Origin of the sequence: Nonomuraea sp. AD125B, from assembly GCF_041402765.1 — a bacterium.
In the GTDB taxonomy this organism is placed as follows: Bacteria; Actinomycetota; Actinomycetes; order Streptosporangiales; family Streptosporangiaceae; genus Nonomuraea; species Nonomuraea bangladeshensis.
Window position 1 is genome coordinate 773,937 of sequence record NZ_JBGLOU010000001.1, and the last position, 53,703, is coordinate 827,639.

Here is a 53,703-nt window from a genome sequence, read left to right on the forward strand (position 1 = left end):
GAGGTCGGAGCGGTTGAGCGGCACGATGGAGTCGGGCAGGTCCATGACCACCGTCTCGACCAGGCCCGGCGCGAGCGGGCGGGTGGTCAGGGCGGCGAGCAGGCCGGGTGGGTCGGCCAGCGCCTGCTCGGTGTAGAGGCGGATCCGCAGGGAGTCCTCGGCCAGCAGCCGTTCGATGTCGACCGCGGACGCCTGGGCGACGGCCTGGGCCCGACTGTGGTGGCGGCGCACCCCCTGCACGAAGCCGCGGGCGAACTCGGCGGCGAACCCGGGGATCTCGGACGGCGGCAGGAGGCCCGCGTGCTCGGTGTAGGTCGTCACGTCGGCGGGGACGTCGCCGATCTCCGGCACGCTCAGGCTGACGGTCGTCGGGCCGGTGAACCTGGCCTCGACGTTCTCGCCCGCGAAGGCGCTGATCAGAGCGTGGACGGCGACGTCCTGGACCATCGTTCGTTCTCCTTGAGCCGGTGGGCGAGCCCTCCGATCGTAGAGGCGGGCGGCCGTCAGCGGGTCGAGGTCCGCGGCCAGGACGCCACGTCCGCCGCGATGACCAGCGGATGGTCCTCCGGCGTGTGGTGCCCGGCCACCTCGTCGTGCTCGCGCACCTCCAGCGAGGCCATGGTGGCGACGCACCACTTGACCGTCTCGGGCGTCCACATCGAGCCCGGGCCGGGCCGGAAGCCGATCAGCAGCTTCGGCACCTCCGGGCTGCCGGCCGCCCACCGCCCGAACGCCTCCATCCTCGCCACCACGTCCGCGGGCTCGCCGCCGAGCGGCATCGAGCGCGGCCACCGCAGCAGCGGCAGCCGGCTCTCCCTCGTCGGGTACGGCCGCAGGTAGACCTCCAGGTCCTCCTCGGCCGGCGGAGTGGCCATGGTGGCGGGCAGGCCGCGCAGGAAGGCGTTGTCGTCGAGGATCATGGACTCGCCCACGCCCTCGGTCCTGATCGCCCGGAACAGCTCCCGGCCGCCCTCCGGGAACTCCTCCCAGCTCATGGGCTTGATCACGGCCTCGGTGAAAGCGATGCCGCGCACCCGTCCGGGATGGCGGGCGGCCCAGTCGAAGGCCAGCGCGCCGCCCCAGTCGTGGCCCACGAGCAGCACGTCGTCGAGCTCCAGGGCGTCGAACCAGGCGTCGAGGTAGCGGGCGTGGTCGGCGAAGGTGTAGTCGATGGGCGGCTTGCCGGACTCGCCCATGCCGATGAGGTCGGGGGCCAAGCGGCGGCCGGGCCCGGCGGCGGGCATGACGTGCCGCCACAGGTGGGAGCTGGTGGGGTTGCCGTGCAGGAAGACGGTCGGCGCGCCGGAGCCCAGCTCGCGGTAGGCCATGGTGGAGTCGAGGACGTTCAGTACGGGCATGAGCGGATCCGTTCAGGTGTGAAGGGTCATGAGGTCGCGGTCAGCGGAAGGCCGCGATGTTGCGGGCGGCCCAGTCGCCGAACGTGCGCGGCGCCCGCCCGAGCACCCGCTCGACGTCCGGGCTGACCCGCCGTTCCGCCTCGACCGGGTTCCCGAGGATGGCGAGGGTCGCCTCGACGACCGGCTCCGGCATGAACGTGAGCATCCCCGCCCGCGCCTCCTCCGGGCTCTGCTCGGTGAAGCGCACCTCCGTCCCCAGCGCCGCCCCGATGGCCGCGGCGCGTTCGCGCGGGCTGGTCGCCCGGGGCCCGGTCAGCTCGTACGTGCGCCCCTCGTGCCCGTCCTCCCGCAGCGTCACGGCCGCCACCTCGGCGAGGTCGGCGGGATCGACGGCGGGCAGCGCGACGTCGCCGAAGGGCGCGGCGACCGTCCGATGGGCCCGGACGGTCCCGGCCCAGGCCAGGGCGTTGGAGGCGAACCCGCCGGGCCGCAGGATCGTCCACGCGAGACCGGACTCCCGTACGGCGTGTTCGAAGTCCGCCGCGTGGGCGTAGGCGTGCGGCCTGGTCCCCGCGCCCTGCGACGACAGCAGCACCACCCGCCGGACCCCGCCGGCCGCCGCCGCGTCCAGCACCGCCCGTGGCTCCTGGCCGGCGACCAGCAGGAACAGGGCGCGGGCGCCCGTGAAGGCGTCCTTCAGCCCGGCGGGCTCGCCCAGGTCGCCCCGGTGATGCCGGACGCCGGCGAGGGGCGTCCCGGCGTTGCGTGACACCGCCGTCACCTGCTCACCCGCGGCCGTCAGCAGCCGTACGAGCTCGCCGCCCACGTTGCCGGTCGCCCCTGTCACCACGATCATCGCTTCCTCCGTCAGAAGTTAGTTAGCTGACTGACTGAATCGGAGCGAAACCATAGCGGACGGCCGGAGCGGTTGTCTATAGTGAGTGAGGTGACTGACTCAATCAGGGCGGGCAAGCGCGAGCGGCTCGCCGCGGCCGCCGCCCGGGTCCTGCACGAGCAGGGCGTCGAGAAGACCACGCTCGCCGACATCGCCCGCGCGGCCGACGTCCCGGTCGGCAACGTCTACTACTACTTCAAGACCAAGGACCAGCTCATCGGGGCCGCCATCGACACCCACGGCCGCGAGCTGGAGACCCTGACCGCCCGGCTCGACGGGCTCCCCGACCCCCGGGACCGGCTCAAGGCCCTCGTCGGCGGCTGGGTCGGGCAGAGCGACCTCACCGCCCGCTTCGGCTGCCCCACCGGCACCCTCGCCTCCGAGCTGGACAAACGCGACGACGGCCTCGACCGGGCCATCGCCGCCGTCATGGGGGCGCTGCTCGACTGGATGGAACGGCAGTTCGCCGCCATGGGGCGGGACGACGCGCGCGAGCTCGCGGTCGCCCTGCTGGCCGCGTACCAGGGGGTGTCGCTGCTGACCAACACCTTCCGCGACCCCGCCCTCATGCGGGCGGAAGGACGCCGGCTGGAGCGCTGGATCGACTCCCTCGCCTGAAGGGCGGCCGGCGGGCCCAGGTCGCCCACCGCCACGCCCACTCCAGCGGCCCCTGACGGAACCACCGCAGCCACAAGGTCGACCAGACCCACTGCGAAACGAGGACGCCGCCCGCGATCGACAGCACCGTCGCCGTGGACCAGCCGTCCGGCGAGCCGCCTGCCAGGCGGGCGGTCAGCAGGACCAGCACGGTGGCCGTCAGGTAGTTGGTCAACGCCATCCGCCCGAGCGGGGCGAACACGGCCCGCAGAACCGCCCGCAGCGGGGTGCGCAGCAGCACGAGCACGGCGCAGACGTACGCGCCCGCGGTCAGCAGCCCGGCGGCCCCCATCGCCCGCGGGTCGCCCGTGCCGTTCTGCAGCCAGGCCAGCGGCGCCGCCGCGGCCGAGAAGGCCAGGCACAGCAGGACCGGCACGCGGGTGGAGTCCTCGATCCGCGCGGTCACGCCGTACCTGGTGAGCGCCGAACCCAGCAGGAACAGCCCCGGCACCAGCCCGAACGTCCCCGCCCCCGTCGCGAGCGCGGCCACGACGACCACGCCCGCCAGCCAGGTCACCGCCCGGCGCGGCAACCAGGAGGAGGGCAGCAGCACCACGAGGCCGGTGACCGCGTACACGGTCAGGATGTCGCCGTACCACAGCAGGAACATGTGAGCCAGGCCCAGCGCGAGCAGCGCCAGGAGCCGGCGCAGCAGGAGCAGCCGCGGCCGTCCCACCCGCCGCCCGGCAGACTCCAGCAGCAGGGAGAAGCCCACGCCGAACAGCAACGAGAAGATCGGGAAGAACCGCTGGTGGACCAGCAGCCCCAGCCAGGCGTCACCGGCGTCGCCGCCGCCGGTCCGCACGGCCAGGGCGTCGCCGGCGTGCGCGATGGGCTGGACGTTGGCCACCAGGATCCCGCAGAGCGCGAGACCGCGGATCACGTCGAGCGCCACGATCCTGGGGCGCGCGTCCCGTGTCGTCAGATGTTCTTGTGACATGGCCCCACATCCTCGGGACCGCGCGGAAGCGGCGGTACGGGCCGGAAGCAGGGTTCGCGGGCGGCGGGAGTCATACTTTCGGCCGGTACGGCGGGAAGGGCGCGGCTTCTAACCTGAGCGGCGTGACTGACCGGGACCAGCCGGCCGCGCGGCATTGGACGCCCGGCGACCGAGCGTTCGCCGTGAGCGCCGCCGTGGCGGACCTCGGGCTCGGCGTGATCCTCGCCGGTCTGCAGGCGTTCTGGGCGTACAGCGTGGCGACCTCCTGGGGGCCCGGCTACGTGCCGTTCGGGTGCGTGGCGGGGGCGGTCGTGTCCGCGATCGCGCTGGCGCGGCGCCGGGGGAGGGTGCTCGCGGCGGTCGCGGGACAGCTCGTGGCGCTGTCGGCCGCGCTGGTGTCCCGCCTCGCCGGGCTGCCCGCCGAGCCGGGGCCCGCCGCGGCGCTGGCGCTGGCCGTGCTCACCGCCTCGGCCGTACGGACCCTCGCGCCCCGCGCCGCCTGCGCCGTCGCCCTGGGCGGGCCGGCCGTGGTCGCCGCGACCGCCCTGCGGCCCGCCACCGGGCTCCCGCCCGTGACCGCGCTGAACGCCGTGACGTGGCTGGCCGGGCTGGCGGCCGGGCTCGGCGCGCGTGCGCTGGCCGCCCGCCGCGCGGCCATGGCCGAGGCCGTACGCCGCCACGAACGCCTCCAGCTCGCCCGCGAGCTGCACGACGTCGTCGCGCACCACGTCACCGGCATCGTCCTGCAGTCGCAGGCCGCCCAGGTGCTGGCCCGCCGCCGGCCGGAACGCGTCGGCGGCGCCCTGACCGGCATCGAGACCGCCGGCGCCGACGCCCTGGCCGCGATGCGCCGCCTCGTCGGCCTGCTCCGCGACGCGGCCCCGCCCGCGCCGCCCCCGGAGACCCTCGCCGGCCTCGCCGCCCGCTTCGACGGCCCGCCCGTCCACCTGCGCCTGCCCGCGCACGACGAGGACGAAGCCGCCTGGCCGCCGGAGATCGCCGGCACCGTCTACCGCGTCGTCCGCGAAGCCCTGACGAACGTCTCCCGCCACGCCCGCGCCGCCCGCTCGGTCCACGTCACCGTCGCCCGCGAGCCCGGCACGCTCACCGTCGAGATCACCGACGACGCCCCGCCCGCCCCCGCCCGCCGCCGGCGCGCCGCCACGGGCTACGGCCTGCTCGGCATGCGCGAACGCGTGACGGCACTCGGCGGCACCCTGCACGCCGGCCCGCGCCCCGGCGCGCCGGGCTGGTCCGTGCGCGCCGCACTCCCGCTGCCCCCGCCCACCGGATCGGAGCCGCCATGAGCATCAGCGTCCTGCTCGCCGACGACCAGGCGCTCGTCCGGGCCAGCCTGCGGGTCATCCTGGAGGACCAGCCCGACATCCGCGTCGTCGCCGAGGCCGCGGACGGCGACCGGGCGATCGCGCTGGCCCGGCGGCTGCGTCCGGACGTGTGCCTGGTCGACGTCCAGATGCCCGGCTCGAACGGCATCGAGGTGACCCGCGCGCTCGCAGGGCCGGGCGTCCCTTCTCCGCTGCGGGTGGTCGTCGTCACGACGTTCGGCCTCGACGAGTACGTCCACGGCGCGCTCCGCGGCGGGGCCGTCGGCTTCGTGCTCAAGGACGCAGGACCGGCCCTGCTGGTGGAGGCGGTACGGGCGGCCAGCGCGGGAGACGCCCTGATCTCCCCGTCGCTCACCCTGCGCCTGCTCCGCCACGTCACGGCCGCCGGTCAGGCGCCGGGCGACCGGCGTCCGGCGTCGCCGCTGTCGGAGCGCGAGGCGGAGGTGGCCCGTGCGGTCGCGCGGGGGCGTACGAACCCGGAGATCGCCGCCGAGCTCTTCATCTCCCTCAGCACCGTGAAGGGACACATCTCCGCCATCCAGGCGAAGCTCGGCGTACGCAACCGCGTGGGCATCGCCTCCTGGGCCTACGAGACCCGCCTGACGGACGCCCCGTGACGGGGGCCGCGGCTCAGCCGGTCACCTGGCGGAACACCACGGTCGCGCGGTAGCCGTCGTCCGCCTTCTCCACGTCGGCGCTGAGAACGGTGACGCCCGCGTGCTCGGCCCGCCCGCCGTAGAACAGGCGGGCCTCGTCGAGCGCGCGGGCGCGCAGGTCGGCCGGGGTCCGGCCGACGACGGTCACGCGCAGGTCCATGGAGAACGTGCTGTCGTCGTCGCCGAACCAGACATGCGTCCCTAACGGCGGCATGCTCATACGACCGTCCCTCCCGTGGGATTCGCCCAGAATCGCATCTCCCTTCCCGCCGCACGCCCCGGATAACGTTCCCGGCCGCGCTTGACAAGATCCACAGAAGGCGCGTGTAATGGCCGTCGCGTCGCGTGACGCCGGCCGGGGAGTACGGCGGCGGCATGGAGGCGCCCGATCAAAGGGGATGACGCCGTGAACACTCACACGTTCGGTCGTGCCTGACCACCGGATCCCCGCGCGTCATCCCATGCCACGGACGGTGTAGTCGGCCCGTCCCGCTCGCTCTGACGGCATGCCGTGCGGGTTCTCCCATGCCCGCCGACTTCTCACACACCTGCGCACGGAGTGACGAACACGCATGCCCATGGACTTCAACCAGCAGATCATCGACGAGTTCCGCGCCAACGGCGGCCGGGTCGGCGGCCCCTTCGAGGGCGCCAGGCTGCTCCTGCTGACCACCACCGGCGCCCGTAGCGGCGCGCCGCACACCGTACCGGTCGGGTGCCTGCCCGACGGCGACCGCGTCCTCGTCATCGCCTCGGCGGGCGGCTCGCCCCGCCACCCGGCCTGGTACCACAACCTGCGCGCCGACCCTCGCGTCACCGTCGAGGACGGCACGTTCACCTACCAGGCCGAGGCGGTCGTGCTCACGGGCGAGGAACGCGACCGGCTGTTCGCCCGCGCCGTCGAGCAGAGCCCGGGCTGGGCCGACTACGAGACGAAGTCCGGGCGCGTCCTGCCGGTGGTCGCGCTCGTCGCCGCCGATCCCGGCCCGCCCGCCGGCCCGATGGGCGACGGGCTCAAGCGCCTGCACGACGCCTTCCGCCGGGAGCTGGCCCTCATCCGCGCCGAGGTCGCCGCCTCGGGCCCGCGCGTGGCCGCCCAGCTCAAGGTCAACTGCCTGACCCTCTGCCAGGGGCTGCACGTGCACCACGCGCGCGAGGACGACTTCATGTTCCCCGGGCTGGAGGGACGCCATCCGGAGCTGGGGCCGGCGCTGGAGCGGCTGCGGGCCGAGCACGCCGTCGTGGCGCGGCTGCTGGAGGAGCTGCGTACGCTGCTCGCGGCCGACGACGTCGCCCCGGACGCGCTGCTGGCCGAGGTCGAGCGGCTGACGGCGGAGCTGGAGGCGCATCTCGACCACGAGGAGGAGCAGCTCGTCCCGCTGCTCAACGCCCTGTAGCCCTTCCGCCGCTTGTCCCGGATGTGGGATAACATCCCGGATATGAGAAGCGCGGAGGAGCTGGACGCCCGGCTCGCGGGCCGGCTGGCGGAGCTGCGCGTCGAGCGCGGGTGGTCGCTCGACGAGCTGGCCGCCCGCGCCGGCGTCAGCCGGTCCACCCTGTCCAGGCTCGAACGCGCGGAGATCAGCCCCACCGCCGCCCTGCTCAACAAGCTCTGCGCCGTCTACGAGCGGACCCTGTCGCGGCTGCTGGCCGAGGTCGAGACGGAGCCGCCGCTGCTGGTGCGCGCGGCGGAGCAGCGGGTGTGGCGCGACGAGGAGTCCGGCTTCGTCCGCCGGTCGGTCTCGCCGCCGCACCCGGGGCTGCGCGGCGAGGTCGTGGAGGGGACGCTGCGGCCCGGCGCGGACATCGCGTACGACGTGCCGCCCGTCCCCGGCCTGGAGCAGCACATCTGGGTGCTGGAGGGCACGGTCGAGATCACCGCGAACGGCCGCACGCACGCCCTCGACGCCGGCGACTGCCTGCGCTTCCTGCTGTGGGGCGCCTCCCGTTTCCACTGCCCGGGCCCCGGCCCGGCCCGCTACGTCATCCTCGTCGTCCTGCCCTGACCCCCCACTGCTGGAAGGACCTCGCGCATGTACGCCATCGACCTGCTGCCGGCCGAGGAGTTCGACGCCGCGATCAAGGATCTGGCCGTTCTGCTCGCCGACGCCGTAGACGACGGCGCGTCCGTCGGCTTCCTGTCGCCGTTCAGCCTGGAGGAGGCCGCGGCCTGGTGGCGGGCCCAGGCCCCGGCCGTGGCCGCGGGCACCCTGCGGGTCTGGGTCGCCCGTGACGACTCCGGCGTCGCCGGCACGATCGGCCTCGCCCTGGCCACCAAGCCCAACTCCCGCTACCGTGGCGAGATCATCAAGCTCATGGTCCACCGCGACGCCCGGGGCCGCGGCCTGTCCCGCGCGCTGCTCGCCACCGCCGAGCGGGCCGCGCTCGCCGCCGGCGTCCACCTGCTGATGCTCGACACCGAGACCGGCAGCACCGCCGAGCACGTCTACCTCACCGGCGGCTGGACCCGCTACGGCATCGTCCCCGGCTACGCCGCCTCCCCGGACGGCACGCCGGCCGCCTGCAGCTTCTTCTACAAGGACCTCCGGTGATCACCGTGCCGACGCGCAGATGCCTCGGACTTGTGCTGTCCGTCCTGACGATCTGCGGCTGTTCCGCCGCGCCGGCCGCGTCGCCGACGCCGGTTCGCCCGTCCGTGACGGCGCGGCGGTTGGTCGACCTGACAGTGAGCAAGGTCCTGATTCGCGCTCCGGCTGACGCGGCATGGTCCGTGCTCATCGCCAGAGTGTGAAGACCCCTCAACCTGTCCACCGGCTGCCGGAGGGTATCGTTCGATCGCAGATGAACGGCCGGATTGTTGTGGGAACCCTCCATGACCGAAGCATGCCGTTCTGGTGTGAGATCGACTTCATGAAGAATGCAGGCAAGTGGCGACGGTTCCCCACCGGAGACCTGGCGAGGGTGGCGGTGTTCGCCGCGCTCATCGCCGTGCTCGGGCTGCCGGGCTCGGTCAACGTCTTCGGCAACCTGGTCCCGATCACGCTCCAGACCCTGGGCGTGATGCTGGCCGGGGTGATCCTCGGCGCGTGGCGGGGCGCGCTGGCCGTCGCCGTCCTGCTGGTGCTGGTGGCGGCCGGGCTGCCGCTGCTGGCGGGCGGGCGCGGCGGGCTGGGCGCGTTCATCGGGCCCTCCGCCGGGTTCCTCATCGGCTGGCTGCCGGGCGCGGCCGTGACCGGCTGGCTCACCGAGCGGGCCGGCCGCAGCCCGAGCCTGCTCCAGCTCGTCGTGGCCTGCCTGGTCGGCGGCATCGGCGTGATCTACCTGTTCGGCATCCCCGTGCAGGCGCTGGTCACGGGCGCGTCGCTGCCGGCCGCCGCGGCGCTCAGCGCCGTCTTCCTGCCCGGCGACGTCATCAAGGCGGTGCTGGCCTCGGTCGTGGCGCGGGGCGTCCAGCGGGCCTATCCGGACGCGGTGCCCGCCGTGCACCGCGAACGGCTCCGCTCGGGCTGGGGGCGTTGAGCGGTTCATGCCGGTAGCAGCACACGTCCTGCGGCACGCCGCCGCCCGCCCCGGCGCCGTCGCGCTCCGCGGACCGGGCCGCGAGCTCACCTACGCCGGGCTGGCCGGCGACGTCCACGGCGCCGCGCGGCGGCTGCGCGGCCGGGGCGTACGGCCCGGGTCGCTCGTCGCGATCGGGCTCGCCGATCCGGTCGCGCTGCTGACCGCCGTGCTGGCGGCCGACCTCGCCGGGGCCACCCCGCTCGTCGGCGACCCGGCCTGGGACCGGCCGCGCTGGGCGCGCATGCTCGCCGCCGCGCCCCCGGACCTGCTGGTCGACGAGCCGCTGCCGGCCGCGCCCGGCCCCGCGATCGTCCCCGCTCCCGCGCCCGGCGACCTCGCCTGGGCCTGCTTCACCTCCGGCAGCACCGGCCGCCCCCGCGCGATCGTGCGCACCCGCGCCTCCTGGGCGGGATCGTTCCCGCACCTGGCGGACCTGGCCGGGATGAGCGCCGACGACGTGGTGCTGGTGCCGGGACCGCTGTGGTCCTCCCTGTACGCCTTCGCCGCCGTGCACGCCCTCGCCATCGGCGCGACCGCGCTCGTCCCCGGCCGCCGGCCGACGGGCCGCGGCCCCGAGAGCCTGGCCGCGCACCTGGACCTGGCCACGGTCGTGCACCTGGTGCCGCACCTGCTGCCCACCGTGCTGGCCGCCCCCGGATCGGTACGCGCCGCCGTGGCGGGCGGGGCCGCGCTCGCCCCCGGCGTACGAACGGCCGCCGAACGGGCCGGCATCCGGGTGGTGGCCTACTACGGGGCGAGCGAGCTGTCATTCGTCGCCGCCGACGCCGACGGGGCGGGGCTGCGCCCGTTCCCCGAGACCGAGATCGAGGTCCGGCCCGGCGCGGGCGGGCTGGGGGAGGTATGGGCGCGCTCGCCCTGGCTGGCCGAGGGCTACCTGGGCGGCGCGAGCGGGCCGCTCCGCCGCGACGGCGACGGCTGGATGACCGTCGGCGACGTCGCCCGCCCCTACCGGCCGGGGGAGCCGCTGCGGCTGCGCGGGCGCGGTGACGGCGCGATCCAGACCGGCGGGGCCACCGTCGTGCCCGAGGACGTCGAGGAGGTGCTGCGCAAGGTGCCCGGCGTCGGCGACATCGTGGTGATCGGCTCGCCGCACCCGTCCCTGGGCTCGGTGGTGACCGCGGTCGTCGAGGGCGACGGCGGCGCGCCGCCGCCCCGGGCGCTGCTGGAGGCGGTGGCCCGGAGCGGGCTGGACGCGGCGCAGCGGCCCCGCCGCTGGTACGCGGTGCCCAGCCTGCCCCGCACCGGCGCGGGCAAGCCGGCCCGCGCGCTGGTCGCGTCCCGCCTGGCCGGCGGCGACCCCGGCATCAGGCGGCTGACGTGACCGGCTCCGGCATCAGGGCGGCCGATCCCGGCGCGCCCGTCGTCGTGGCGGCCCGCCGCACGCCCATCGGCACGGCCGGGCACGCTTACAAGGACCTCGCCGTCGAGCTGCTGGCCGCCCCGGTCGTCGCCGCCGTCGCCCGCGACGCCCGCCTCGACGGGACCCCCGTGGACGACGTCGTGCTCGGCAACTGCATGGGCCCCGGCGGCAACGTGGCCAGGGTCGCGGCGCTGGCGGCCGGGCTGGGGAACGAGGTGCCCGGCCTCACCGTGGACCGGCAGTGCGGCAGCGGGCTGGCCGCGATCCTCGTGGCGGCGCAGGCCGTACGGGCGGGGGAGGCGGAGCTGGTGATCGCGGGCGGGGCCGAGAGCGCCTCGACCGCGCCGCTGCGTACCCGCAGGGGGGAGAGCGAGCCCTACGCGCGGGCGCCGTTCGCGCCGGACGGCCACCCGGACCCCGACATGGGACCCGCCGCCGAGGCGCTGGCCGCCGCGCGCGGCATCACCCGCGCCCGCCAGGACGCCTACGCCGCCCGCAGCCACGCCGCCGCGCTCGCCGCCCGCGACGCGGGCGCGTTCACCGAGGAGATCGTCCCGGTCGGCGGCCGGCACGACGACCAGCGCCCGCGCCCGCTGCGCGTGGCGTCCCTGGCCCGTCTTCCGGCCGCTTTCACCACGCCCCCGTCAGCGGGATCGGTGACGGCCGGCAACTCCTCCCCGATCAGCGACGGCGCGGCGGCCGTCGCCGTCGTGCCGGAACGGCTGCGCGCCGGCCGGCCCGGGCTGCGGCTGGTCGCCGGGGCCGTGACCGGCTGCGACCCCGCGCTGCCCGGCTGGGGCCCGGTCCCCGCCGTACAGCGCGTGCTGGCGCGTGCCGGGATCGGCATCGAAGAGGTGGCGGCCGTGGAGCTCGTGGAGGCGTTCGCCGCCCAGGTGCTGGCCGTCACCGACGCCCTCGGGCTCGACCCGCTCGGCGCCGACGCCGGCCGCGTCTGCCCGGGCGGCGGCGCGCTCGCGCTCGGCCACCCCTGGGGAGCGACCGGCGCGGTCGTGGTGACCCGGCTGTTCACCCGGCTGGTACGCGGCGGAGCCCCGCCCGGCACGCTGGGCCTGGCCGCGGCGGCCGTCGGCGGCGGCATGGGCGTGGCGGCCCTGTTCGAGGTGGTGTGAAGTGGGGGGAACGTGATCGAGTTCGCGGACGTGCGGGTCCGGCTCGGCGAGCGGGACGTGCTGCGCGGCGTCACCGCCTCGCTCGGCGAGCGGCGGATCGGCGTGGTCGGGGCCAACGGCTCCGGCAAGAGCACGCTCGCGCGCCTGATCAACGGCCTGGCGCTGCCGACGTCCGGCACCGTGACCGTGCTCGGCCTGGACACCCGCCGCCACGCGGCGAGGATCAGGCGCGAGGTCGGCTTCCTGTTCACCGACCCCGACGCCCAGATCGTCATGCCGACGGTGGCCGAGGACGTCGCGTTCTCGCTGCGCCGCCACCGCCTGCCCCGCGAGGAGGCCGACCGGCGGGTCGCCGAGGTCCTCGGCCGCTACGGCCTAGCCGGTCACGCCGACCATCCGGCCCATCACCTGTCCGGCGGGCAGAAGCAGCTCCTCGCGCTGTGCTCGGTGATGGTCCTGGAGCCGCAGGTGATCGTCATGGACGAGCCCACCACGCTGCTCGACCTGCGCCACTCGCGCCAGGTGGCCGACCTGCTGCGCGAGCTGCCGCAGCAGGTCGTGGTGGTCACCCACGACCTGCCGCTGCTGGCCGGCTTCGACCGCGTGCTCGTGCTCGACGAGGGCCGCGTGGTCGCCGACGGCGCGCCCGAGGAGGCCGTCGGCCACTACCGGAAGCTCATGGCGTGAACGGCAGGACCGGTGCCTACGTCCCCGGCGCCTCGCCGCTGCACCGGCTGCCCGCCGGGGCCAAGCTGGTCGGGCTCGCCGTCGTCTGCACGGCCCTGGTGCTGCTGAGCTCGCCGCTCGCGCTGGGGGGCGCGGCGGTGCTCACGGCGGCCCTGTACGCCCTGTCCCGCGTCGGCGTGGTGGCGGCGTGGGCGCAGGTGCGGCCGGTGCGCTGGTTCGCGGTGGCGCTGTTCGCCCTGCAGTGGGCGTTCGTCGGTCTGGAAGGGGCGGCCGTCACGACCCTGCGGGTGGTGGTGGCCGTGGCGCTGGCCGGGCTGGTGACGATCACCACGCGCACCTCGGACATGATGGCCGTGCTGGAGCGGCTGATGGCCCCGGCGCGGCTGGTCGGGCTGGACCCGTTCCGGCTGTCGCTGCTGCTGTCGCTGACGATCAGGACGGTGCCGGTGCTGGCGGACCTGGCGGGCCGGGTACGCGACGCGCAGCGGGCCCGCGGGGTCGAGCGCAGCCTGCGGGCCTTCGCGGTGCCGCTGGTGGTCGGCGCGCTGCGGCACGCCGACGCCCTGGGCGAGGCGCTGAGCGCCCGCGGCCTGGACGACTGACCTTATCTCAAGTTTGACTTATATAAGCAGGACCTGAAATACTCGGGTCGTGCACGCATTCGACGTCCTCGGCGATCCGGTCCGGCGCCGGATCCTGGAGCTCCTCGCCGGCGGTGAGCGAAGCTCCGGCGAGGTCACCGCCGTCATCCAGCAAGAGTTCGGCATCTCCCAGCCGGCCGTCTCGCAGCACCTGCGGGTGCTGCGCGACAACGGGTTCGCCAGCGTGCGGGCCGCGGGCACCCGGCGGCTCTACGCCGTCGAGGCCGGGCCGCTGCGTGAGGTCGACCTCTGGCTGGAGCGCTTCCGCGGGTTCTGGGACCAGCGCCTCGACGCCCTGGCCACCGAGCTGGCCCGCGGCAGGCGCGAACGCAGACCGGCCACCGAGAAGAAGGAGACCCCTGATGAACATGGTTGACGAGATCACCCGGGCGCACCGGGAGTTGTTCGACGGCGAGCGCAAGGAGCTGGTCATCCGCCGCCGCTACGAGGCCGAGATCGAGGACGTGTGGGACGCCTGCACCGACGCCGACCGGCTCAAGCGCTGGTTCCTGCCGGTGAGCGGCGAGCTGCGGCTCGGCGGCAGATACCAGTTCGAGGGCAACGCCGGCGGCGAGATCCTGGAGTGCGTGCCGCCCCGGCGGTTCAAGGTGAGCTGGGCGATGGGCGACGCCCCCGGCCTGTCGGAGGTCGAGGTCGAGCTGACGTCCGAGGGCGGCGCCACCCTGTTCGAGCTGCGGCACGTCGCCGAGGTCCCGCCGAAGATGTGGGAGGGGTTCGGCTGCGGCGGGGTCGGCGTCGGCTGGGACCTCGGGCTGCTCGGCCTGGCCCTGCACCTCTCCGGCGGCGAGAAGGCAGGTGAGGACACCTTCCACCTGACCCCGGAGGGCCGGCAGGTCATCACCGCCTCGGCCCGGGCGTGGGGCGCGGCGGAGGAGGCGGCCGGCATCCCGGCCGGACAGGCGGCCGCCCACGTGACCGCCGTCACCTCCTTCTACGCCCCGGAGCCCGGCGCCTAGATCGGACCGGCCGGGTGGGCGGCGGGGCTCGGAGGTAGGGTGGTGAGTGAACATTCACTAACCCCTCCGAGAAAGGGGACGCCCATGAGGCTGGCAGTCTTCGGAGCGACCGGCGGCATCGGGCTCGAACTGGTCCGTCAGGGCCTCGACCGGGGCCACGAGATCACCGCCGTCGTACGCGCCGCCGCCCGGCTGCCCGCCGGGCTCCGTGACCGCGTCGAGGTCGTCGAGGCCGACGTCATGGACCCCGCCGCCGTCGCCCCCGGCGTCGCGGGCCGTGACGCCGTGCTCAGCGCCATGGGCAGCCGCGAACGCGGCCCCACCACCGTCCACTCCGGCAGCGTCGCCGCCATCACCGAGGCCATGCGCCGCGCCGGCGTGCGGCGCGTGCTGACCGTCGGCGCGGCCGGCATGGTGGCCGACGCGGGCGACGGCCCCTTCACCCGGTACGTGCTCAAGCCGCTCATCGTGCAACCGCTGTTCCGCCACTCCTACGCCGACCTCGCGGCCTCGGAGGAGCTGCTGCGCCGCGCCGGCCTCGACTGGACCGTCGTCCGGCCCGGCCGGCTGCGCGACGCCCCGCCCACCGGCCGCTACCGCACCTCCTGGGACCGCTGCGTCAGGGGCGGCCACAGCACCGTGCGCGCCGACACGGCCGACTGCATGCTCTCCCTCCTGGACGATCCGGCGAGCGCCGGCCACGTCGTGTACGTGACCTCCTGACCAGGGATCAGGCGGGCCAGCGGCCGTCGGCCCGCGCCCGTTCGACGGCCGCGAGCCCGGCGGGGCGCATCCGGCCGGCCGCCGTCAGCCGCGCCACCCGGTCCACGTTCGACCGCGACCAGGCGCTGCGCGGCCGGCGCGGGGTGTAGCGCTGCAGGTAGGTCGCCGCGTCCCGCGAGCGGGTCAGCCCGTCGATCCAGCCGTGGCACAGGGCCTCCTCCACCGCCTCCTCGTACGTCAGCCGGGTCGGCTCGACGGTGCCCTTCTTGGCGAGCACGACCCACACCTCGCTCGCGCTGCCGGCGTGCCGCTCCAGCCAGTCCCGCCAGGCGGCGGCGTCCTCGAAGATCTCCATGGGTCCATCATCGCGCCCAAAGTGCTCATCCCCTGAGTCCTTTTCCTGCCAGGATGAACGCATGCGCGCAGACCGCCTGGTCGCCGCCCTCCTCCTGCTCCAGGGACGCGGCCGCCTGACCGCCTCGGAGCTGGCCGGGGAGCTGGAGATCTCCGTCGCCACCGCCCGCCGCGACCTGGAGGCGCTGTCGGCCGCGGGCATCCCCGTCTACCCGCAGCCGGGACGCGGGGGCGGCTGGTCGCTGGTGGGCGGGGCGCGTACGGACCTGACCGGGCTGACGGCCGCCGAGGCGCGGGCGCTGTTCCTGCTCCTCGGCCCGGCCACGCCCGCCGCGCCGGCGCTCACCTCGGCCCTGCGCAAGCTCGTACGGGCGCTGCCGGCCACCTTCCGCGCGGACGCCGAGGCGGCCGCGCGGGCGGTGGTGTCGGACCCGGCCGGCTGGGGTGAGGCGGGACGGGAGCCGCCCGCCCTGGTCCGGACGCTGCAGGACGCGGTCGTCGCCGGGCGCAAGGTGCGCCTCACCTACGCCCGCAAGGGCGGCGAGCCGGCCGAGCGGCTGGTCGATCCCCTCGGGCTGGTGGACAAGGACGGCCTGTGGTACCTCGTGGCGGGCACAGAGGCGGGCCGGCGGACGTACCGGGTGGACCGCGTCACCGCCGCCGAGCCCACCGAGCTGCCCGCCGAGCGGCCGGACGGCTTCGACCTCGCGGCGGAATGGGAGCGCGTCGTCGGCGAGGTCGAGCGCCGCCGCTCCCTCGTGACGGCGGTGGTGCTCGTCGCCGGGCGGCACGCCGGGGTCCTGCGCGACCACTTCGGACGCCACTGCGAGGTGCTCGGGCACGAGCCGGACGGCCGGGCCCGGGTACGGGTCGCCGCCCCGATGGCCCTGTCGATCGCCGAGCAGCTCGCCGGCTGGGGCGCCCAGGCGGAGGTCGTCGAGCCGGAGGAGGTGCGCGCCGAGCTGGCCAGGATCGGCGCCGAACTCGTCGCCCGCTACGCGCCCGAGGCAGCGGTGCGGCCGGAGGGGTGAGGTTTACCCCCGGTTGGGTCGGGCAGCAGCCTCATTCCGAACTTATCTGATCATCTCTAGCCTTGAGGCTCATGACTGACTGGCTCATCGGACTGATGGAGACGCTGGGGGCCCCAGGGGCGGGCCTCGCGATCGCGTTGGAGAACCTCTTCCCGCCCCTGCCCAGCGAGGTGATCCTGCCCATGGCGGGTTTCACCGCCAGCCAGGGGGAGCTGGACCTGCTGGACGTGATCGTGTGGACCACCATCGGCTCCGTCGTCGGGGCGCTGGCGCTGTACTGGGTGGGCGCGATGCTCGGGCGCGACCGCGTGATCCGCCTGGTGGAGCGGATGCCGCTGCTGAAGACGTCCGACATCGAGAAGACCGAGGCGTTCTTCCAGCGGCACGGCCGCAAGACGGTCTTCTTCGGACGGATGATCCCCGTCTTCCGCAGCCTCATCTCCATCCCGGCGGGGGTGGAGCGCATGCCGCTGCCCATGTTCCTGCTCCTCACCACCGGGGGCAGCCTGATCTGGAACGTCATCTTCGTCTACGCCGGCTACCTGCTCGGGGAGCAGTGGCATCTCGTGGAGACGTACGTGGGGGTCGGCACCAACGTGGTGATCGGGATCGTCGTGGCCGCCGTGCTGGTGTTCATCGGGGTACGGGTGGCCGAGCGGCGCAAGGAGAAGAAGGCGGCGCGCCGCTGACCCGGCCAGATCCCCGCCCTCGGGCCGCCTGGCCCGAGGGCGGGGATCTTTCCGTCAGTGGCCGGCGCCGGCCAGGTTGAGGCCGACGACGCCGAGGAGGATGAGCCCGATCGAGATCAGCTTCAGCGGGGACGTGTCCTCGCCGAGCGCGATCATGCCGAGCGTGGCGGTGCCGACGGCGCCGATGCCGGTCCACACCGCGTAGGCGGTGCCGACCTCCAGGTTCTTCAGCGCCATCGCGAGCAGCCCGAACGACAGCACCGCGGACACGCCGAAGGCGACGCTCGGCCAGAGCGCGGAGAACCCGTTGGTGAGCTTGAGCGAGTAGGCCATGACGACCTCGAACAGACCGGCGGCGATGATCAACAACCAGGCCATGACGGCTCCTTCCCAGGGAGCGTCGTCTTTGCAGGCCGGGTACGGCGCGTCTCGTCCGGGCGGGCCACCGGATCGGGGCCCGCGTCCACGACAACGGCCCGTCCGCCGCTCCTATTCCGGTCTGCCCGATCACAACCGTTCAAGACCCGCGCCCGCTCCCTCCGCTACAACGGATGCCGCTGGAGAGGGAGGTGGGGCGGATGACGGTGGGGTTCGCCGGGCTGGGCCTCATGGGGCAGCCCATGGCGGTCAATCTGGCCAGGGCCGGCGCGCCGCTCGTGGTGTGGAACCGGACCCCGTCCCGCGCCGAGGCGCCGCGGGCGGCCGGGGCGCGGGTGGCGGCGGACCCGGACGAGCTGTTCCGGCTGGCGCGGGTGGTGCTGCTCATGCTGGCCGACGAGGCCGCCGTGGACGCCGTGCTGGGCCGCGGCACCCCGAGCTTCGCGTCACGCGTGTCCGGCCGGATCGTGGTGCACATGGGGACGACCGCGCCCGCGTACTCGGCGGCGCTGGCCGGCGACGTGCTCGCGGCCGGCGGCCGGTACGTGGAGGCCCCGGTGTCGGGCTCGCGCGGCCCCGCCGAGGCCGGCCGGCTCGTGGCGATGCTGGCGGGCGAGGCGGGCGCCGTGGAGGAGGTACGGCCGCTGCTGGCCCCGATGTGCTCCGGGACGGTCCCGTGCGGGCCGGTCCCCGGGGCGCTGCTGATGAAGCTGGCGGTGAACCTGTTCCTCATCACGATGGTGAGCGGGCTGGCCGAGTCGGCCCACTTCGCCGCCCGGCACGGGCTGGACATGGAGACGTTCGCGCGGGTGCTCGGCGCCGGGCCGATGGCCAGCGACGTCTCGCGGGTCAAGGCCCGCAAACTGGTCGAGGGCGACTTCGCCGCCCAGGCGGCCGTCGCGGACGTGCTGAAGAACAACCGGCTCATCGCCGAGGCGGCGCGGGAGCGCGGCGTGGCCGCGCCGCTGCTGGACGTCTGCCACGCGCTGTTCGCCGAGACGCTGCGGCTGGGGCACGGCGGGCTCGACATGGTGGCCGTGATCCGCGCGATCGAGGCCAGGACGGAGAGAGGACGGACAGCGTGATCATCGTCACCGGCGGCTCACGGGGGATCGGCGGCAGCATCGTGGAGCGGCTGAGCGCGGGCGGCGCGAGCGTGCTGTTCACGCACTCCGGCTCCGACGAGGAGGCGCGGGAGCTGGAACGGCGGCTCGGGCCGCGGGTCCGCGGCCTGCGCCACGACGTCAGGGACGACCCCGGGACGCTGTTCGCCGCGGCCGAGGCGATGGGTGAGGTGATGGGCGAGGTGACCGGGCTGGTGAACAACGCGGGCGTCACCGGACGGCTCGGCCCGTTCACCGAGCTGACGGACGACGACCTGCGGCGCGTGGTCGAGGTCAACCTGGTCGCGCCGCTGCGCCTGTGCAGGGAGGCGGCCCGGCGGTGGCGGGGACGGCCGGCGGGCGGGAGGGCCATCGTGACGATCTCGTCGGTCGCGGCCCGCACCGGATCGCCCGGCGAGTACGTCGCCTACGCCGCCACCAAGGCCGCCGTGGAGACCATGACGATCGGCCTGGCCAAGGAGCTCGCCCCCGAGGTGCGGGTCAACGCCGTGTCGCCGGGCACCATCGACACCTCGATCCACGCGCGGGCGGGCGAGCCCGGACGGGCGTGGCGGGTGGCCGAGCGGGTCCCGCTGGGGCGTCCCGGGCGGCCGGAGGAGATCGCGGCGGCGGTGGCGTGGCTGCTGTCGGACGAGGCGTCGTACGTGACCGGCGCCGTCATGAACGTCGCCGGCGGCCTGTAGCACAGCTAGGGGCGCAGGGCGGCCAGCCAGCGGCCCGGGGTGAGGCCGTAGGCGCGCTTGAACATGCGCGTCATGTGGGCCTGGTCGGCGAAGCCCGCCTCCAGGGCCGCCTCGCCCAGCGGCGTGCCGTGCCGCAGCGCCCGCCGTACGACGTCGAGCCGGCGCATCGTGCGGAAGCGGGTCGGGCTGGTGCCGAAGGCGGCGCGGAACTGGCGGGCCAGCGTCCACCGGTCGAGCCCCGACACACCTTCCAGCTCCGCCACCGTCAGCCGCGCGGCCGGGTCGGCCGCGATCAGCTCGCGCACCCGCGCCAGCGCCGCCACCGCCAGCGGCCCGGGACCGTCCTGTACGGGGCCGCCGGCGTGCCTGCGCAGCGCGTCGGCCACCAGCACCGCGACCTCCAGCCGGGCGAACGCGCCCAGCGGCTCGTCCATCCGGCGCAGGCAGGCCAGCAGCGACGGGTCCATCCCTGACGACGCGACGATCGGGTCGGCCACGAACGGCAGCGGCCCGCCGCCCAGCGCCTCCCGCACCAGGAACGGATCCACGTACAGGATGCGGTAGCCGAACCCCTCGTCACTGCCGGCCGCGCCGTCGTGCGGCTCGTCGGGATGCAGGACGTGCCACTCGCCCGGCAGGCAGTGCCGCCGCTCGCCCCGGTAGCGGAAGGTCTGCACGCCGGACAGCGTCACGCCGAGGGCGTAGGTGTCGTGGCGGTGGGTGGCGAACGCCGCGCCGACGAGTCTCGCCTCCAGCCGTTCGATGCCCTCGGCGCCGTGGCCGAAGCGCAGCCGCTGCCCGGGGACCGGCTGCAGATGCTCGCTCAGGTCGTCCATCCCGGACGGGACTCTAGCACCGGGCGCGCGGGGTAGGGGGGAGCGAGGAGAGACAGGAGGCGACGTGGGCAGAGCCGTGTACGTCGGCGCCGCCGTCGAGGTGGCGGCGCCGCCCGAGCAGGTGTTCGCGCTGCTCACCGACTGGGCCAGGCAGCGGGAGTGGATGTTCCTGACCAGCACCCGCCAGGTGGCCCCTGACGCCGTCGAGGCCTACACCGGGGTGGGGCCGGTCGGGTTCATGGACACGATGACGATCACCCGGTGGGAGCCGCCCGAGCTGGTGGTGATGGAGCACACCGGGCGGCTGGTGCGCGGCCGGGGCGCGTTCCGGGTGCGGGCGCTCGGGAGCGGCAGCCGGGTGATCTGGACGGAGGAGCTGCTGGTGCCGTTCGGGGCGCTGGGGCGGGCCGGATGGCCGCTGGTGCGGCCGGCGGCCAAGGCGGTGTTCCGTCACAGCCTGCGGGGGCTCGCCGCCCTGGCGGCGGCCGAGCGGCGGAGGTGACCTCGGGGCTTCAGGCGTCCACGGAGACCTTCGCCGCGCCGATGCGCCCCATGCGTTCGGTGCCCCAGGCGCCGAGGGGGGCGAGCGCCGCGTTGAGCGAGACGCCGTGCTCGGTCAGGGAGTACTCGACCTTCGGCGGCACCTCGCGGTAGACCTCGCGGTGCACCAGGCCGTCCTCCTCCATCTCGCGCAGATGCTGGACCAGCATCTTCTCGCTGACGCCCGGCAGGCCGCGGCGCAGCTCGGCGAACCGGCGGGTGCCGTGGTGGTGCAGCTCCCAGAGGATGAGGGACTTCCACTTGCCGGCGACCACGTCCATGGCCGCGTCGATGCCGCAGAAGTAGGGACCCCGTCGTGCCGATGACGCCATCCGCTCTCTCCCAGCCGTACTTACTTTTTGGTAAGTACCTGACTAAATAGTCCGTACTGGTCAACCCTACCGGTAGTGGACAGGATGGGGCCATGACGAACCACGACATTCAAGTGAGCGTTCTCGGCCTGGGAGAGATGGGCGGCGCGCTCGCGGCCGCCCTGGTGGCGGCCGGGCATCCGGTGACGGTGTGGAACCGGTCGCCGGGCAAGGCGGACCGCCTGGTCGCGCAGGGCGCGCGGGCCGCCGCCACGGCCGGTGACGCGGTGCGGGCCGGCCAGCTGGTGATCGTCTGCCTGCTGGACGACGCCTCGGTCCGCGAGGTGCTCGAACCGCTCGCGGGCGAGCTGGCCGGCCGGACCCTGGTCAACGTCACCACCACGACACCGGCCCAGTCACGGGAGATGGCGGCCTGGGCGAAGCGCGCCGGGGTCGCCTACCTCGACGGCGGCATCATGGCCGTGCCGCCGATGATCGGCCGGCCGGGGTCGTCGGTCCTCTACAGCGGGTCGGCGGACGCCTTCCACGAGCACAAGCACCTGCTCGACCTGTGGGGGAGCAGCACCTACTTCGGCGCGGACGCCGGCCTCGCCTCCCTGTACGACCTCGCGCTCCTCTCCGGCATGTACGTCATGTTCGCCGGGTTCATGCACGGCGCCGCCATGGTCGCCCCGGCCGGCGTGACGGCGAGGGAGTTCGCCGCCATGGCCGCCCCGTGGCTGACCGCCATGACCGGCGGCTTCGAAGGGTTCGCCGCGGTGATCGACGGCGGCGACTACACCGTGCCGGGGCAGCAGAGCCTGGAGTTCTCCGACCTCAGTCATCTCGTGGCCGCCAGCGCCGAGCAGGGCGTCAGCACCGAGGTCGTCGCCATGGTCCAGAAGCTCGTGCAGCGCCAGGTCGACGCCGGTCACGGGAAGGAGGGCTTCGCCAGGATCATCGAGAGCATCAGGCGACCGGCCTGACGGCCCGCCTCCCCGCGCCGTGCCGGGCCACGGCGGCGGCGAACGCGGAGATCACCGGATGCGGCCGGCCGTCCCGCTCGGCCAGCTCCGGCTGGAACAGCGTCGCCAGGAAGAACGGATGGCCGGGCAGCTCGGCGACGCGGGCGGCCCCGTCGTCAGCACCGTCGTCGGCGGCGTGGCCGGAGAAGACCAGCCCGCCCGCGGTCAGGGCGTCCCGGTAGGACTCGTTGAGCCCGTACGAGCAGACGTAGGACTCCAGCGTCTCCGGCGCGGCCACGATCCTGGCGACGAGGGTGCCGGGCGTGAGCCGGACCAGGCTCTCGTGACCGGCCAGCGAGCAGGCCAGCGGCGTGAGCAGGAAGTCGCGGCCGGCCGGGTCGTTCTCGGCGTGCGCCACGTCCAGGCCGCACACGTGGCGTGCGTACTCCAGGAGCATGTGCTGGAAGCCCGCGCAGGTGCCGAGGAACGGCAGGCCGCCCTCCCTGGCCACGCGCACGGCCTCGACCGCGCCCGCCTCGTCCCGGTACGGGCTGCCGGGCAGCAGCCACACGCCGTCGAAGCCGTCCAGCCCGGCGGCGACGTCCGTGGTGGGGATCCAGTAGGGGTCGAGGGCGATGCCGTCGCGCTCCCGCAGCGCCTCCATGACCCAGGGGACGCGGGTGTGCGAGCGGACGCTGGGGGAGCGGTCCCCGACGAGGGCGATTCTCATGCCACCATCGTGACGGCCGCTACCGGTGAAGCGCCAACGATGATTCCTGCACCTGCCATAAGGGTTGCTGATGGAATAGCCTGGCGAAATGGCGCAGAGCAAGGCCGGCGACGTCGACGGCTACCTGACCGAGGTCCCCGCGGAACGCAGGGAGGTGCTGACCCGGCTGCGGCAGTTGTGCCGGGAGGAGCTGGCGGGCTTCGAGGAGGTCATGGCGTACGGGATGCCGGCGTACGGGCGCGACGGCTCCTGCGAGATCGCGTTCGCCAGCCAGAAGCAGTACATCTCCTTCTACCTCATGCGCGCCGACGTCCGCGAGGCGTTCGAGGAGCGGCTGGCCGGACAGGACATGGGCAAGGGCTGCCTGCGGTTCCGCAAGCCGGAGAACGTCGACTTCGGCCTGTTGCGGGACCTGCTCAGGGCCACTGCGGCCGGGTGAAGCGCCGGCGATCGGTCCTGCCCCTGCTATAAGGGGTGCTGATGGACCCTCATCTGCTGACGACGTTCGTGACCGTGGCCCGGCGCGGCTCCTTCTCGGCCGCCGCCGCCGAGCTGGGCTACACGCAGTCGGCGATCTCCCAGCAGATCGCCGCGCTGGAGGCCGACCTCGGCCTGCCGCTGCTGAGCCGGCGTCCCGTGGAGCCGACCCCGGCCGGCAGGCGGCTGCTGGAGCACGCCGAGCCGCTGCTGCTGCGGCTACGCGCGGCCCGCGCCGACGTGCTGCGGAGCGCCGCCGCGCCCCGCGACCGGATCGCCCTGGCCGTCACCCCGCTCGGCTTCAGCGCCGCCCTCGCCGACCGGCTGGCGCGGGCCCGCGCCGCACGGCCCCGGCTGGAGGTGACCGTGGTGACGTGCGGGCGCGAGCGGGTCGCCGCGCTGGTGGCCGAGGGGGAGGCGGACCTCGGGCTGGTCGACGGCCTCGCCGCGCCCAGCGACCCGCTGCGGCCGCCCGACGCCGGGCCGATGACGATCGCGGGCGTCGGCGAGGAGGACGTGGTCGTGGCCCTGCCCGCCGGCCATCCCCTGGCCCGGCGGGCGGCGCTGCGGCTGGCCGACCTGGCGGACGCGCGCTGGCTGCGGACGCCGCTCTGCCCGCTGTCCCGGCTGCGCGCCCTCGTCGGCGACGGCTTCCCCGTGGGCCTTGAGCATCGGGGCGACGACGTGCGCACCCTGATCGCCCTCGTGGCCGCCGGGCACGGCCTGACCCTGCTGCCCGCCTCCGCCCTGTCCGCCTCCGCCCTGTCCGCCACTGTCCTGGGCGGTGCGGTGGCGGGCGCGGTGGGGGTGCCGGTGTCCGCGCCGCGCCTCGTCCACCGCGTCGAGCTCCTGCACGGCACGCTGCCGCCGGGCCCGGCCGCCGACCTGGCCCGCGCGCTCACCGGCTGAGGCGGCTGTCAGGCGGTGCGCGGGGGCTGACAGCGTTCTGTGCGGGAAACGGCAGGGCCGCCCCCCACGATGGGCCCCATGTACGCCTTCGAAGCCGAGGGCCTGGTCAAACGCTTCGGCGAGACCACCGCCCTGAACGGCATCTCCTTGTCCGCCCCGCCCGGCACCGTCCTCGGGGTCCTCGGCCCCAACGGGGCCGGCAAGACCACCGCCGTACGCGTCCTGGCCACGCTCCTGCGCCCCGACGCGGGCCGCGCGGCCGTCGCCGGCGTGGACGTCGTGCGCCACCCCGCCCGCGTCCGCCGCCTCATCGGCCTGACCGGCCAGTACGCCTCCGTCGACGAGGACCTTACCGGCACGGAGAACCTCGTCCTCATCGGCCGCCTGCTCGACCTGCGCTCCGGCGAGGCCAAGGCCCGCGCCGCCCGCCTGCTGGCGGACTTCGGCCTGGCCGAGGCCGCCGACCGGCGCGCCGCGACCTACTCGGGAGGCATGCGGCGCCGCCTCGACCTGGCCGCCAGCCTCGTCGGCCGGCCCGAGGTGATCTTCCTGGACGAGCCGACCACCGGCCTCGACCCGGCCAAGCGCGAGGACGTGTGGGCGATCGTCCGCCGCCTCGTCGCCGACGGCGTCACCGTCCTGCTCACCACCCAGTACCTGGAGGAGGCCGACGCCCTGGCCGACGCCATCTCGGTCGTCGACCACGGCCGGGTGATCGCGCACGGCACCGCCGCCGAGCTCAAGCGCGTCGTCGGCGGCCAGACCGTGCTGGTGCGCCCCGCCGACCCGGCCCGCCTGGCCGAGGCGGCGGCCATCGCCGCGGCGGTCGCTGGCCGTCCCGCCGAGCCGGCCGGCCGCGACGTGACGACCGTGCCGGTGGACGACGCCGCCGCGTTCACCGAGATCGTCCGCCGCCTGGACGCGGCAGGCCTCGCCGTCACCGAGCTGTCGCTCCGCCTCCCCAGCCTGGACGAGGTCTTCTTCACTCTCACCGGCCACCGCACCGGACAGGAGAGCGCCGCATGACCACCACCGAGACCGCGGCCCCCTCGCGGGCCGCCGCCCACGGCGAGGAGGGGCGGCGCCCGTTCCGGCTCGCCCGGCACAGCCTCGCCCTGGCCGGGCGGAGCGTCCGCAAGACCCTGCGCACCCCCGAGCAACTGATCGACGTCACCCTGCAGCCGGTCGTGTTCGTCGTCGTCTACGTGTTCCTGCTCGGCGGCGCGGTCGCCGGCTCGACCGGCGAGTACCTGCAGTTCCTGCTTCCGGCGATCATGGTGCAGACCGTGCTGTTCGGCGGGATGGCGACCGGCGTCAACCTCAACACCGACATCAAGAAGGGGGTCTTCGACCGGTTCCGCAGCCTGCCGATCGGCCGCTCGGCGCCGCTCATCGGCTCGGTGCTGGGCGACCTGATCCGGTACGTGCTCGCGGAGGCGGTGCTGCTCGGCTTCGGCTACGCGCTGGGCTTCCGCGCGCACACGGGGATCGTGCCCGTGCTGGCGGCGTGCCTGCTCGCGGTGTTCCTGGCGTTCTGCGTGAGCTGGGCGTTCGTGCTGGTCGGGATGCTGATGCGGGAGCCTGGCGGGGTGCAGGGGACGGCGTTCATCGTGCTGTTCCCGCTGACGTTCGGCACCAGCATGGTCACCCCCAAGGAGACGCTGCCGGGATGGCTGCGGGCCTGGGTCTCGGTCAACCCGGTCAACCACGCCATGGAGGCCGCACGCGGGCTGATGCTGGGCGGGCCCGTCGCCACCGGCGTGGTGTGGACGCTGGTGTCGGGCGTGGTGATGCTGGCGGTGCTCGCCCCGCTCGCCGTCGCCGCCTACCGCCGCCGCGCCTGACCGGCCGCACCCACCGGTGCCCGGCGCCTGACCGGCCGCGCCGCCGGCGCGCCGCGCCTCACGGGCCGGTGCAGCCGCTGTCGGGCGGGTCCGCCGTGGCCGCGCGGACCAGCGACACGGCCTCGGCGGGGGGCAGGGCACGGCCGCGGGCGTGGGCGGCGGCGTAGCGCGCCGCGCCCAGCCGGGCGCGCAGCCGGGACGTCAGGCGGGCCACGTCGGGAAGCGCCGCGTCGGGCGCGCCCCGCAGCCGTTCGGCCGCCCCGGTCAGCGTCGCCGCCCGCTCCGGCGCGCCCTGCGCCTCCCGCAGCTCGGCGACGGCGACCGCGGCCCGCGCCAGCACCGGCATGTCCCGCACCAGCAACGTCAGCTCGACCGCCTCGGCCACGCGCCCGGCCGCCTCCTCCAGCGCGCCGCGCGCCACCGCCAGATGGACCTGCCCGATCAGGACCAGCGCCCGCAGCTGCGGCGCGACCGAGGCGGACTCCTCCAGCAGCGCCGCCGCCCGCTCGTACGACCGCCCCGCGGCCCCGAGCTCGCCCTCCATCCGGGCCAGGTCACCCAGCCCCAGGTGGGCGAAGGCGAGATCGTGCTCCGACGGCTCGACGCCGTCCGGCTCCAGCATCGCGCGGAACTCCGCGCGGGCCCGCTCGACATCGCCCTGCCTCACCCGGATCTGTGCCCGCCAGCCCTGCTGGTGCAGCAGGCCCGCCTCCGGATCGAGCTCGCGCAGCAGCGTCATGGCCTCCGCCATGGCCGCCAGCGCCGCGTCGAACTCGCCGAACACCGCGTGCGCCTCCGCCAGCACGGTCAGCGCCATCGACAGGCCCCACCGCTCGCCGGCCACCCGCAGGTGCGCGCACGCCGCCAGCAGGTCCTCCCGCGAGCCGGCCATGTCGCCGTCGTTCTCCTTCAGCGCGGCCCGCGCGACGTACAGCATGCCGCGCGTCCAGGGGTCCGGGTGGGACAGACGCCGCCCGATCACCTCCATGCCGAACGCCGAGTCGTCGGTGAACAGCGCCAGCGCCGGCTGCAGCATCGCCAGCACCGGATGCTCCGGCTCCGGCTCCGCCTCCTCGGCCGTACGGCGCAGCTCGCGCAGCGCGGACTCCGCCCGGATGTGCCCGCCGGCCAGCGCGCCGTTGATCAGGCAGACGGCGGAGGCGATGAGGCGGGCCTGCCGGGGGGCGGAGCCGGGCAGGGCGAGCGCGCGTTCGAGCCAGCCGACGGAATCGGCGTTGAAGCCGCGGATGACCCAGAACGTGCCCATCGCCGCCGCCAGCCGCAGCGCCGTGTCGGCGTCGCCGGTGTCGGCCGCGTGGTGCAGCGCGGTCAGGATGTTGTCGTGGTCGGCCAGCAGCCGCGCGATCCAGGCGAGCTGGTCGGGGCCGCGCAGGTGCGGCTCGGCCCGCTCGGCCAGGTCGCGGTAATGGGCGGCGTGGCGGGCGCGGGCCTCGGCCAGGAGACCGGCGTCGGCCAGCCGTTCGAGCCCGTACTCCCTGATCGTCTCCAGCATGCGGTAGCGGCCGTCGCCTGCGGCCTGCACGAGGGACTTGTCGACCAGGGCGGCGAGCACGTCGAGGCTGCCGCCGGCGCCCTCGGCGGCGGCCAGGTCGAAGCCGCCCGCGAAGACGGCGAGCCGTTCGGCGAGGACCCGCTCGTCGTCGTCGAGCAGGTCCCAGCTCCAGGCGACGACGGCCCGCAGCGTCCGGTGCCGCGGCAGCGCCGTACGGCTGCCGCCGGTCAGCAGCAGGAACCGGTCGCCGAGCCGGTCGGCGAGCTCGCGCGGGGTCAGGGCACGCAGCCGGGCCGCGGCCAGCTCGATGGCGAGCGGCAGCCCGTCCAGCCGGCGGCAGATCTCGGCGGCGACGCCCGGGTCGAGGACGAGGGCGGGGTCGATGGCCGCGGCGCGGTCGGCGAGCAGCCGCACGGCGGGCTCGGGCGGCAGCGGCGGCACGGGACTGAGGGTCTCGCCCAGGATGCCCAGCGGCTCGCGGCTGGTGGCCAGCACCCGGAGGCGGGGGCAGCGGCCGAGCAGCTCCTCCGCCAGCCGGGCGGCGGCTTCGACCACGTGCTCGCAGTTGTCCAGCACCAGCAGGACGCGGCCCGGCGACAGCGCCTCGGCCAGGGACTCGACCGTGCCGCTCACACCGGGATGGCGGCTCGCCTGGTCGCCGAGCACGGACAGCACGGCCCGCGGCACGTCGGCCGGGTCGGTGACGGCGGCCAGCTCCACCAGCCACGTCGCGGTGTGCTCGGCCACCAGGGCGGCGGCTGCCGTGGTCGCCAGCCGGGTCTTGCCCGCGCCGCCCGGCCCGACCAGCGTGACCAGCCGCCCCGCGCGGAGCTGGTCGTGGAGCCGCGCGAGCTCGGCGTCGCGGCCGACGAAGCTGGTCAGCGGGGCGCGCAGGTTCGTCCGCCGGGGGCGGGGCGGCTCGGCCCGCAGCACCTCCAGGTGGGCCTCGCGCAGCTCGGCCCCGGGCCCGGTCCCGAGCTCGGCGGCCAGGGCGCGGCGGCACTCCTCGTACGCGGCCAGGGCCTCGGACCGCCGCCCGGCGGCGTGCAGGGCCCGGACCCGCAGCGCGTGCAGCCGCTCCCGCAGGGGATGGCGAGCGGCCAGCTCCCCCAGCTCACCCACGACGTCGGCTTCGGGGGTGGCGGGCAGGGCCAGGCGTGCCTCCGCGCGGTCCTCGACGGCCGCCAGCCGCGCCTCCTCCAGCCGTGCGGCGTGCCCGGCCGCGAACGGCAGCGCGGCCAGCTCGCCCAGTGCCGGCCCCCGCCACAGCGCCAGCGCCTCGGTCAGCAGCCGCTCACGTACGGCCGGATCGGCCTGCCGGCGGGCCTCGGCGGTGAGCCGGTCGAACGCCTCGGCGTCGGTCCCGGCGTCCAGCCGGTAGCCGCCGGGCACCGACACCAGCGCCCCGGCGCGGGGCAGCGCCCGCCGCAGGCGGGAGACCAGCGACTGCAGCGCGTTGCCAGGGTCGGCGGGCGGGTCGTCCGGCCACAGGCACCCGGCCAGCTCCTCCGCCGTGACGGCCCGCCCGGCCGCCAGCGCCAGCCGGGCGACCAGCAGGCGCAGCCGGGCGCCGCCGACGGCGGCCGACTCGACCTCGATCGGCCCCAGGATCCCCACGCGCACACGACCATGCTGCCACCGCCGCGCGGCCCGGAAGCCGGGGGAGCGGTCAGGCGTGCCAGTCGGCGACGCCGCCCGGGACCGGCGCGGCCGGGTCGTACGGCTCCCGCGTGAAGATGAACGTGTTGAGGTCGAGATGGTCGGGGGAGACCCGCAACGTCTCGCCCGCGTAGTAGCCGTCGAGCCCCAGCCACGTCCCGTCGTCCTGCGGCACGAACCGCGACGCCCGCCCGCCCCCGTTCAGCGGCTCCAGCGCCAGGCCCCGCTCGGGCAGCAGCCGCAGCGCGTACGGCTTCGGCCCCCAGTGCCACAGCCCCGTCAGCCCCAGCAGGGCGGGGTCGGCCTCGACCGGACGCCACTCGTCGGGCAGGCGCGGCTCGTGCTCGTCGAGGATGTCGAGCAGGTCCGTGAGCAGCCGCCCGCTGAGCCCGGAGGTGGTGTTGGCCATGAACAGCACCCCCACGCCCTCGGCCGGGTCGGCCCACACGGTGGCGAGGAAGCCCGGCATCGAGCCGGAGTGGCCGGAAAGGCGCCGCCCGCCGGACCGGGCGAGCTGCAGGCCGAGGCCGAACCCGGAGGTCCAGGCGTCGCCGTCGTCCACGCCGATGGGCTCGCGCATCTCGGCGAGCGTGCCGGGGCACAGCACCCCGCCCGTGTCGCCGCACAGGAACGCCGCCCATCGCGCCAGGTCGTGCGGCGTGGACCAGAGCTGCCCGGCCGGGCCCATGGCGTCGGCGTCGTGCTCCGGCTCGGGCAGCACCACGTCCGCCCAGGGGTGCACGGCGTAGCCGGTGGCGTGCGGGGCCCGGGGGCGGGGCGTGGTGCCGTCCATGCCGAGCGGCGTCAGCACCTCCTCGCGTACGGCGTCCCACCAGGTGCCGCCGCGCAGCCGCGCCACCAGCTCGCCGAGCAGCGCGAACCCGACGTTCGAGTAGTGGAAGCGGCGGCCGGGCCGGTGCTTGGCCTCACCCGGGCCCAGGCGCTTGAACAGGTCGTCGACGGGGACGCCGGGGGTGCGCTCCCACCAGGCGGTGGGCGGCTCGGCGGTCAGCCCGGAGGTGTGCGAGAGCAACTGGGCGATGGTGAAATGGCCGTGCGGCGCGTCAGGCAGGTGGGCGTCCAGACGGTCGTTGAGCTGAAGCGCGCCCTCGTCGCGCAGCCGCATCACCACCACGGCCACCATCGACTTGGTGATCGAGCCGAGCCGGTACTGCGTGGCGGCGGTGGGCGGCCCGTCGCCCACCCGGCCGCGCCCGCCGAACCACGCCGTCCGCCCGTCGCGGACGATCGCCGCCGTCAGCGAGGGAACTTTGCATTCGGCCTGCTCGACGGCGAGCCGGCGCAGCAGGGCGCGGGCCGTCGCCTGTCCAACCTGAGTCATGAGCGACAAGGGTAGTCGCTGGAGCGGCGGCTGCGCCGGGTAGCCGATCAGCGGGCCGGGGTCCGGTCGAACGCGTCGAGGATGAGCGCCGTGGCGTCCAGGGTGCGGGCGGTGGCGCCGAGGCGGGGCACCTCGGCGGAGCCCGGCCAGGTGTGCCCGCCGCCGTCGAGGGTGTAGAGGCGCACGGCGGCGCCCTCGGGGCACGATCCCCAGGTCCGCAGCCGTACGCCGGTGGCGGGGCGGGTGGTCGCGCGGCCGGAGCAGCCGAACGCCCGCGCCCAGTCGTCAGCGGCCCGCTCCACAGGCGGAAGGACCACGAGGTCGGCGAGGGCGCGCAGGGCGCCCGTGGCGTCGGGGAACGGATGCCCGCCCCGGTAGGGGACCGCCCGGTCGGCCGTGCCGTGGAAGGCGAGCAGCGTCGTGGGGAACGGCCGGTCGCACGGCCGGGCGACGCTGAGCCCGCCCACCGCCCCGACGCCCGCCAGACGGCCGTCCAGGGCGCAGATCAGGGCGGCGGACATGGCGGCGCCGTACGACATGCCGGCCGCGAACGCCCGCCCCCGGTCCACGCACAGGCCGCTCTCCAGCCGGTCGAGCAGGGCGGCGAGGAACCCGGCGTCGTCCGGCCCCGGGGTGCCGGGCAGTGTCCAGCCCATGCGGCCGTCGGCGGCCTGCGGGGTGGCCACGACGTAGCCGCGGCGCGGGCCCTCCACGGCCAGGCGGCTGTAGAAGCTCTCCTGCGCGGCGTCGGAGCCGAGCCCGTGCAGGTCCAGCAGGACGGGATGCGGGCCCTTGCCCTTGGGGACGGCCAGCAGGAAGGTCCGGCGCAGGCCGTCGTGCGTCATCGTGTGGCGGCCCGCCTTGAGTCGCGGCGCGGCCGAGCACCCGCTCGCCCGTCCCCGGTCCTCCGTGGGCTGGACGGAAGGGCTCTGATCGGGCTGCGGGCTCGCCGGGCTCCGCTGGGCCTGCCGCGCGGGGGCGGGCTGGGGCGCGGCGGAGCAGCCCGCGACCGGCGACGCGGCCAGCAGCGCCGCCAGCGCCAACGCGATCGCGCCTCTGCCCATCCCGCCCCTCCTCGTCCGCGTTCAGCCCCGTCTGTCCCCGTTAAGCCGTCACCCACCCCTTTCGTCGGGGGCCGGGACCAAGTCTCGTCGATCGGTCCGGGCCGCGCTCGTCAGTCCGGGGCCTTGACGGTGGCGATGCCGAGCGTGCTGGTCATCGGCAGCAGGCCCGCCTCGAAGACCGGGCCCAGCAGCGGCCCGCCGAGCCGGGCGAGCCGGTCGGCGCGCTCCTGCCCGAGCAGCCGCCACGGCCCGGCGGCCAGCTCGTCGGTCATCCGCTCGACCCGGTCGCGCAGCGCGCGCCCGCGTTCGGTGGCCTGGCCGCCGGCGTCCACCAGGCCGCGGGCGGCCAGCCGCTCGCGGGCCGCGTCCCACTCCTCGGCGCTCCAGCCGCGCCCGGCGAACGTCTCCACCGGCGCGGCCCCGATCGCCGCGAACGACACCAGCGCCTCGCATCCGTCCAGCTCCGCCGCCAGCAACGCGGCCAGGTGACCGTCGCCGCGGTGCTCGCGCAGCACGGTCGCCGCCTGCCACAGCACCAGGTGCGGCTCGTCGGCCCACGGCAGGTCCAGGTTCGCGGCGGTGAGCGCCCGGCCCTCCACGCCCGCGCCCTCGGCCGCCCGCCGGGCCAGCTCGGCGGCCTCCCGCAGCTCCGGCCCGGCGAGCAGGTCGCCGAGCAGGCTCCGGTACGTCCGGTCGACCGCCGTCAGCCGCGCCTCCAGCACCCGCTCAGGTGCGGCGACCGACCACACGGCGGGCACGTGCTCGGCCACCGTCGCCGGGCTGAAGCTGTAGCAGGCCGCCGTGGCCAGCCGCGTGCCGACCCGGCCGAGCGGGGCGGTGCGGTAGGCGAAGTAGCTCGGCCAGCGCGACTCGACGTCGTAGCCGAGGGCGGCGGCCTCCTCGAACGCCTCGGGGGAGAAGTACAGCACGGCGTGCAGGGGTTCGAGCTGATGCCACATGCGGCGGGCCAGCCGGGCCATCTCGTCCATGCCAATTCCTCACTGTCTAGATAAGCTATGCCAGTGACGATAGACGCGTGGCGCATCACTGGTCAATCCCAAATAGACAGTTATGTCGGGCGATGGGCGGAGCTGGCCGTCCTGCTGGTGAACGAGCTGGCCGTGACCCGCGTACGCGGCCGCGACGTCGAGCCCCCGTCCGACCCCGGGCCGGCCCTGGAGGCGGCGCTCGCCCGCGCGGGCTGGAGCCCGTCGCCCGGAGCGGCCGGACCGGTACGTCTCGGCGACGAGGACGCCGCCCGCCTGGCCGCGATCGCCGCCGAGCTGCGCCCGATCCTCGGCGGCGCCCCGGACGCGGTGGCCGCGCTCAACGGCGTCCTGATCCGCCACCGCGCGGTCCCCAGCCTGTACGGCGACCCGCCGGTCCTGGCCTTCCACGCCCCGGACGCGACCCTCGCCGACGCCTGGGCCGCGAACGCCGCCACGGCCCTCGCCATGGTCATCGGCGTCGGTCAGGGCGTCCGGCTGCGCAGCTGCGAGGCCGAGGGCTGCGAGCTGGTCTTCTTCGACGTCACCAGGAACGCCTCCCGCCGCTTCTGCGGCCTGTCCTGCCAGAACCGCGCCAAGGCCACCGCCTACCGCGCCCGCCGCCGCGGCGCCTAGTGCCGGTTTTGTGCCATTTGCCCCACTCTTTGCCCCTGTCCTGGCACGGTGAAGTATGGCCACATCGGGGGAGGACAAGTGGCTGAGCGCGCTGCGTGACCACGCCGCCCGGCTCGCGTTCCCGGACTGGACGCCGCGGCCCGGGGACTGGGCCCACCTCTACACCGGCTTCGACGACGACGGCGTCCCCTACACCGAGGTGGCCGTCTACCGCACCGACCGGGACGGCGGCCATGAACGCATCCGCCACACCCGCTACAGAGGCGGCGAACTGACGGCGTTCTGGTCCAGGCTGGTCAACGAGATCATCGAATAGACCGAGACGAACGGCGCGTCCTGTTACAGGTGAGTTCTGGGGGTTTTGATGGGTCCTTTGAGTTTGGAGGGATAAAAGAGAACATCCGCATGGGTACGTCTGCTTGCGTCTGAGCGCACGCCGAAGTGCGAGTGCCGGATTTTCGGTAGACATCACCATGAACGGAAACGAGAGCACGTGAATATGAAGACTCGGCAAACGTGGGCGCCGCGCCGCGGGCGCTTCGCGGCACTGGCTCTGACCGGTGCGGCCGCCAGCATCATGATCCTGCCCGTGGGCCTCGGTGTGGCCTGCGCGAGCACCATCGTCCCCACCGTCGAGGCCGGGGGCGCCCCGCCGAAGCCGGCGGTGAAGCACGTGACGCAGACGAGATACGTCACGAGGGAGAAGCCGGTGCTGCGCAGCCCGCGCATGCGTCTCCCGCGGGTCGACGTCATCGTCGACAACATCAACGACAACATCAACCTGCGTCGCCAGCACCGGCGCCACGACTTCAGGCGTGACTTCAAGCACGACTTCAAGCACGACTTCAAGCACGACGACTACAAGAAGGTCGACCCGTACAAGTCGGTCGAGCAGGTCAAGCCCGAGTACGACGAGTACGACGAGTACAACAAGTACGACGGCAACCTGTACGACAACGTCCAGTCCGGCAACACCCTGTCCGGCAGCGGCCAGTACGGCACCAGCCAGACCGGCAGCGGCCAGACCGCCGGTCAGGACAAGTACTGGTGGCCCGGCAGCAAGCAGTGGAAGAACTGGAACTGATCGCCACCGGACGTGATCCGGCCGCCGCGGCGTGAGGAATCACGCCGGGCGGCCGGACCACAACCGTCAGCAGGACGGTCAGCGGACGTAGATGTCCGGGCGGGGCGGCGTGGGCATGCGGTCGCCGAGGAAGAAGCTCGTGTGCGGCGGCTGGTTGTAGGCGGTGTTCTGCCAGGCGACCGAGACCCGGTAGAGGGGGTCGTGCATGAGCGTGTAGAGGCGGCGGTCGGTCGGGATCGTGGTGGAGTAGATCCGCAGGGCCCGGTTGTCGGAGGTGGGCCAGACGACCTCCTCACGCCAGTCGCCGAGCAGGTCGGCCGACAGCGACGGCGTCGCCTTGGTGCCGTTGTTGGAGTGGACGCCCGAGGCGGTCAGGAGGCGGGTGTCGCCGTCCGTGCCGTACTTGTCGATGCGCGTCTGGTCGAGCAGCTCCCGCACCGGGTCGTCGTCCCACCAGACGAGGAAGTTGATCGAGGACGGCTTGCGGCCTGCGGTGTTGCCGGTGACGCTGCGCAGGTTCCCGTCCGCGGCGGACCAGAACTCCGAGGCGACCCGCACGGTCGAGATGTCCCCGGCCACGCCCCGCCCGTTGTCGGAGCCGGACGCCGTCTGCCACAGCACCTGGCCGCCCCGGGGGTCGATGTAGAGCGAGCCGGGCTGGCTGGTGCCCTCGCTGACCTTGAAGTACTCCAGGCCGGCGCGGGCCGGGTCGAAGTCGCCGAGATGCTGGGCGTCGCCGTGGCCGGTGCGGGTGGACCACATGCCGGTGCCGTTGTCGTTGACGGCCATCGCGCCGTAGACGATCTCGTCGCGGCCGTCGGCGTCCACGTCGCCGACGGACAGGCTGTGACTGCCCTGGCCGGCGTACTGCGAGCCGGCCGAGTTGCTGTCGAACGTCCACCGCTTGGTGAGCGTGCCGTTGCGGAAGTCCCAGGCGGCGATGACGCTGCGGGTGTAGTAGCCGCGGGCCATGATCAGGCTCGGCCGCTCGCCGTCCAGGTACGCCGTCCCGGCCAGGAACCGGTCCACCCGGTTGCCGTAGCTGTCGCCCCAGGAGGAGACGGTGCCGCGCGGCGGGTCGTAGTTCACCGTGGACATGGCGGCCCCGGTCAGGCCGTTGAACATGGTCAGGTACTCGGGGCCGGACAGCACGTAGCCGCTGGAGTTGCGGTGGTCGGCGCCGGAGTTGCCGATGACGGCGCCGGTGCCGTCCCTGGTGCCGTCGGCGGTCTTCATGGCGACCTCGGCCCGGCCGTCGCCGTCGTAGTCGTAGACCTGGAACTGCGTGTAGTGCGCGCCGGCGCGGATGTTGCGGCCGAGGTCGATCCGCCACAGGCGGGTGCCGTTGAGCCGGTAGGCGTCCACGAAGACGTTGCCGGTGTAGCCGGACTGGGAGTTGTCCTTGGCGTTGGACGGGTCCCACTTCAGGATGATCTCGTACTGGCCGTCGCCGTCCACGTCGCCCACGCTCGCGTCGTTGGCGCTGTAGGTGTAGGAGACGCCGTCGGGGGTGGTGCCGCCGGACGGGGGCTGGATGGGCACGTCGAGGTAGGCGCCGCCGGTGAAGCGCAGCGAGGCGGGGGAGGCGGCCTGCTCGGCCCCGCCGACCACGGCCCGGACCGTGTAGGAGGCGTCTGCGGCTGCGCCGTTGTCGAGGTAGTTGGTGGAGGCGGTCAGGCCGGAGACGATCCTGGTGGAGCCGCGGTAGAGGTTGAAGGAGACGCCGTCGGGGTCGGTGCCGAGCAGCCGCCAGGAGACGAGGTTGCCGGAGCCGGAGCGTACGCTGATCAGCCCGCGGTCCAGGTCCTCCATCTGCTTGGTCGGCGGGGCGGCCTGGGCGGGGCCACCGGTCGTCACGGCGGCGCCGGTCGCCGCCGTGGCCAGTGCCGTCGCCAGGGCGAGGGCGGCCTTTCGTAACCGCATCACGGGTCCTCTCGTCGGGTAAGCGCTTTCCCGAAAGGGCAAAACGTTTCATGGGGCGCGGGGCGGGGTTCTCGGCGTATTAAAACCGCGACCCCGCCAGGGCGGCAAGCGATCGTGAAACTTTCGGGCTTGCCCTGACGCCGGTGTCAAGGTTCTAGCCTGCGACGGTGAAATTCGGAATCAGCTACAACACCGCCCATTTCGGCACCGACCCGGAACAACTCGTGGCGTTCGCCCGGCAGGCCGAGGAGTGCGGGTTCGAGTCCCTGTACGTGCCGGAGCACGTGGTCCTGTACCCGGGCGCCCGGGTCGGGCCCTTCGAGCTGCCGCCGGCGCTGCCGTACCTGGACCCGCTCGACTGCCTGGCCTTCGTCGCCGGGGCGACCCGGCGCATCCTGCTCGGCACCGCCGTGCTGCTGATCCCGTACCACCATCCGGTGCCGCTCGCCAAGCGGCTGGCCACCGTGGACGTGCTGTCCGGCGGGCGGATGAGGCTGCTCACCGTCGGGGTCGGCGCGCTGCCGGGCGAGGCGCGGGCGGTCGGGGTGGACTTCGCGACCCGGGGCCGGCGCGCCGACGAGGCCATCGACGTGCTGCGGCTGCTGTGGGCGGGGGGCGAGGAGGGCGCCGGTCATCAGGGGGAGTTCTACGCCTTCGACGACCTGTGCAGCTTCCCCAAGCCGCTGGGCGGCGCGGGCCTGCCGGTGCACGTCGGCGGGTCCAGCCGGGCCGCCGCGCGCCGGGCCGGGCTGCGCGGCGACGGCTGGTTCCCCGGCGGGCGGCTCGACGCGCGGGAGCGGGCCGGGCAGTGGGACCTGGTGAGGGCCACGGCCGCCGAGGCGGGACGGGACCCCGGCGCGCTGGAGTACACCCGCTGGGGAGCTCTCGACATGACGGAGGACGACGTCGAGACGCTGGCCGCTCAGGGGGTGACGCGGATCGTCGTCAGCCCGGCCTCGCCCGACCCCGAGGAGCGGCGGGAGGAGCTGGCGGCGTTCGCCGGGCGGTTCGGCTTGTCTTCCTGATCTACTTTGTAAAGGCCACACTCCGGTCGTTGTGACCTTGAGCACTGTTCGGAACGCCGGAAGTCGCCGACAGTGAGGACATGGGCCTGCTGAAGGTGGATTTCGACGAGAGCTGCCTGGTACGCACCCGCCGCGCGGTCCTGGCCTGCGCCCGCGCTCAGGGAGTGACGGGGGAGCGGCTGGGCGACTTCCTGTCGGCGGTCAACGAGTGCCTGGTCAACGCGATCGAGCACGGCGGCGGGCGGGGCCGGCTGCGCCTGCGGCGCGAGGACGGCCCGGGGGGCGGCAGGCTGGTCTGCGAGGTCGCCGACGACGGGGACGGCATCCCGGTCGAGGTGCTGAAACGCGAGTCGCTGCCGGCCGCGTCCGCCCCGGGCGGGCGCGGCATCTGGCTGATGCGCCGCCTGGCCGACGAGGTGGTCTTCCTCACCGGGCCCGGGGGCACCACCGTCCGCATCGCGCTGGAGGTGGCGGGTTCCTGACCGGCGTGCCGGGGTACACGTACGCTCTCCGTCGATCCCCGTTCGAGCGAAAGGCGTCGGTGCGCGGATGTTCGCAAGGCTGGTCGAGCTGGGCGGTTTCGGGGTGGAGGCGGCGATCACGCTGACCCGCAACGGGCTGCTGGGGCCGGTGCCGCCCGCCGCGCTGGCCCGCGTGGTGGAGGCGTACCGGCATTTCGGCGTCACCCCGGCGGCCGGGGTGGCGATCGCGGCGGCGCGCTGGCCGGACCGCACCGCCGTGGTGGACGAGGCGGGCTCGCTGACGTTCGGCGAGCTGGACGTGCGGGCCGCCGGGCTGGCCGCCGAGCTGCGGCGGCGGCACGCGGTGGGGCCGGGGCGCACGGTCGCCGTCATGTGGCCCAACGACCGGGGCTTCCCGCTGGCGATCGCGGCGGTGTCGCGGCTGGGCGCGGATCTGCTGCTGCTCAACACCGGGCTCGCCGGGCCGCGGCTGCACGAGGTGCTGACGCGGGAGGGCGTGGACGTGCTGATCGCCGCGCCGGACCTGCCGGCGGTGGAGTTCGACGGGCCGCGCGTGGGCGACCTCGACGCGCTCGCCGCCGCGGGCCTGGCGGCCGGCTCCGCCGCCGAGCCGCCACGCCGGCCGGGGCGGCTGGTGCTGCTGACGTCCGGCACGACGGGCACGCCCAAGGGCGCTCCGCGCCGGCTGTCGCTGGCCGAGCTGACCGAGCCGTTCGTGTCGATGCTGACCACGGTGCCGCTGCGCGGCGGCGAGCCGATGCTCATCGCGCCGCCGCTGTTCCACGGCCTCGGCCTGCTCTGGTACGGCGCGGCTCTGGTGCTCGGCTGCCCGGTCGTGCTGCTGCGCGGGTTCGACGCCGGCGCCGTGCTGGACGCGCTGGCCGTCGAGCGGGCCGCGGCGCTGGTGGCCGTGCCGGTCATGCTGCGGCGGCTGCTGGCCCTCCCGCCGCGCCGCCTGCCGGACCTGCGGGTGGTGGTCTCGGGCGGCTCGGCGCTCCCTCCCGGCCTGGCCGCCGGGTTCATGGACGCCTACGGCGAGGTCCTCTACAACCTGTACGGCTCCACGGAGGCCGGCTGGGCGGCGCTGGCCACGCCCGCCGAGCTGCGCGCCGCGCCCGGCACCGTGGGCCGGCCGCCGCGCGGCGCGACCGTCCACGTGGCGGGCCCGGACGGCGCCGAGCAGCCGCCCGGCGAGGTGGGCCGGGTGCTGGTGTCCGGGGGGCTGACCTTCACCGGCGCGGCCGACGGCCTGCTGCCCACCGGCGACCTCGGCCACCGGGGCCCGGACGGGCTGCTGTTCATCGACGGCCGCGACGACGACATGATCGTCTCCGGCGGCGAGAACGTGTTCCCGCAGGAGGTCGAGGACCTGCTGGCCGGGCGGCCGGGCGTGACCGACGTGGCGGTGCTGGGGGTGCCGGACGAGGAGTACGGGCAGCGGCTGGCCGCGTACGTGGTGCCCGACCGGGACGCGCCGCCGTCGGCCGACGACCTGCGCAAGGCGGTGAAGGCCGAGCTGGCCGCGTACAAGGTGCCGCGCGAGGTCGTTTTCGTGGCGTCGCTGCCGCGCAACCAGACGGGCAAGGTCGACCGGTTCAGGCTCCTGGAGCAGGTCGGCGGCTGAGCGGCCGCCGGGGGGATCACCGGCGGCGGGGAACTGTCGGAGGCTCCCGCTAACGTCCCCGACCATGATCAGCCGTCATGGATCGGAGGTCCCCGCGTGAGCGCCTGGGACGACCTGCTGAAGCTCGCACAGGCCGGCGACGTGCATGGCATGATGCGCCGCGTCGGCGAGCTGACCCCGGCCGAGCGCCGGTCGGTGGCCGAGGAGCCGGCCAGGCACCTCGCCCACCGGCGCGCGGCCGGGATCTCCCCGTGGGAACACCGCCAGGAGCTGTCGCCGCTGCTGCTGACGGGCGCCGGCACGATCGGCGGGGCGTCGGCGGTGGCGTCGTGGCTGCTGCGGCGCGACTTCCGCGACCTGAGTGAGCGGAACGTCCCGCGCGTGCTGGAGGTGCTGCGCGCCCGGCCGGCCGACTGGCGCGCCGACCTGGCCGTGCGCCTGGCCCGGCGGTTGCGGCTCACGGACGGATGGCCGTGGCGGGTGGCGGCCGAGCTCGTCCGCGAGACGGGCGTCGAGCCGCCGCAGGACGCCGACGCCTTCAAGACCGGCTGGCTGCGCACGCTGGAGGCGGACCGGGCGGCGGGCGATCCGCTGCTCGCCGCGTACGGGCCGGGTCTGTTCGAGATCGACGGGCTCGCCACGCTGCCGCTGTGGGAGGTGGCCGACAACGTCGTCCGCCTGGTCGAGGCCGGGCTGCTGGAGCGCACGGTCGTGCTCGACGGGCTGGTCCGGCGGCTGCTGCGCGACGGCCCGGCCGCGCTGTCGCCGCTGGCGGGCCTGCACGACCGGCTCGACCCCGATCTCGACGAGATCACCGGGCACGCCGAGGACTACGTGGCGCTGCTGCCCGCCGGGCCGGTCGCGGTGGCGGACCTGGCGCTGGCGCAGCTCCGGCGGCTGGAGGAGGCCGGGCGGCTGAGCGAGGAGTCGTTCACCGAGGCGCTGGAGGCGCTGGTGTTCCGGCCGGAGAAGAAGCTGCTGCGGGGCGCGATCGCCTGGGCGGGCGACGCGGTGCCGCGCGACGGCGGCCGGACGGGCACGGTGCTGCGGGCGATGGCGATGCTGTTCGCCCAGGACACCCTGGCGCTGCAGGAGCGGGCCGTGCGGCTCGCGGTGCGGCTGGCCCCGCACGCCGATCCCGAGGAGCGGGAGGCGGTCCGCGCCGCCGCCGCGGGCCTGCCCGCCGAGCTGCGGGAGAAGGTCGCCGCAGGATACGGAGGCGCCATCGAGGCCGACGAGCTGGAGGCGGTGCCGCTGGCGGCGGCGGGGGACGGGCGGCGGCTGCCGGCGCCGTACGGGTCGCCGGAGGAGCTGGCGCGCGGCCTCGACGCCTTCCGCGCCGACGAGGATCCGCACACGTTCGAGGTGCTGCTGGCCGGGCTCGCCACCTGGTCGGAACGCGACCCGGAGGGGCTGCGGACGGCGCTGCGTCCCTGGACCGAGCCGCTCGACGCGAGCTTCTTCGGCCACTGGCCGGACGAGCTCGACGAGCGCGTCGGCTACGCGCTGCGGCGGACGTTCCTGGCCTTCGCCGCCCCGGCGGTGACCAGATCGCTGCCCTGGCGGCCCAGGCAGTGGACGAGGTCCCTGGCCGTGCTCGACGAGCCGCCGGCGCGCCGGTGCGCGGAGCTGACCGGTCACTACGCGGACGGCGGCCGCTACCCGGTCGTCCTGGCGACTCCCACGGCGGTCACCGGTCACCTTGCGCCCGGCGTGCTGCTGGACCGGCTGGAGCGCCTGGAGGCTGAAGGGGTGGAGGCCCTGCCCGCCGACCTGACCCAGGCCCTGCTCCGCCTGCCCCGTGAGATCGCCGCCGCCGACGTCGCCCGCGCCGGGCGACTGACGTCCGAGGCGGGGCGGGCGTGCGCCGCCTGGATGCGGGGGGAGCGCCTGGGTGATCCCGAGGTGACGGTCAGGCGGGATCCCTGGTCCTGGCTGCCGACCACCATCAACGCCGACGGAGCGCCGGAGCGCGTGCGAGGGCTGCTGGAGATCCGGGCGGCCCACTCGTGGACGATGGAATGGTGGCCGCTGGTCATGCCCTCGCACCGCGACGTGGTGGCCGCCCACCTGGTATCCCCGCTGGCCGCAGGCACCGATGCCAGCGACGGCGACGCGCGCGTGCTGGTGGATCTCGTCCACGGCGACGGGCCGCTCGGCACGGGCATGGCGTACGCGCTGGCCTGCGGCATGGGGCAGACCCAGGCGGCCGGGCGGGCGGCGGCGGGTGACGCGCTGCTCACGCTGGCCGCGCGCGGCGAGGTCCCGGCCGCCGAGCTGGCCGAGGTGGTCACGAAGCTGGTCAAGAGCGAGTACGTCAAGCTGAACCGGGTGGTCGCCGTGCTCGACGACGCGACGCAGGCGGGCGCGCACGAGGTGGTGTGGGAGGTGGTGGTGCGGCTGCTTCCCGGGCTGCTGCCCGAGGAGGGCGAACGGCCGCGTGCCGGGCTGGCGGACCTGCTCGCGGCGGGGGCGCGGGCGGCGAGGATCGGGCGGGTGCGCGCGGACCTGCCGGAGGTGGCGGCGATCGCGGCACGCAAGGGCTCGTCGCGGCTGGTCCAGGAGGCGAGGCGGCTCCAGAGGCTGGTCTCGGAATCTACATTGTAAAGGCGTCGGGTTCGGACAGCCCCTCCATCGGCACCCGGCAAAACAACAGCAACGAGTCAGCCCGTGGCGGCCCTGGCGTAGCGGCGGGCCAGGCGCTCGAAGGCGTTCCTGAGCTCCGGCGGGCCGACGACCTCGATGTCGGCGTCGAACCTGCCGAGCCCGGCGGCCAGGCCGTGCCACGACCAGGAGCCGAGGACGAGCCGGCAGCGGCCCGGCCCGAGCTCCTCGACGATGCCGTCGTGGAGATAGGGGGCCACGTCGGCGGCGGACAGGTGGAGGATGACCTCGCCCTGGCAGGGCCAGTCCGCGGTCCCGGTCGCGGGGTCGGAGCCGCGGAAGCGGGCGGCGATGAAGGTGGCGACGTCGCCCGCGGGCGGTTCGCGCGGGGTGAAGCGGGGGCCGGTCGGGACCTTCGGGGTGATGCGGTCGGCGCGGAAGGTGCGCCAGTCGTTGCGGTCGAGGTCCCAGGCGAGGAGGTACCAGCGCCCCCGCCAGGTGAGGAGGTGGTGGGGTTCGACGCGGCGCGGCGGGCCGTCGTCCTCGCCGCTGGGGGCGTAGTCGAAGCGCAGGATCTCGCGGGCGTGGACGGCCGCGCTGACGGTCATGAGGAGGGCGCTGTCGGTGCGCGCGCGTGGCCGGGCGGTGGGGGGTTCGACGGCGGTGACGTGGAGGGCGTCGATGCGGTGGCGCAGGCGGGCGGGCATGACCTGCCGGACGGTGGTGAGCGCGCGGGCGGCGCCTTCGGCGATGTCGGCGCCGGTGGCGGTGGCGTGGTGGAGGGCGATGGCGAGGGCCACGGCCTGGTCGTCGTCGAAGAGGAGCGGGGGCAGGTCGGTGCCGGGGGTGAGGCGGTAGCCGCCCTCGGGTCCTTTGGCGGCGGTGATGGGGTAGCCGAGTTCGCGCAGGCGGTCGACGTCGCGGCGGACGGTGCGGGGGCTGACGTCGAGGCGTTCGGCGAGCAGCGCTCCCGGCCAGTCGCGGCGGGTCTGGAGCAGGGTGAGCAGGGAGAGCAGGCGCGCGGACGTCTTCGGCATGGGGTCATTGTGCCGGGAATGGCGGTCACGTCCTGTCCGCTTCGGCCATCGTTATTTTACTAGTGAAACATTTGCTAAACTTATCGGATGCGTTCTTCTGCCTTCGCCGTCCGCCTGCCCGTCCTGTCCGCGTTGCGGCTGAGACCGCTCGGCGACGTCTGGCACAAGCCCGCGTTCAGCTCGGTCGTCGCGCTGCTCGTGGTGCTGGGGCCACTGGTGGCGGCGGGGCGGCTGGACCTGGTCCTGTACGGCGCCACCGGCGCCATGTGCGCCCTCTACGGTCACGCGCTGCCCTACCGGGCGCGGGCCGGGGCGCTGGCGTGGGTCGTGGCCGGGATGCTGGCCGGCACGGGGATCGCGCTGGTGACCGCCGCGCTCACCGACGCCGTGGCCGTACGGGTCGCGGTGGCGGCGGTACTGGCCGGGCTGCACAAGGCGGTGTGCGACGCCACCCGCATCGGCCCGCCGGGCAACGTGGTGCTCACCTTTCTGACGGCGAGCGCGGCGTTCGTGCCGCAGCGGCTCGCCGACGTGCCGCTGCACCTGGGGATTGGAGTGCTGGGCGGGGCCGTGGCCTGGGCGGTGGGGATGGCGCCGTCGCTGGTCCGGCCGGACGGGCCGGAGCGGGTGGCGGTGGCCCGCGCCCTGGAGGCGACCGCGCGCCTGCTCCGCGTCCGGCAGGACGGGGCGGATGCCCTCCACGAGGCTCGGCACGCGGCCGCCGCGGCGGTGAACGCCGCCTGGCAGACGCTGCTGCGCGCGGGCGCGGGCCGTGAGGAGCTGCGCCGGCTGCTGGTGCGGGCGGAGTCGGGCGTGAGCGGCGGCGTCGGGGCGGAGGCGCTGCGCGGCTGGGCGCGTGAGCTGCGCAAGGGGCGGCCGGTGCCCGTGCCGCCGGCCGGTGACCGGGGCACTGCGGCGGCCGAGCGGGCGGAGCTGGCCGGGATCGCCGCCGAGGAGCGCGCCGGGCGTGGGCTGCGGCGGCTGGCGCGGGACGTCGCGGGCCGGTGGCGGGTCGTGGTGATGGTGTTCGCCGGCTCGGCGGTGGCCGGGTGGGCGTCGATGGCGTTCGGGGTCGGGCGGCCGTACTGGGCGGTGGTGACGGCGGCGTCGGTGTTCGCGGCCAACACGGCCATGTCGTGGAGCCGGGCGGTGCAGCGGGTGGTGGGCAACCTGCTCGGGGTGGCGCTGTTCACGTTGCTGGCGCCGGTGACGCGGCTGGGGGCGGTGGCGCTGCTGGTGACGGTGCTGGCGCTGCAGTTCGTGACGGAGCGGGCGATGACGCGGAACTACTGGCTGGGGAGCGTGTTCGTGACGCCGACGGCGATCCTGATGACGCAGTTCGCGGGGGCGCAGCCGGTGCCGGTGCTGGTCGCCGACCGGTGGCTGGACACGTGTCTGGGTGCGGTGGCCGGGCTGGTGGCGTGCGTGGTGCTGCGCGACCGGCGGGCGGCCGGGCGGGTCCACGACGGTCTGGAACGGCTGGAGCGGCTGGTGGCCGAGCCTCGTCCGGCGGCCGACCGGCTGCGCGCGGCGCTGGTGGGGCTGCGGGAGGCGGCCGACCTGGCGGCGGGGGAGTGGCGCGGGGCGGCGTTGCCGGAGGAGCGGATCGTGGCGGCCGAGCGGGCGGGTCACCGCCGCCTGGCCGAGCTGACCGCCGTGCGGCATCCGTGACGGCGGGCGCGTACGATCAGTCCGTCGCCGGGGCCGAGCCGGCGGGGGTCGAGAGGAAGGGCGGGCCGGTGGAGGACGCCGTGGCGGTGGCGCTGCGTCAGTGGCGGCAGGTCCTTCCCGATGCCGACCTCGACGCGATCGCCGTGATCGGCCGGCTCAACCGGTGTACGGCTTTGCTGCAGCAGGCGACGGACGCGCCGCTGGGCCGGGCGGGGGTCAACCGCGCCGAGTACGACCTGCTGTGCGCGTTGCTGCGGGTCGGCGGCGAGCTGACGCCGGGGCGGCTGGCGCGGGAGACGTTCGCCTCGGGGGCGGCGGTGACCAAGCGGGTGCGGCGACTGGAGCAGATCGGGCTGGTGGCCCGGCGGGTGGACGAGCGGGATCGCCGGGTGGCGCATCTGTCGCTCACCGAACGCGGTCGGGCGTTCGTGCTGGAGCTGGTGCCCGAGCAGCTGGCGTACGAGAACGCGTTGCTGGCGGGGCTGGCTCCCGGGCGGGAGCGTGAGCTGGCCGGGCTGCTGGGGGAGTTGCTGCTCATGCTGGAGGGGCGGCTCGGCGGCGTGATCGGCTGACGAGCGTCCGGGTCCCGGGCGCGGGGCGGTGCCCCGCGCCCGGATGGCGGTTCAGGCGGCGGTGCCGGTCATGGCGGCGTGCAGCCGCAGGTACGGCTCCGCCTCCTGCGGGCGGCTGCGGCGTTCGAGCGTCCGGCCGAGCAGCAGGTACGCGTACGCCTCGGCCGGGTCGCGCTCGATGACCTGCCGCAGCTCGGCCTCGGCCCGCCCGAGCTGGGCGGAGTGGTAGTAGGCGCGGGCCAGCAGCAGCCGGGCGGCAACGTCGTCGGGCGCTTCGGCGACGACGCCGGCGAGGTGGCGGGCGGCTTCGATGTAGTCCTTGAGCTGGAAGAACATGCGCCCGCGCGCGTAGGTGTCGGCGATCATGGTCACTCCTTTCCCGGACCGGTGTGGGGGAGTCGGGCGGCGGGGACGACGCCGAGGCGGCCGGCCTGGTAGTCCTCCATGGCCTGGACGATCTCGGCACGGGTGTTCATGACGAACGGCCCGTAGTGGACGACGGGTTCGCGGATGGGCTGCCCGCCGAGCAGCAGCACCTCCAGGTTGGGCTCGGCCTGCGGCTGGTCGGGGGCGGCGGCGAGGGTGAGCGAGTCGCCCGCGCCGAAGACGGCCAGCTGTCCCTTGGTGACCGGGCGTCGCTCGGCGCCGGAGGTGCCGTGTCCGGCGAGGACGTACGCCAGGGCGTTGAAGCCGGGGTTCCACGGCAGGTCCAGCCGCGCGCCGGGGCTGAGGGTGGCGTGCACCATCGTGATCGGGGTGAAGGTGACGCCGGGGCCGGGGTGGCCGTCCAGCTCTCCGGCGATGACGCGCAGCAGCGTGCCGCCGTCGGCGGAGGCCAGCAGCGCCGACTGCCGGCCGCGGATGTCCTGGTAGCGGGGGACGTGGAACTTGTGGGCGCGGGGCAGGTTGACCCACAGCTGGACGCCGTGGAACAGCCCGCCGGACACGACCAGGTGCTCCGGCGGCTTCTCGATGTGGAGCAGGCCGCTGCCGGCGGTCATCCACTGGGTGTCGCCGTCGGTGATCGTGCCGCCGCCGCCGGCGGAGTCCTGGTGCTCGAAGATGCCGTCGATGATGTAGGTGACGGTCTCGAAGCCGCGGTGCGGGTGCCAGGGGGTGCCTTTCGGCTCGCCGGGGGCGTACTCGACCTCGCCCATCTGGTCCATGTGGATGAAGGGGTCGAGCAGCAACTGGGGCAGGCCGGCGAAGGCGCGCCTGACGGGGAAGCCCTCGCCCTCGTAGCCGGTGGGCGCGGTCGTCACCGAGCGCACGGGGCGCGGCCGGGTGGCGGCCGGGTCGGGGGTGGTGACGCGTGGCAGCGTCAGGGTGTCTGCGGTGACGGCGGGCATGACACACCTTCCAGGTTGAAATTTCAACTTCTTGCGCCGTGTAACCCGCGGTGCCCCGCCGGCATTCCCGCGGTCAGGTGGTGAGCATTCAGAGGGTGAGCATCGCCTGGCTGCGCTCCCACAGCAGCCGCGCCGCCTCCGGGTCGCCGGCCAGGCGGTGGGTGGGAGCGGGCCGGCGTTTCACGTAGTGGCCGCCGGACTCCCAGCCCTCGCCGGGAGGTGTGGTGGCCAGCCAGACGAGGGTGTCGGCGCCTTGCTCGGGCGTGAGCATCAGCCGTTTGAGCGGCGAGCGGTAGGTCAGCCGGGCCAGGCTGTCGGTGCCGTCGGCGAAGTTCGTCGCGACCACTCCGGGATGGAAGGAGACCGCGCTGACCCCGTCGGCCCCGTGGCGGCGTTGCAGCTCGCGGGTGAACAGGATGTTGGCCAGCTTGGAGTTGGCGTAGGCGCGGGTGCCGGAGTAGCGGCGTACGGCGTCGAGGTCGTCGAGGTCGAGGCGGGCGCCCCGGTTGAACTCGCTGGAGGTGTTGATCACCGTGGCGCGGCTCTCCGCCAGGCGCGGCAGGAGCAGCGTGGTGAGCAGGAACGGCGCCAGATGGTTGACCTGGAAGGTGGTCTCGTGGCCGTCGGCCGTCACGCGGCGCGAGCCCATGATGCCGCCGGCGTTGTTGGCCAGCACGTCGATGACCGGGTGGCGCTCCAGCAGCGTCTCCGCCAGCGCCCGCACCTCGGCCAGCCGGGCGAAGTCGGCCACGTGGAAGTCGGCGTCCAGTTCCTTGGCCAGCGTCTCGGTCTTGCCCGGCGAACGCCCGACGAGCACGACGCGCGCGCCGCGCTCGTGCAGGATGCGGGCGGCCGCGCGGCCGATGCCGTCGCTGGCCCCTGTGACGATCACGGTCCTGGCCGCCATCGCAGCGTCCCTTCGCCGGAGATCTTCTACCTTAACCAGGCTCGCCCTGTCTGGATACGCGCGTGAGCGCGGCCAGGTGATCGGAGACCGGCCCCAAGGTGAGCAGGCCGCTGCCCGCGCCCGCCAGCTCACCGGCCGCCGGTGCCAGCGCGTCGCGGGCCCGCCGCGCCGCCTCCCGGTGCCCTGTGGCGACCGCGGCCCGCGCCACCAGGCACCACATGGCCTCCAGCAGCAGGTCGCGCGGCGGGTCCGGCACCTCGTCCAGCGCCGCCGCGGCCATGTCCGTCCGTCCTGCGGCGGCCAGCAGCAGGGGGCGGACCCAGGGCTCGTACGGGCCGTAGTCGGCGTCCCCGTCCGGGGGCGGCAGGCCACGCCGCACCCGCGCGCACAGCAACGCCAGCGCCGCAAGCCCCCGCTCCAGCCCCGGCATCCCAGCCCCCACCAGCAGCCCGGCCGCCTCCCGATAGGCCCCTTCCACCTCGGCCGCATCCCCATCGAGCCCTGAGTGGGGCGCGGTGCCGGGCAGCGCGCCCGTCACGTCCAGGCGCAGCGCCCGGTACCAGCCGGTGAACACCCCCACCAGTGGCCGTTCATGCCGTTCGGCCAGCCGCCCGGCCGCGGCCGCGTGCTCGTCGGCCGCCAGGAAGTCGCCCAGGGCGCAGCGGGCCTGCAGCTGGACGAGATGGCCGAGCACCTCGAAGGTGACCAGCCCGTGCCGCCCCGACAGGGCGACCAGCTCCGCGCCGATCGCGTCCCGCCGCCCGGCCAGCCCGGCCCGTTCGAAGCTCTGCATGAAGACGGCGTTGAGCGCGAAGGCCAGCAGCGCCGGATCGTCCAGCTCGCGGGCCAGCCGCTCGGCCTGCCGCGCCGCCTCCGGGCCGCGCGGCCCGTGCCCGCCCCGCGACTCCAGCCCGACGGCGGCCAGCAGCCGCGCCCGCGTCGCCTCGCGTGCCCTCGTCCCGTCCGGGGGCAGCGCGGCGAGGGTGCGTTCGGCCGCCGCCACCACCTGCCCCGCCCGCGCCGGGTCGTCGGACCGGGTCCAGATCGCCGGTACGTCGAACGCCCCGATCACCCGCGCCGTCAGCTCGGCATCGCCCAGTTCCTCGGCCGCCGCGACGGCCGCCACCCGGTGCCGCCCGGCCGCCTCCAGCCCCGCGCCGCCGGTGACGGCCAGGTCGCGCATGAGGTTCACGGTCGACTCCAGCCGCGCCCGAGCCCCCGGCGGCGCGCTGCGGTCGTAGGCGGCGGCCGCCCGCGCCCACACCGCGTCCGCCGTACCGGAGGCGGCGGGATCGAGGTGCGGCGCCTGGTGCAGGATGTCGGACTCCAGCCTGCGCAGCGCCGGGCCCGGGTCCACGCCCAGCTCCTCCACCAGCAGCGCCCGCGCCCGCCGCAGCACCGCCAGCGCGTCCCCCTGCCGCCCCGCCCGGTACAGCGCCAGCGCCAGCAGCCGCCAGCCGTCCTCCCGCCACGGGTGCTCGGCCACGTGCGCGTCCAGGTCGGGCACCGCCTCGGCGGCCGGGTGTACGGCGAGGCGCGCCTCGGCCCGCCGTTCGACGGCGTGCAGCCGCAGCTCCGCCAGCCGTGACCGCTCGGCCCGCGCCCACTCCTGCCCGGCGAACTCGGCGTACGCCGGCCCCCGCCACCAGCTCAGCGCCTCCTCCAGCCGCTCCAGCGCCTCCCGGGGCGGCAGCGTGGCGGAGTCGGTCACCGCCTGCTCGAACCGCCAGGCGTCCACCGCGCCGGGCGCGGCGCGCAGCGCGTACCCGGGGCCCTCGGTGACCAGCAGTCGGGGCGCGGCGCGGGGCGGCCGCTCCGGCTCCAGGGCGCGGCGCAGCGCCGCCACGAACGTCCGCACCGCGCTCACCGCGCCGCGCGGCGGGTCGCCGTCCTCCCACAGGTCGGCCACCAGCAGGTCCACGGGTACGACGCGGCGGCGGGCGACGATCAGCCGGGCCAGCACCGCCCGGTGCCGTGGCCCCTTGACGTCGATCGTGTTCCCGGCGTCGTCCCAGGCCGTCGCCGGCCCCAGCACCCCGAAGCGCACCCCCACCCTGTCGACCGTAGCGCGCTCATCGGATGCTCATCGCCGCCCGGCAGGCTGGAAGCCGACCCCGAAGGAAAGGAAACCTCATGCGGATCCCAGGCTTCGCCTACCACCGCGTCCCGGTCGCCGGCGATGTGGCGCTGAACGTCGCCGTCGCCGGCTCCGGCAGCCCCGTCGTGCTGCTGCACGGCTTCCCGCAGACCCACCTCATGTGGCGGCACGTGGCCGCCGACCTCGCCACCGCCCACACGGTGATCTGCCCCGACCTGCGCGGGTACGGCGCCAGCGACAAACCCGCCGAGACCGGGCCCGGCACCTACAGCAAGCGCACCATGGCCGCCGACGTCGTCGCGCTGGCCCGCGCGCTCGGGCACGAGCGCTTCGCGCTGGCCGGTCACGACCGCGGCGCCCTGGTCGCCTTCCGCGCCGGGCTCGACCACCCGGCCGCGATCACCCATCTGGCCTGCCTCGACGTCCTGCCCACGCTCGACATGTGGGAGGTGATGCGCGGAGCGGAGGCGGCCGTCGGCTTCCACCTGTACCTGATGGCGCAGCCGCCCGGCCTCCCCGAGACGATGATCGCGGCGAGCGCCGACGCCTTCTTCGGCCACTTCCTCGATCTGTGGACCGGCGACGCGGAGTCGATCCCGCCCGCGGTCCGGGCCGCCTACCTCGACGCCTGCCGGGCCGCCGTCCCGTCGATCGTGGCCGACTACCGCGCCTCGGCCGGCGTGGACGTCGAGCACGACCGGGCCGACCGGGCGGCCGGCAGGCGCCTGGCCATGCCGGTCACCGTGCTCCAGCAGGACTGGGGCGCGGCGCTCGGCTACGACGCGGCGGCCCTGTGGGGGGCCTGGGCGGGCGATCTGGACCACCGGACCGTCACCTGCGGGCACTTCATGGCCGAGGAGGCCCCGGCCGAGGTCGCCAAGGCCCTGCGCGACCTGCTCGCCCGCTGAGACCTGCCGTCAGGCCGATTCCGTGATGATCCGCACCAGGTCGTGCGGGGCGTCGCGCATCAGGTTGTGGCCGCCGTCCACGGCGACCACCCGCCAGGCGGGGTCCTCGCGCAGCCGTTCGTACGTGGTGGTGAACGGGGAGGGGCCGTCCCAGCCGGTCGCGTACACGTACGTCCGCCGCTGCACCCGCTCCAGCTCGCCGGTCAGGCGCAGCGGCTGGAGTACCGAGGCCAGCGGGTGCGGCGTGGCGCGCGGGTCGAAGAACGGCAGGGGACGCGTGGCGAAGCCGTCGTCGGTCACGTCCAGATACCAGCGCCGCTCGTTCTCCGAGGCCAGGTCCCAGCAGGAGTCGCCGTCGCCGGGGACCATGGCGTCCAGGTAGACCAGCGAGGCCACCCGCCCCGGCGTCCGGTCGGCGACGCCGGTGATGACCATCCCGCCGTAGCTGTGCCCGGCCAGCACCGCGTCGCGTACGTCCTCGGCGGCCAGCAGGGCGGTCACGTCCTCGATGTGGGTGTCCAGGTTGACGCCGCCGCTGAGCAGGTGGGCCCGCTCGCCGACGCCGGTGAGGGTGATCGGCAGGACCCGGTGGCCCCGCCGGCGCAGCTCGTCGCCGAGGTCGGCGTAGCACCAGCCGCCATGGCACATGCCGGGGACGAGGACGATGTCGGTCACGTGTCGCTCCTGGAGATCGAACTGATCGGTACGGTCCGGCGATCGTAGCAGCCATCGCACCGACCGGTACGATCCAAGTCATGCCGGTCCCCAAGGGCTCGACCATCGACCCCGCCCGCACCCGCGCCGCCATCCTCCAGGCCGCCACCGCCCTGCTGTACGAACGCGGCCTCGACGGCATCGGCGTCGCCGAGCTGTGCACCAGGCTCGGCGTGTCCAAGGAGACCCTCTACCGCCACTTCGGCACCAAGGACGGCCTGGTGGAGGCGGTGCTGGAGGCGCGCAGCGACCGCGTGATCGCCTGGGTGGAGTCGGCCGTCGCGGCGGCGGGCGACGACCCGGCCGCCCAGCTCGCCGCCGTGTTCGACGCCTTGCAGCACTGGTACGAGGAGCCCGCCTTCCGCGGCTGTGCCCTGGTCAACGCCGCCGCCCAGCACCACGTCCCGCAGGTGCGCGCCATCACCGCCCGCCACCTGGGCCGCCACCTCGCCCTGCTGACCGGCATCGCGGACCGCGCCGGAGCCGCCGAACCCGGCCTGCTCGGCCGCCAGCTTCTCATGCTGGTCGAAGGCGCCACCGTCGTCGCCGCCCATCGCGACGCCCGCGGCCCGGGCGCCGAGGCCCGCGCCGCCGCCCTCACCCTCCTCGCTGCCGCGCGCGCACAGCCGTCGTCGTAACTTCTCGAACGTGGGCGCCCAGCCTGGCGAACCATGACTACAGGCGCCGTTCACGATGGACCTGAACAGGTCAGGCGGCCTTGTCCCCAAAACACCTTTCGCCCTCCCGCCACCCGCATCCTGCGAAGCCTGCCTCCCCGTCCATACGCAGCCGAGGACGGGTTCGTCCGTCGCGCAGCAAGCGTCCTCCTTGCGCGCCCGACCGTCCTGCCCCCGTGATCTTCCTGATCGAACAGCCCGGGAAGCCGTCCGGGAGCCGCGCGCACCGACGACTGCGGGATCCCGCAGGCCGGGAGCCGCGTGCCGACGGCCAGCCGCTCTCCGGCAGGCAGGCTTCCCACGTCCCCAAGCCAGCAAGGAACCTTCCACGACCGTCATCGACGCCGCCCCGCCCGGCAGGGGCACCCATCCGGCACCGACCCTTGTGCACCTGGCAGGGGAGACCGACATCTCCAGGACGGCCCGGCTGCGTCAGCGGCTGACCAGCCTCCTCACCCCTGGCGCCTGCGGTCTCGTCCTGGACGGACCCGTCCCAGGTCACCTTCTGCGGTGCCGGTGGACTCGCCGTGCTGCTCGGGGTGCAGAAGCGGGCCCGCTTCCTGAGCTCACGCGGGCGTTGCCCGGCGTCCCGGCCGCGTGATCCTCCAAACCCCGGCCACTTCCCTCTGCACCACCCGCAACGCACGAGCCGGCCGGCGACTGCTGATGGGGCGACGCGACGAGCCCCGATACTGTCGGAGGCTTCGGGCATGATGGCGGGCATGGCGTCATGGCAGGAGTTCGAGCAGCAGGCCCCTGAGCTGAGCAAGGTCGCCCGCCGGCTGGTGGAGGCTTACCGGCACAAGGTGCTGGCCACGTTGCGCAGGGATGGTTCGCCCCGGGTCAGCGGCACCGAGACGACCTTGAAGAACGGCGAACTGTGGATCGGGTCGATGGGCGGCGCCGTCAAGGCCTTCGACCTGCGGCGCGACCCGCGCATGGCCATCCACGTGACCTCGCGCGCCCCCGAGGGCGACGACCCGTCGTCCTGGGAGGGCGACGTCAAACTGGCGGGGCGTGCGATCGAGATCACCGGAGCGGACGTGCTCGAGGCACTGGAGGTTTCGGAGGAGGGATCGCATCTGTTTCGCATCGAGCTGACCGAGGTGGTCTGGACCCACGTCGAGGGCGACGAACTGGTCATCGACTTCTGGCAGGAGGGATCGAGCCCTCATCAGGTCCGCCGCCACTGACAAGCCGTACCGGCCAACGGACCGCGCGAGCCAACAGACCGTGCGGGCCGACGAGTTCGTCCCGATCAGTAGGCCATGCCGCCGATCAGGTCCTGCCGCCCAGTGGACGGTGCCGTGTCGCTCAGTAGGCCATGCTGCGCTCCCGCAGGATGCGCGCCGAGTTCTCGTCGACAGGCAGGAACGCCTCCAGGCGCAGCTCCGCCAACGTCACATCCACAGCCGTCGCGAACGAAGTCAGCGTCGTCATCAGCCGCAGCTCACCCTCCGGCACGCGCAACCGCAGCGGCACGGCGAAGCCGAGATGCCCACCGGGCGCCCCCAGCCCAGGCAGATAACCGTCCAGCTCGACGATGAACTCCTCCAACTCCGGATCGGGGCTGCGGTCGAGCTGGTCACGCAGGCTGCCCGTGATGTGGCGGCCCCACTCGGCCAGGTTCACCACCCGGCCCGCCATGCCGTCAGGATGCAGCGCCAGACGAAGTACGTTGACCGGAGGCTTCAGCAGCTCAGGGGCCGCGCCCTCGCACAACACCCCGAAGGCCGCGTTGGCGGCGACCAGCAGCCCGTGCGGCCGCACGACGACCGCGGGACAGGGCAGATGACCATCGAGAATGCGGTCCAACGCCTCGCGTACCGGGCCCAGCTCGGGCGCGTCCAGCGACGACTCCGCGTACACCGGCGCATACCCGGCGGCCAGCAGGAGCCCGTTCCGCTCCCGCAGCGACAGGCTCAGCGACTCGGCCAGCCGCACCACCATGGCCCGCCCCGGCCGAGAACGCCCCTGCTCCAGAAAGCTCAGATGCCGCTGCGTCGTGTCGGCCCTGATGGCCAGATCGAGCTGGCTGAGACGG

The 53,703-nt window shown here is 74.9% G+C and carries 59 protein-coding genes and 1 riboswitch (2 of these 60 running past the window's edge); of the genes, 37 read left to right on the top strand and 22 right to left on the bottom strand.

All coding sequences use genetic code 11. The features are described 5' to 3' along the window. The 3 genes in view from ACBR40_RS03520 to ACBR40_RS03530 are tightly spaced (at most 56 nt apart) and all read right to left on the bottom strand, a layout consistent with a single transcriptional unit that may run on beyond the window. A protein-coding gene (locus tag ACBR40_RS03520; protein ID WP_371247350.1) for a hypothetical protein crosses the window boundary here: on the bottom strand, positions 1–447 show its start. Its footprint begins 498 nt before the window's first position; only the first 447 of its 945 coding nucleotides appear in the window; the start codon lies at positions 445–447; its stop codon lies beyond the left edge, outside the window. 56 nt (positions 448–503) lie between these two features. Then, complete coding sequence (locus ACBR40_RS03525) at positions 504–1,358, bottom strand: haloalkane dehalogenase (protein ID WP_344216342.1); 855 nt, start codon at positions 1,356–1,358, stop codon at positions 504–506. A gap of 40 nt (positions 1,359–1,398) precedes the next feature. Beyond that, positions 1,399–2,214: an NAD(P)H-binding protein gene (locus ACBR40_RS03530; RefSeq protein ID WP_371247351.1), complete on the bottom strand. Its 816-nt coding sequence runs from the start codon at positions 2,212–2,214 to the stop codon at positions 1,399–1,401. A gap of 90 nt (positions 2,215–2,304) precedes the next feature. Between ACBR40_RS03530 and ACBR40_RS03535 the strand changes: the two genes are divergently transcribed. Beyond that, positions 2,305–2,871, top strand: coding sequence for a TetR/AcrR family transcriptional regulator (locus tag ACBR40_RS03535; RefSeq protein ID WP_371247352.1), 567 nt, complete (start codon positions 2,305–2,307; stop codon positions 2,869–2,871). Here ACBR40_RS03535 and ACBR40_RS03540 read toward each other — a convergent pair. Beyond that, entirely contained in the window at positions 2,819–3,850 is a 1,032-nt protein-coding gene (locus ACBR40_RS03540) for a DUF418 domain-containing protein (protein WP_371247353.1), read from the bottom strand. The two genes, ACBR40_RS03535 and ACBR40_RS03540, sit on opposite strands and share 53 nt — an antisense overlap. A 122-nt stretch (positions 3,851–3,972) precedes the next feature. On the opposite strand from ACBR40_RS03540, the gene ACBR40_RS03545 reads away from it, so the two are divergent. Together ACBR40_RS03545 and ACBR40_RS03550 are read left to right on the top strand one after the other, a co-directional pair. Continuing rightward, on the top strand, positions 3,973–5,157 hold the full coding sequence (locus ACBR40_RS03545; protein ID WP_371247354.1) for a sensor histidine kinase: 1,185 nt from the start codon (positions 3,973–3,975) through the stop codon (positions 5,155–5,157). After that, positions 5,154–5,813, top strand: a complete 660-nt coding sequence (locus tag ACBR40_RS03550) for a response regulator (protein WP_371247355.1) — start codon at positions 5,154–5,156, stop codon at positions 5,811–5,813. Before ACBR40_RS03545 ends, ACBR40_RS03550 begins: the two co-directional genes overlap by 4 nt. Positions 5,814–5,826: 13 nt before the next feature. Here the strand turns inward: ACBR40_RS03550 and ACBR40_RS03555 are convergent, their stop codons facing one another. Then, the gene (locus ACBR40_RS03555) at positions 5,827–6,072 is read right to left on the bottom strand and encodes a hypothetical protein (protein WP_371247357.1); all 246 of its coding nucleotides are present in this window, start codon (positions 6,070–6,072) and stop codon (positions 5,827–5,829) included. Positions 6,073–6,424: 352 nt separating this feature from the next. Between ACBR40_RS03555 and ACBR40_RS03560 the strand changes: the two genes are divergently transcribed. The 12 genes from ACBR40_RS03560 to ACBR40_RS03615 all read left to right on the top strand — a co-directional run bounded on the left by ACBR40_RS03560 (position 6,425) and on the right by ACBR40_RS03615 (position 14,913). Continuing rightward, a complete protein-coding gene (locus ACBR40_RS03560) occupies positions 6,425–7,249 on the top strand; it encodes a nitroreductase/quinone reductase family protein (RefSeq protein WP_344216327.1) in 825 nt (274 codons plus the stop codon). A 42-nt stretch (positions 7,250–7,291) separates the two neighbouring features. After that, entirely contained in the window at positions 7,292–7,858 is a 567-nt protein-coding gene (locus ACBR40_RS03565) for an XRE family transcriptional regulator (RefSeq protein ID WP_364462571.1), read from the top strand. A 27-nt stretch (positions 7,859–7,885) separates the two neighbouring features. Further along, positions 7,886–8,404: a GNAT family N-acetyltransferase gene (locus tag ACBR40_RS03570; RefSeq protein WP_364462574.1), complete on the top strand. Its 519-nt coding sequence runs from the start codon at positions 7,886–7,888 to the stop codon at positions 8,402–8,404. Further along, positions 8,401–8,604: a hypothetical protein gene (locus ACBR40_RS03575; RefSeq protein ID WP_371247358.1), complete on the top strand. Its 204-nt coding sequence runs from the start codon at positions 8,401–8,403 to the stop codon at positions 8,602–8,604. The genes ACBR40_RS03570 and ACBR40_RS03575 overlap by 4 nt, the downstream gene beginning before the upstream one ends. A gap of 119 nt (positions 8,605–8,723) precedes the next feature. Then, positions 8,724–9,332: a biotin transporter BioY gene (locus tag ACBR40_RS03580; RefSeq protein ID WP_371247359.1), complete on the top strand. Its 609-nt coding sequence runs from the start codon at positions 8,724–8,726 to the stop codon at positions 9,330–9,332. Positions 9,333–9,339: 7 nt separating this feature from the next. Further along, positions 9,340–10,716 (top strand): AMP-binding protein, encoded by a 1,377-nt coding sequence (locus ACBR40_RS03585; protein ID WP_371247360.1) that lies wholly within the window; start codon positions 9,340–9,342, stop codon positions 10,714–10,716. Then, the gene (locus ACBR40_RS03590) at positions 10,713–11,885 is read left to right on the top strand and encodes a thiolase family protein (RefSeq protein ID WP_371247361.1); all 1,173 of its coding nucleotides are present in this window, start codon (positions 10,713–10,715) and stop codon (positions 11,883–11,885) included. The genes ACBR40_RS03585 and ACBR40_RS03590 overlap by 4 nt, the downstream gene beginning before the upstream one ends. 12 nt (positions 11,886–11,897) lie before the next feature. Next, entirely contained in the window at positions 11,898–12,572 is a 675-nt protein-coding gene (locus ACBR40_RS03595) for an ABC transporter ATP-binding protein (protein ID WP_344216314.1), read from the top strand. Then, positions 12,569–13,174 carry an energy-coupling factor transporter transmembrane protein EcfT gene (locus ACBR40_RS03600; RefSeq protein WP_371247362.1) on the top strand — a complete coding sequence of 202 codons (606 nt, stop codon included), beginning with the start codon at positions 12,569–12,571 and terminating at the stop codon, positions 13,172–13,174. Before ACBR40_RS03595 ends, ACBR40_RS03600 begins: the two co-directional genes overlap by 4 nt. A 49-nt stretch (positions 13,175–13,223) precedes the next feature. Beyond that, entirely contained in the window at positions 13,224–13,589 is a 366-nt protein-coding gene (locus tag ACBR40_RS03605) for a metalloregulator ArsR/SmtB family transcription factor (RefSeq protein ID WP_344216311.1), read from the top strand. Beyond that, a complete protein-coding gene (locus tag ACBR40_RS03610; protein ID WP_371247363.1) occupies positions 13,576–14,190 on the top strand; it encodes an SRPBCC family protein in 615 nt (204 codons plus the stop codon). Before ACBR40_RS03605 ends, ACBR40_RS03610 begins: the two co-directional genes overlap by 14 nt. 84 nt (positions 14,191–14,274) lie before the next feature. Beyond that, on the top strand, positions 14,275–14,913 hold the full coding sequence (locus ACBR40_RS03615) for an NAD(P)-dependent oxidoreductase (RefSeq protein ID WP_371247364.1): 639 nt from the start codon (positions 14,275–14,277) through the stop codon (positions 14,911–14,913). 7 nt (positions 14,914–14,920) lie between these two features. On the opposite strand, the gene ACBR40_RS03620 is transcribed toward ACBR40_RS03615, so the two are convergent. After that, positions 14,921–15,268 (bottom strand): hypothetical protein, encoded by a 348-nt coding sequence (locus ACBR40_RS03620; protein ID WP_344216305.1) that lies wholly within the window; start codon positions 15,266–15,268, stop codon positions 14,921–14,923. Between the two features lie 61 nt (positions 15,269–15,329). On the opposite strand from ACBR40_RS03620, the gene ACBR40_RS03625 reads away from it, so the two are divergent. Together ACBR40_RS03625 and ACBR40_RS03630 are read left to right on the top strand one after the other, a co-directional pair. Continuing rightward, positions 15,330–16,298 carry a WYL domain-containing protein gene (locus tag ACBR40_RS03625; protein ID WP_344216303.1) on the top strand — a complete coding sequence of 323 codons (969 nt, stop codon included), beginning with the start codon at positions 15,330–15,332 and terminating at the stop codon, positions 16,296–16,298. A gap of 71 nt (positions 16,299–16,369) precedes the next feature. Then, complete coding sequence (locus tag ACBR40_RS03630) at positions 16,370–16,987, top strand: DedA family protein (protein WP_344216301.1); 618 nt, start codon at positions 16,370–16,372, stop codon at positions 16,985–16,987. A gap of 54 nt (positions 16,988–17,041) precedes the next feature. On the opposite strand, the gene ACBR40_RS03635 is transcribed toward ACBR40_RS03630, so the two are convergent. Further along, complete coding sequence (locus tag ACBR40_RS03635) at positions 17,042–17,365, bottom strand: multidrug efflux SMR transporter (RefSeq protein WP_344216299.1); 324 nt, start codon at positions 17,363–17,365, stop codon at positions 17,042–17,044. A 16-nt stretch (positions 17,366–17,381) separates the two neighbouring features. Beyond that, positions 17,382–17,449, bottom strand: a riboswitch (guanidine-III (ykkC-III) riboswitch). 89 nt (positions 17,450–17,538) lie between these two features. Between ACBR40_RS03635 and ACBR40_RS03640 the strand changes: the two genes are divergently transcribed. After that, the gene (locus ACBR40_RS03640) at positions 17,539–18,450 is read left to right on the top strand and encodes an NAD(P)-dependent oxidoreductase (protein WP_371247365.1); all 912 of its coding nucleotides are present in this window, start codon (positions 17,539–17,541) and stop codon (positions 18,448–18,450) included. Continuing rightward, positions 18,447–19,172, top strand: a complete 726-nt coding sequence (locus ACBR40_RS03645) for an SDR family NAD(P)-dependent oxidoreductase (RefSeq protein WP_371247366.1) — start codon at positions 18,447–18,449, stop codon at positions 19,170–19,172. The genes ACBR40_RS03640 and ACBR40_RS03645 overlap by 4 nt, the downstream gene beginning before the upstream one ends. Before the next feature lie 5 nt (positions 19,173–19,177). Here ACBR40_RS03645 and ACBR40_RS03650 read toward each other — a convergent pair whose 3' ends face one another. Continuing rightward, positions 19,178–20,008, bottom strand: coding sequence for an AraC family transcriptional regulator (locus tag ACBR40_RS03650; RefSeq protein ID WP_371247367.1), 831 nt, complete (start codon positions 20,006–20,008; stop codon positions 19,178–19,180). 64 nt (positions 20,009–20,072) lie between these two features. Here ACBR40_RS03650 and ACBR40_RS03655 point away from each other — a divergent pair, with 64 nt between their 5' ends. Further along, positions 20,073–20,510: an SRPBCC family protein gene (locus tag ACBR40_RS03655; RefSeq protein WP_371247368.1), complete on the top strand. Its 438-nt coding sequence runs from the start codon at positions 20,073–20,075 to the stop codon at positions 20,508–20,510. Between the two features lie 10 nt (positions 20,511–20,520). Here the strand turns inward: ACBR40_RS03655 and ACBR40_RS03660 are convergent, their stop codons facing one another. Next, positions 20,521–20,880, bottom strand: coding sequence for a helix-turn-helix domain-containing protein (locus ACBR40_RS03660; protein WP_344216289.1), 360 nt, complete (start codon positions 20,878–20,880; stop codon positions 20,521–20,523). 92 nt (positions 20,881–20,972) lie between these two features. Between ACBR40_RS03660 and ACBR40_RS03665 the strand changes: the two genes are divergently transcribed. After that, the gene (locus ACBR40_RS03665) at positions 20,973–21,845 is read left to right on the top strand and encodes an NAD(P)-dependent oxidoreductase (protein ID WP_371247369.1); all 873 of its coding nucleotides are present in this window, start codon (positions 20,973–20,975) and stop codon (positions 21,843–21,845) included. On the opposite strand, the gene ACBR40_RS03670 is transcribed toward ACBR40_RS03665, so the two are convergent. Continuing rightward, complete coding sequence (locus tag ACBR40_RS03670; RefSeq protein ID WP_371247370.1) at positions 21,829–22,554, bottom strand: hypothetical protein; 726 nt, start codon at positions 22,552–22,554, stop codon at positions 21,829–21,831. The two genes, ACBR40_RS03665 and ACBR40_RS03670, sit on opposite strands and share 17 nt — an antisense overlap. A gap of 88 nt (positions 22,555–22,642) precedes the next feature. On the opposite strand from ACBR40_RS03670, the gene ACBR40_RS03675 reads away from it, so the two are divergent. The 4 genes from ACBR40_RS03675 (at position 22,643) to ACBR40_RS03690 (ending at position 25,784) form a co-directional block, all read left to right on the top strand. Continuing rightward, positions 22,643–22,993, top strand: coding sequence for an iron chaperone (locus ACBR40_RS03675; protein ID WP_371247371.1), 351 nt, complete (start codon positions 22,643–22,645; stop codon positions 22,991–22,993). A 41-nt stretch (positions 22,994–23,034) separates the two neighbouring features. Then, the gene (locus tag ACBR40_RS03680; RefSeq protein WP_371247372.1) at positions 23,035–23,940 is read left to right on the top strand and encodes a LysR family transcriptional regulator; all 906 of its coding nucleotides are present in this window, start codon (positions 23,035–23,037) and stop codon (positions 23,938–23,940) included. A gap of 78 nt (positions 23,941–24,018) precedes the next feature. After that, a complete protein-coding gene (locus tag ACBR40_RS03685; RefSeq protein ID WP_344216279.1) occupies positions 24,019–24,966 on the top strand; it encodes an ATP-binding cassette domain-containing protein in 948 nt (315 codons plus the stop codon). Beyond that, a complete protein-coding gene (locus tag ACBR40_RS03690; protein ID WP_371247373.1) occupies positions 24,963–25,784 on the top strand; it encodes an ABC transporter permease in 822 nt (273 codons plus the stop codon). The genes ACBR40_RS03685 and ACBR40_RS03690 overlap by 4 nt, the downstream gene beginning before the upstream one ends. Before the next feature lie 58 nt (positions 25,785–25,842). On the opposite strand, the gene ACBR40_RS03695 is transcribed toward ACBR40_RS03690, so the two are convergent. The 4 genes from ACBR40_RS03695 to ACBR40_RS03710 form a co-directional block, all read right to left on the bottom strand. Then, the gene (locus tag ACBR40_RS03695; protein WP_371247374.1) at positions 25,843–28,920 is read right to left on the bottom strand and encodes a BTAD domain-containing putative transcriptional regulator; all 3,078 of its coding nucleotides are present in this window, start codon (positions 28,918–28,920) and stop codon (positions 25,843–25,845) included. Between the two features lie 46 nt (positions 28,921–28,966). Next, positions 28,967–30,298: a serine hydrolase domain-containing protein gene (locus tag ACBR40_RS03700; protein ID WP_371247375.1), complete on the bottom strand. Its 1,332-nt coding sequence runs from the start codon at positions 30,296–30,298 to the stop codon at positions 28,967–28,969. Between the two features lie 47 nt (positions 30,299–30,345). Next, entirely contained in the window at positions 30,346–31,362 is a 1,017-nt protein-coding gene (locus ACBR40_RS03705) for a PHB depolymerase family esterase (protein WP_371247376.1), read from the bottom strand. Between the two features lie 110 nt (positions 31,363–31,472). After that, entirely contained in the window at positions 31,473–32,351 is an 879-nt protein-coding gene (locus ACBR40_RS03710; RefSeq protein WP_344216269.1) for a hypothetical protein, read from the bottom strand. A 33-nt stretch (positions 32,352–32,384) separates the two neighbouring features. On the opposite strand from ACBR40_RS03710, the gene ACBR40_RS03715 reads away from it, so the two are divergent. The 3 genes from ACBR40_RS03715 to ACBR40_RS03725 all read left to right on the top strand — a co-directional run bounded on the left by ACBR40_RS03715 (position 32,385) and on the right by ACBR40_RS03725 (position 34,068). Then, the gene (locus ACBR40_RS03715) at positions 32,385–32,984 is read left to right on the top strand and encodes a CGNR zinc finger domain-containing protein (protein WP_371247377.1); all 600 of its coding nucleotides are present in this window, start codon (positions 32,385–32,387) and stop codon (positions 32,982–32,984) included. Positions 32,985–33,039: 55 nt separating this feature from the next. Next, positions 33,040–33,300 (top strand): hypothetical protein, encoded by a 261-nt coding sequence (locus ACBR40_RS03720; RefSeq protein WP_371247378.1) that lies wholly within the window; start codon positions 33,040–33,042, stop codon positions 33,298–33,300. A gap of 183 nt (positions 33,301–33,483) precedes the next feature. Next, positions 33,484–34,068 (top strand): hypothetical protein, encoded by a 585-nt coding sequence (locus ACBR40_RS03725; RefSeq protein WP_344216263.1) that lies wholly within the window; start codon positions 33,484–33,486, stop codon positions 34,066–34,068. Positions 34,069–34,146: 78 nt separating this feature from the next. Here ACBR40_RS03725 and ACBR40_RS03730 read toward each other — a convergent pair whose 3' ends face one another. After that, a complete protein-coding gene (locus ACBR40_RS03730) occupies positions 34,147–35,991 on the bottom strand; it encodes a rhamnogalacturonan lyase (RefSeq protein WP_371247379.1) in 1,845 nt (614 codons plus the stop codon). Positions 35,992–36,158: 167 nt separating this feature from the next. Between ACBR40_RS03730 and ACBR40_RS03735 the strand changes: the two genes are divergently transcribed. From ACBR40_RS03735 to ACBR40_RS03750, 4 genes are all read left to right on the top strand, one after another. Next, positions 36,159–37,016 (top strand): TIGR03619 family F420-dependent LLM class oxidoreductase, encoded by an 858-nt coding sequence (locus ACBR40_RS03735; RefSeq protein WP_371247380.1) that lies wholly within the window; start codon positions 36,159–36,161, stop codon positions 37,014–37,016. An 80-nt stretch (positions 37,017–37,096) separates the two neighbouring features. Beyond that, entirely contained in the window at positions 37,097–37,498 is a 402-nt protein-coding gene (locus tag ACBR40_RS03740) for an ATP-binding protein (RefSeq protein ID WP_371247381.1), read from the top strand. Positions 37,499–37,565: 67 nt separating this feature from the next. Continuing rightward, positions 37,566–39,122, top strand: a complete 1,557-nt coding sequence (locus ACBR40_RS03745; protein ID WP_371247382.1) for an AMP-binding protein — start codon at positions 37,566–37,568, stop codon at positions 39,120–39,122. Between the two features lie 96 nt (positions 39,123–39,218). Continuing rightward, positions 39,219–41,729: a DUF6493 family protein gene (locus ACBR40_RS03750; protein WP_371247383.1), complete on the top strand. Its 2,511-nt coding sequence runs from the start codon at positions 39,219–39,221 to the stop codon at positions 41,727–41,729. 56 nt (positions 41,730–41,785) lie between these two features. Here the strand turns inward: ACBR40_RS03750 and ACBR40_RS03755 are convergent, their stop codons facing one another. Beyond that, on the bottom strand, positions 41,786–42,763 hold the full coding sequence (locus ACBR40_RS03755) for a helix-turn-helix transcriptional regulator (RefSeq protein WP_371247384.1): 978 nt from the start codon (positions 42,761–42,763) through the stop codon (positions 41,786–41,788). Positions 42,764–42,850: 87 nt separating this feature from the next. On the opposite strand from ACBR40_RS03755, the gene ACBR40_RS03760 reads away from it, so the two are divergent. Together ACBR40_RS03760 and ACBR40_RS03765 are read left to right on the top strand one after the other, a co-directional pair. Further along, positions 42,851–44,434: an FUSC family protein gene (locus tag ACBR40_RS03760; protein WP_371247385.1), complete on the top strand. Its 1,584-nt coding sequence runs from the start codon at positions 42,851–42,853 to the stop codon at positions 44,432–44,434. Beyond that, complete coding sequence (locus tag ACBR40_RS03765; protein ID WP_371247386.1) at positions 44,431–45,006, top strand: MarR family winged helix-turn-helix transcriptional regulator; 576 nt, start codon at positions 44,431–44,433, stop codon at positions 45,004–45,006. The genes ACBR40_RS03760 and ACBR40_RS03765 overlap by 4 nt, the downstream gene beginning before the upstream one ends. A 51-nt stretch (positions 45,007–45,057) precedes the next feature. Here the strand turns inward: ACBR40_RS03765 and ACBR40_RS03770 are convergent, their stop codons facing one another. From ACBR40_RS03770 to ACBR40_RS03785, 4 genes are all read right to left on the bottom strand, one after another. After that, positions 45,058–45,372: a tetratricopeptide repeat protein gene (locus ACBR40_RS03770; RefSeq protein ID WP_344216245.1), complete on the bottom strand. Its 315-nt coding sequence runs from the start codon at positions 45,370–45,372 to the stop codon at positions 45,058–45,060. A gap of 2 nt (positions 45,373–45,374) precedes the next feature. Continuing rightward, complete coding sequence (locus ACBR40_RS03775) at positions 45,375–46,355, bottom strand: pirin family protein (protein WP_371247387.1); 981 nt, start codon at positions 46,353–46,355, stop codon at positions 45,375–45,377. An 88-nt stretch (positions 46,356–46,443) separates the two neighbouring features. Further along, positions 46,444–47,262, bottom strand: coding sequence for an SDR family NAD(P)-dependent oxidoreductase (locus ACBR40_RS03780; protein ID WP_371247388.1), 819 nt, complete (start codon positions 47,260–47,262; stop codon positions 46,444–46,446). A gap of 31 nt (positions 47,263–47,293) precedes the next feature. After that, on the bottom strand, positions 47,294–49,315 hold the full coding sequence (locus ACBR40_RS03785; protein ID WP_371247389.1) for a BTAD domain-containing putative transcriptional regulator: 2,022 nt from the start codon (positions 49,313–49,315) through the stop codon (positions 47,294–47,296). A gap of 80 nt (positions 49,316–49,395) precedes the next feature. Here ACBR40_RS03785 and ACBR40_RS03790 point away from each other — a divergent pair, with 80 nt between their 5' ends. Beyond that, positions 49,396–50,268, top strand: a complete 873-nt coding sequence (locus ACBR40_RS03790; RefSeq protein WP_371247390.1) for an alpha/beta fold hydrolase — start codon at positions 49,396–49,398, stop codon at positions 50,266–50,268. 9 nt (positions 50,269–50,277) lie between these two features. Here ACBR40_RS03790 and ACBR40_RS03795 read toward each other — a convergent pair whose 3' ends face one another. Continuing rightward, positions 50,278–50,943, bottom strand: coding sequence for an alpha/beta fold hydrolase (locus ACBR40_RS03795; protein ID WP_371247391.1), 666 nt, complete (start codon positions 50,941–50,943; stop codon positions 50,278–50,280). Between the two features lie 80 nt (positions 50,944–51,023). Between ACBR40_RS03795 and ACBR40_RS03800 the strand changes: the two genes are divergently transcribed. Both ACBR40_RS03800 and ACBR40_RS03805 read left to right on the top strand, forming a co-directional pair. Then, on the top strand, positions 51,024–51,620 hold the full coding sequence (locus ACBR40_RS03800; RefSeq protein ID WP_371247392.1) for a TetR/AcrR family transcriptional regulator: 597 nt from the start codon (positions 51,024–51,026) through the stop codon (positions 51,618–51,620). A 761-nt stretch (positions 51,621–52,381) separates the two neighbouring features. Beyond that, entirely contained in the window at positions 52,382–52,852 is a 471-nt protein-coding gene (locus ACBR40_RS03805) for a pyridoxamine 5'-phosphate oxidase family protein (protein ID WP_371247393.1), read from the top strand. Between the two features lie 121 nt (positions 52,853–52,973). Here ACBR40_RS03805 and ACBR40_RS03810 read toward each other — a convergent pair whose 3' ends face one another. After that, a protein-coding gene (locus ACBR40_RS03810; protein WP_371247394.1) for a helix-turn-helix domain-containing protein crosses the window boundary here: on the bottom strand, positions 52,974–53,703 show its 3' portion. 62 nt of this gene lie beyond the right edge of the window; only the last 730 of its 792 coding nucleotides appear in the window; its start codon lies off the right edge, out of view — the gene reads right to left on this strand; its stop codon occupies positions 52,974–52,976.

Coding starts and splice junctions, on each gene's coding strand:
- ACBR40_RS03525 (WP_344216342.1), bottom strand. CDS start 1,358: ATGCCCGTACTGAACGTCCTCGACTCCACCATGGCCTACCGCGAGCTG.
- ACBR40_RS03530 (WP_371247351.1), bottom strand. CDS start 2,214: ATGATCGTGGTGACAGGGGCGACCGGCAACGTGGGCGGCGAGCTCGTA.
- ACBR40_RS03540 (WP_371247353.1), bottom strand. CDS start 3,850: ATGTCACAAGAACATCTGACGACACGGGACGCGCGCCCCAGGATCGTG.
- ACBR40_RS03550 (WP_371247355.1), top strand. CDS start 5,154: ATGAGCATCAGCGTCCTGCTCGCCGACGACCAGGCGCTCGTCCGGGCC.
- ACBR40_RS03555 (WP_371247357.1), bottom strand. CDS start 6,072: ATGAGCATGCCGCCGTTAGGGACGCATGTCTGGTTCGGCGACGACGAC.
- ACBR40_RS03560 (WP_344216327.1), top strand. CDS start 6,425: ATGCCCATGGACTTCAACCAGCAGATCATCGACGAGTTCCGCGCCAAC.
- ACBR40_RS03565 (WP_364462571.1), top strand. CDS start 7,292: ATGAGAAGCGCGGAGGAGCTGGACGCCCGGCTCGCGGGCCGGCTGGCG.
- ACBR40_RS03570 (WP_364462574.1), top strand. CDS start 7,886: ATGTACGCCATCGACCTGCTGCCGGCCGAGGAGTTCGACGCCGCGATC.
- ACBR40_RS03580 (WP_371247359.1), top strand. CDS start 8,724: ATGAAGAATGCAGGCAAGTGGCGACGGTTCCCCACCGGAGACCTGGCG.
- ACBR40_RS03585 (WP_371247360.1), top strand. CDS start 9,340: ATGCCGGTAGCAGCACACGTCCTGCGGCACGCCGCCGCCCGCCCCGGC.
- ACBR40_RS03610 (WP_371247363.1), top strand. CDS start 13,576: ATGAACATGGTTGACGAGATCACCCGGGCGCACCGGGAGTTGTTCGAC.
- ACBR40_RS03615 (WP_371247364.1), top strand. CDS start 14,275: ATGAGGCTGGCAGTCTTCGGAGCGACCGGCGGCATCGGGCTCGAACTG.
- ACBR40_RS03620 (WP_344216305.1), bottom strand. CDS start 15,268: ATGGAGATCTTCGAGGACGCCGCCGCCTGGCGGGACTGGCTGGAGCGG.
- ACBR40_RS03625 (WP_344216303.1), top strand. CDS start 15,330: ATGCGCGCAGACCGCCTGGTCGCCGCCCTCCTCCTGCTCCAGGGACGC.
- ACBR40_RS03630 (WP_344216301.1), top strand. CDS start 16,370: ATGACTGACTGGCTCATCGGACTGATGGAGACGCTGGGGGCCCCAGGG.
- ACBR40_RS03635 (WP_344216299.1), bottom strand. CDS start 17,365: ATGGCCTGGTTGTTGATCATCGCCGCCGGTCTGTTCGAGGTCGTCATG.
- ACBR40_RS03640 (WP_371247365.1), top strand. CDS start 17,539: ATGCCGCTGGAGAGGGAGGTGGGGCGGATGACGGTGGGGTTCGCCGGG.
- ACBR40_RS03650 (WP_371247367.1), bottom strand. CDS start 20,008: ATGGACGACCTGAGCGAGCATCTGCAGCCGGTCCCCGGGCAGCGGCTG.
- ACBR40_RS03660 (WP_344216289.1), bottom strand. CDS start 20,880: ATGGCGTCATCGGCACGACGGGGTCCCTACTTCTGCGGCATCGACGCG.
- ACBR40_RS03665 (WP_371247369.1), top strand. CDS start 20,973: ATGACGAACCACGACATTCAAGTGAGCGTTCTCGGCCTGGGAGAGATG.
- ACBR40_RS03670 (WP_371247370.1), bottom strand. CDS start 22,554: ATGAGAATCGCCCTCGTCGGGGACCGCTCCCCCAGCGTCCGCTCGCAC.
- ACBR40_RS03675 (WP_371247371.1), top strand. CDS start 22,643: ATGGCGCAGAGCAAGGCCGGCGACGTCGACGGCTACCTGACCGAGGTC.
- ACBR40_RS03680 (WP_371247372.1), top strand. CDS start 23,035: ATGGACCCTCATCTGCTGACGACGTTCGTGACCGTGGCCCGGCGCGGC.
- ACBR40_RS03685 (WP_344216279.1), top strand. CDS start 24,019: ATGTACGCCTTCGAAGCCGAGGGCCTGGTCAAACGCTTCGGCGAGACC.
- ACBR40_RS03690 (WP_371247373.1), top strand. CDS start 24,963: ATGACCACCACCGAGACCGCGGCCCCCTCGCGGGCCGCCGCCCACGGC.
- ACBR40_RS03700 (WP_371247375.1), bottom strand. CDS start 30,298: ATGACTCAGGTTGGACAGGCGACGGCCCGCGCCCTGCTGCGCCGGCTC.
- ACBR40_RS03705 (WP_371247376.1), bottom strand. CDS start 31,362: ATGGGCAGAGGCGCGATCGCGTTGGCGCTGGCGGCGCTGCTGGCCGCG.
- ACBR40_RS03710 (WP_344216269.1), bottom strand. CDS start 32,351: ATGGACGAGATGGCCCGGCTGGCCCGCCGCATGTGGCATCAGCTCGAA.
- ACBR40_RS03720 (WP_371247378.1), top strand. CDS start 33,040: ATGGCCACATCGGGGGAGGACAAGTGGCTGAGCGCGCTGCGTGACCAC.
- ACBR40_RS03725 (WP_344216263.1), top strand. CDS start 33,484: ATGAAGACTCGGCAAACGTGGGCGCCGCGCCGCGGGCGCTTCGCGGCA.
- ACBR40_RS03730 (WP_371247379.1), bottom strand. CDS start 35,991: ATGCGGTTACGAAAGGCCGCCCTCGCCCTGGCGACGGCACTGGCCACG.
- ACBR40_RS03740 (WP_371247381.1), top strand. CDS start 37,097: ATGGGCCTGCTGAAGGTGGATTTCGACGAGAGCTGCCTGGTACGCACC.
- ACBR40_RS03745 (WP_371247382.1), top strand. CDS start 37,566: ATGTTCGCAAGGCTGGTCGAGCTGGGCGGTTTCGGGGTGGAGGCGGCG.
- ACBR40_RS03755 (WP_371247384.1), bottom strand. CDS start 42,763: ATGCCGAAGACGTCCGCGCGCCTGCTCTCCCTGCTCACCCTGCTCCAG.
- ACBR40_RS03760 (WP_371247385.1), top strand. CDS start 42,851: ATGCGTTCTTCTGCCTTCGCCGTCCGCCTGCCCGTCCTGTCCGCGTTG.
- ACBR40_RS03770 (WP_344216245.1), bottom strand. CDS start 45,372: ATGATCGCCGACACCTACGCGCGCGGGCGCATGTTCTTCCAGCTCAAG.
- ACBR40_RS03775 (WP_371247387.1), bottom strand. CDS start 46,355: ATGCCCGCCGTCACCGCAGACACCCTGACGCTGCCACGCGTCACCACC.
- ACBR40_RS03780 (WP_371247388.1), bottom strand. CDS start 47,262: ATGGCGGCCAGGACCGTGATCGTCACAGGGGCCAGCGACGGCATCGGC.
- ACBR40_RS03790 (WP_371247390.1), top strand. CDS start 49,396: ATGCGGATCCCAGGCTTCGCCTACCACCGCGTCCCGGTCGCCGGCGAT.
- ACBR40_RS03800 (WP_371247392.1), top strand. CDS start 51,024: ATGCCGGTCCCCAAGGGCTCGACCATCGACCCCGCCCGCACCCGCGCC.
- ACBR40_RS03805 (WP_371247393.1), top strand. CDS start 52,382: ATGGCGTCATGGCAGGAGTTCGAGCAGCAGGCCCCTGAGCTGAGCAAG.